Below are 57,671 nucleotides of genomic sequence, written 5' to 3' on the forward strand. Positions count from 1 at the left end.
GCTCTTTGCACGCAAAGCCACGAGCAGCCAGGTGACCACGTCCAGGGCGTCACGCAGTGCAGCCAACGGGCCTGCGCAGGAACGCGTGACCCATTCGCGCTCCAGGCGCAGCAGCACCTCAGCGACAGTCGCCACGTCCGCCGCAGGATCAGTCACGTCCGGTGCGGCAAGTGGCGCATCCGAAGACGGCGTGACCGTGACCCATCCCGAACGTGTGGTGTTTCCTGCGCTGGACATCAGCAAGGGCGAGGTGGCCGCCTACTACCGCGCAGTGGCGCCGCTGGTGCTGGCCGAAGTTGCACGCAGGCCGCTGTCGTTGCTGCGTTGCCCCGATGGCGTGGGCGGCGACTGCTTCTTCCAGAAGCACCAGGCCCGTCAGCTGGGCGCGCATATCAAGACGGTCGCGCTCGAGCAGAAAAGCGGCACTGAAGACTACCTCTACATCGACGACGCGGCAGGCTTGCTCGAACTGGTACAGATGAACACCCTGGAGCTGCATCCCTGGGGCGCGGGCATCGACGATCCGGAACACCCGGACCGGCTGGTCTTCGACCTGGACCCGGGCGAAGGCGTTGCCTGGAGCGAGGTGGTGGCGGCAGCACGCGACATCCGCACCAAGCTGCGTGCGGCGGGCCTGGAAAGCGCGGTGCGCCTATCCGGTGGCAAGGGCCTGCACGTCGTGGTGCCGATCGTACCGGAGGCGAGCTGGGAGCAGGCACGCGACTTCTGCGAGGCGTTTGCGCAGGCGCTGGCCACGCAGGCGCCGGAGCGCTACGTAGCGACCATGAGCAAGGCCAAGCGCGAAGGCGTGATCTTTATCGACTGGCTGCGCAACGGGCGCGGCAATACCAGTGTGTGCTCGTGGTCGCTGCGTGCACGCGCCGCTGCCACCGTGGCGGTGCCGCTGCGCTGGGAGGAGCTGGGCAAACTCAGTGGCCCGGATGCATTTCCGTTGGACAAGGCCGTGCAGCGTGCCAAGCGTCAACGCAGCGACCCCTGGGCCAGCGTGCTGGCGCTCAGTCAGTCTCTCCCCGGCTAGAGGCCAGGCGCAGAGCGCATCGTGGTGAAACAGGGTGTGATGCAGGCGGGCGATGCATCGGGTGCGATTGCAGCGGGTCACCGCCCCCTTCGTCAGAGAAAGGTGCCTGCATGCATCACTGCATGCAGGCAGCGCATTGCCGCAGGAGCGTGCCCGCGCGCGACGGCTTCCTCGATAACGCCCTGTCGCTCGGGCGCGCTCCTACGCAGCCAGCGATACCGGTCGCTGCGACGCCCTTGCGTATGTCGATAAGGGTCCCGCGTCGGCGAACCTCAAGAATCGAAACACGTAACGCGCGATGCTGTGACGATTCCCGAATCCCGAATCCCGAATCCCGAATCCCGGCATCAAGGCGACACCACCGCCTCGCGCGTCACCCGGCTCAAGGCATCTGCGCTGATCTCGGCAATGGAATGCGTGCCGGTCAGCGTCATCGCCACGCGCATTTCCTTTTCGATCAGCGTCAGCAGGTTTTCCACGCCGGCCTGGCCGCCTGCGGCCAGCGCATAGACGAAGGCGCGGCCCAGCAACACCGCATCGGCACCGAGCGCGAGCATGCGCACCACATCCAGCCCGCTGCGGATGCCCGAGTCGGCCAGGATCTTGAGCTCGCCCTTCACCGCATCGGCAATGGCCGGCAATGCACGCGCACTGGACAGCACACCGTCGAGCTGGCGCCCGCCATGGTTGGACACCACGATGCCATCGGCGCCGAAGCGCACCGCATCGCGCGCATCGTCCGGGTCCAGGATGCCCTTGATCACCATCGGCCCGGTCCAGAACTCGCGTATCCACTCCAGGTCCTTCCACGAGATGGATGGATCGAAGTTGGCCGCCAGCCAGCCGATGTAGTCCTGCAGGCCGGTGGGACTGCCGCGGTAGGCTGAGATGTTGCCCAGGTCGTGCGGCTTGCCGAGCAGGCCCACGTCCCAGGCCCAGCGCGGGTGCGTCACCGCCTGCAGCATGCGTCGCAGCGATGCATTGGGCCCGCTCATGCCCGAATGCGCATCGCGGTAGCGCGCGCCCGGCGTGGGCATGTCCACGGTGAACACCAGCGTGGTGACGCCGGCCGCCTTGGCGCGCTCCAGCGCGTTGCGCATGAAGCCACGGTCCTTGAGCACGTAGAGCTGGAACCACATCGGCCGTTCGATCGCCGGCGCCACTTCCTCGATCGGGCACACCGACACCGTGGACAAGGTAAACGGAATGCCGCGCGCCGCCGCCGCGCGGGCGGCCTGCACTTCGCCGCGCCGCGCGTACATGCCGGTCAGCCCCACCGGTGCCAGGGCCACCGGCATCGCCAGGGTTTCGCCGAACAGCTCGGTGCTCAGGCTCAGGTCGGACATGTTGCGCAGCACCCGCTGGCGCAGCGCGATATCGGCCAGGTCCGACACATTGCGCCGCAAGGTGTGCTCGGCATACGCACCGCCATCGATGTAGTGAAACAGGAACGGCGGCAGGCGCGCCTGGGCAGCAGCACGGTAGTCGGAAGCGGCGGAAATGATCATCGAAGACAAGGCGGGGGCAGGGGAGCCGCCGAGTGTAAGGCGATCGGCATGCGAGGGCATCGCGGGCCTGGCCGGTCATCCGCTCCATGCCGGGGTTTTGCTCCGTGCATCGCCGGTTTCGTCGCCGTTGGCAGGGCTTGCTCGCATGGCGCTGGTCTCCGCTGCCTGCGGGCAGCAGCATGCAGTCGTGGCCCGCACGCCAATGCGGTCCTGTCCGCATCGGACATCTCAGGCTGCAGGGCGGCCATCCAGGAGACAGTGGCAATGCGCGCAGCGAGAGCAATCGGACCGTATGCATGCCTGGCAGCCAGCCTGGCCCTGGCCTGGATCGGAGACGCGCTGGCAGCCGATGCACCGGTGGCGGCCAGCGCGCCATCCAGCTTCGAGCGGCGCATCGAGCAGCGCATGCAGGAGGCCGGCGTGGTCGGCATGGGCGCGGCCATCATCCGCGACCGTCGCGTGGTGTGGAGCGCTGGCTTCGGTTTCGCCGATCGCGCACGCAAGCTTGCCTTCACGCCGGACACGGTGATGAATATCGGCTCGGTCAGCAAGACCGTCACCGGCGTGGCGCTGATGCAGGCGGTGCAGGACGGCAGGCTGCAGCTGGATGCGGACATCAATCCCTACCTGCCGTTCGCCGTGCGCAACCCGCAGTTCCCGCAGGTGCCGATCACGCTGCGGCAGCTGGCCACCCATACCTCCAGCCTGACCGATCGCTGGGAGGTGTACCGTGACACCTACCGCTGGGAGGGGGCCACGGCCGAGCCGCTTCCGGACTTCCTGCGCGGCTATCTGGCACCGGGCGGACGCGACTATCTGCCGCAGAACTATCTGCCCAACCGGCCCGGTACGCATCGTGAGTATTCCAATATCGGCGCGGGCCTGGTGGGCTATATCGTCGAGCGGGCAGGGGGCCAGCCGTTCGAAGCCTATACGCGCGAACGCATCTTCGCGCCGCTGGGCATGCAGCGCACCGCCTGGCATGTGGCCGAACTGCCGGCCGGCACGCATGCCATGCTGTATGTCGGCCACATGGGCCTGAGTGTGCCGGTGCAACCCTACGAACTGGTGACCTACCCGGACGGTGGCTTGCGCAGTTGCGTCAACGATCTGTCCCGGCTGTTCATCGCGCTGCTCGATGGCGGGCGCTATCAGGGCACCCGCGTTCTCGATGCGGCCACCACCGCAGAGATGCTGCGTTTTCAGTACGCCGGTAGCAACGTGCCCGACAACGTCATCGTCAGCGAAAAGAATGCCGGCATCTTCTGGTCCACCAAGTTCAATGTCACCCGCATCGGGCATGGCGGCTCGGATCCGGGCGTGCGCGCAGAGATGCTCTCGGATCTGGACCACGCAAACGCCGTGGTGATGCTCAGCAATACCTCGCTGGACGGCAGTGACGCCAAGCTGCAGGTGGAGCTGTACGACATGCTGTGGGCGCACGCGCTGGAACTGCGCGCACAGGCCGAGGCCGCGCGCTGACCGATCGGGCAGCGGCCGACGCGGCGCGCTGCGCTAGGCGTCGAAGGCAAACTGCCCGTGGAATCCCAGCGGCACTGCGTAGGGCAGCCAGGCCTGCGCCACTGGCCCGGCATCGACGTGGCGCGCGTCCAGCACCATCAGCCCGGTGCGTGCACGTCGGGTGTCCAGCACGGTGCCGACCAGCCAGCCATCGTCGGGGCGGTCGCTGCCGGGCCGGGGCACGAACACGTGTTCCTCGGCCAGCACATGCGCGCCATAGCGATGCACCTGGCGCCGGTCGCGTTCCAGGTCATAGGCGGCCACGGCATTGAGGAACGGCGACTGGTTCGGCCCGGCGATGCAAGGCGCGTACGGGTGCGCACCCTGCATGGCCGTCGTACGGCGGTCGGACAGCGGCAGTTCCAGGTTGTTCACCGGATGCGTCTGCCAGTGCGCACGGCCATCTTCTTTCCCAGGACGCGGCATTTTCACCACACCAGCGGCAGCAGGCGATGGCTGTGCGCCGCATACGCCGGGTAGGCGATGGGAAAGGCGCGCTGCAACGCGGCTTCTTCAATGCGGATGCGGCGCAGGAACACCCAGGTCACCGGCAGCACGATCGCCAGCAGCGACGCTGCATTGCCCATGCCCAGCGCAAGTCCGTAGAAGGCCATCAGCGCGCCGGTGTAGGACGGATGCCGCAGCCAGCGATACGGGCCGCTGCGCACCAATTGATGCCCGGCCTGGATGGTGACATCCACCGTGAACCAGCGCGCCAGCACCGTGATGGCCCACACGCGCACCGCCAGCCCGCCGCCGATCAGCGCACACGCCGCCCATCGCAGCGGTTCCTGCCAGGCATGCGGCCAGTGCATGACGCCGGCAAACGCCAGCCCCACCGCCGCCGCGATGGACAGCGACAGCACCCGCCACAGCTGGCCCAGGGTGCCGCGGTCGTGCGTGCCGCCATCGGCTGCGCGGCGCTGCTGGCGCAGCCACAGTTCGTAACCGACCCACAGCAGGCTGAGCGCGGTGAGCAGAGGGGATGTAGACATGAGAGAGCTCCGGAGTGGATGGAAGACAAGGTGGATGGATGGCAAGGACGTAGGCAGCAGACAGCGGACAGCAGACGGTTGAGATGGCGGCAGCGCCGCTGCCATCCAGCGCGTGGTCCATGCCAGGCGCTGGGCTGGTTCACCTGGCATCGGTGTCCAGCGGCCAGTGATGCCAGTGTGCCCAGCGCCGGTGCGACCCACAGGAGCCGCAGGTCATCGATCCCACCTGCCAGAAGTCACTTTCTGCGTGCGCCCCATTGCCGGGCAGCGGCGCGGCGGTCAGCATCGCCGCATGAAACATGTCCTGCGCGAGTTGATCCAACCCCTGAGCCTGGCCGGGCTGATGGCCATTGCGGCGGTGGCGCTGTCGTTCAACGCCATCCCGTCGGCGCACGGTGGCTGGCGTTGGGTGGCCCTGGCCGGGTTTACCGTCCTGTTCCTGCTGCACGACCTGCTGCCGCGCCAGTACGTGGTGCGCAATGTGTCGTTGCTGCTGCAGGCCGCACTGGCGCTGGGCCTGACGGCGCTGCAGCCGCGTGCCGGCACCAGCCCTGTCCTGCTCGTCATGCTGGTGGCGCAACTGGCGATGGTGTGGCCGCCGCTGCGGGTGGTGGCGATGGCGCTGGCCATGAACGCGATCATGTACGCGTTGTTCGTGCGCGCCGGCTTCGACAACGCGCTGCTGTCGATCGTCGTCTACGCCAGCTTCCAGGCGTTTGCCGCGCTCACCGCCTATTACGCGCGCAGTGCCGAGCGCGCGCGCGACGCATTGGCCTACGTCAACGCCGACCTGCTGGCCACTCGCGCATTGCTGGCCGACAGCGCGCGCGATGCCGAGCGGCTGCGGCTGGCGCGCGAGCTGCACGACGTGGCCGGGCACAAGCTCACCGCCATGCGCATCAATCTGCGCCTGCTCGTCGCCGACTCCGCAATGGCAGGGCGCGACGACATCCGGGTGGTGGAGCAGCTGTCTGCCGAACTGTTGTCGGACATCCGCAACGTGGTGCAGTCCCTGCGCGATGATCAGGGCCTGGACCTGCAGACCGCTTTGCGCGCGCTGGCCGCACCGTTCCCACGCCCGACCCTGCGGCTGCAGATCGATGCCGACGTGCGTGTGACCGATGCCCGCGTGGCCGAGCTGCTGCTGCGGCTGGTACAGGAGGCACTGACCAACGCCGTACGGCATGCCGATGCCACCGAAGTGGCCGTGCACCTGCAGTGCCAGGACGCGCAGCTGCGCGTGGATATCCACGACGACGGCCACCGCGCCGAGCGCATCCGCGAGGGCAACGGCATCACCGGCATGCGCGAGCGGCTGGCGGCCCTGCACGGCCAGCTGCAGCTGGAGCGCACCGCGCAGGGCGGCATGCATCTGATTGCTACACTGCCGCGATGAGTCCACTCCGAATCGCCCTGGCCGACGACCAGGTCCTGGTCCGCGCCGGCCTGCGCGCCTTGCTGCAGCAGCAAGGCGTGGAGGTGGTCTGCGAGGCCGACGACGGGGAGGGCCTGCTGGACGCGCTGGGCACCACCACGGTGGACGTGGTGCTCAGCGATATCCGCATGCCCGGCATCGACGGCATCCAGGCGCTGGAGCAGCTGCGCGCCCGCGGCGACCGCACCCCGGTGCTGCTGCTCACCACCTTCGACGACGGCGACCTGCTGCTGCGTGCCACCGACGCCGGCGCGCAGGGCTTCCTGCTCAAGGACGCCGCCCCGGAAGACCTGCGCGACGCCATCGCCCGGGTCGCCGCCGGCGACACCCTGCTGCAGCCGGTCAGCACCGACCCGGTGCGCGCGCGCTACCAGTTCCGCGACCAGCAGGCTCCGCGCGAGACCTTCAACGAACGCGAGGTCGCCATCCTGCGCCTGCTGGCCGGCGGCTACTCCAACAAGGAGATCGCCCGCACCCTGTTCCTGGCCGAAGGCACGGTGAAGAACTACGTCTCCACCATCCTGGAAAAGCTAGGCACCCGCGACCGCACCCGGGCGGTGTTGAAGGCGATTACGTTGCGGGTGATTTGATTGCCTGGAATCGGGAATCGGGAATCGGGAATCGGGAATCGGGAATCGGGAATCGGGGAATCCTAAGCCCCTCTCCCTGCGGGAGAGGGGTTGGGGAGAGGGTAAGGGGCGAAGCCGCCCAGCGATGGATCACACCAGGCTTCGCCCGTACCCTCATCCGCCCTTACGGGCACCTTCTCCCGAGGGGAGAAGGTAAGCATCAAGTCCCTCTCCTGCGGGGCGAGAAGGCACCGCTTGCGCGCCACTGGCGCGCGTGCCTTGGAGCGCCCGCGCTGCTGGCGCGGGCTGGGGCGCGGGCTGGGGCGCGGAGCGGGGGTTGGGGTGAGGGACGGGGCGAAGCCACTCGGGACACCCGTAGGTCACCGAATGCGACTGAGCTATATAGTTGTTTTATATGAAATTTAAAGCGTCAATCAGCCTCAGGCAGCAACCGTAAGGTTGCCGTCAGGTCAGGCGGGACGCCAAGCATGAAGGTCGTCCGGCGGCCACCCCAGCCGCTCGGGGACGCGCCGCGCTCCGGTCTGCTGCGGAGTCCGTCATGCGCCTGGTCCGATATCTCCTCCTGCTGATTGTTGTGCTGTCCACCACGGCTTGGGCTGCGCCGACTCAGGCCGAACTGCCTGGCGCCTGGAGCCACGCAGCGCTCTCGCTGGGAGCGTTATCCGCCCAGCATTTGCAGATGCGCCTTGGCTGCGATCCTGCGCAGTGCCCAACTGCAGACCCTGCCAGTGACGGGCTTGCTTCTCAGACAGACAGGACCGCTTGCCTGCCTTTGCAGATGTGTCTGGGTGCACGTGCGCGTGGCAACGGACCCACCTGACGCACCGAATTTGCCACATCAGTCCGCAGTATTTTTGGACAAAGCAACCCGCAGGCTGGCGGCGGTGCGCCCTACATTGCCAGCTACCACACCGATCCGTGCCGCATCGGTCGTCTACCAGACCGGCCCTGGAAGCTGCCACAGTCGAGTAATTGGGCAACACGTCTGGCAGACTCAGTCAATCCAGGACAGTCGCCGCTAAGTCGCCATAAAGGAGGCGGCCTCAAGCGCTGCATATCAACAGGCCAGGGCAGACATCCGTGTCGACAACACGCCAAGCAAGCAACTCTACTCGCCGTCATGAGGGAGGAGCAGGGAACTGCTTTGCATGCATCAAGCTGCACGAGCAGGAGCTGCAACCCTCTGTCTGGCGCAGAGCGCCAGACAGAGGGTGATATCGCAGGCACCCACGCACAGACTCAGCGCGGCGAGATCTTCGGGACATTGCCCACCTGCGGATCGCAGCTGAACATGATTCCCTTGTCGGTGTCTTCCACCACGAACGACAACAAGATCAAGGTTTCGACCAGGTTGTTATTGATGACAAGTGCGCTTCGGCCATCTTTGGCAATCTCGATGGGCTGCTGGATTTGCTCCTTGGAATCCGTGGTCAGCACGGCCCGGATGATGAAATTGTCCCGGACCTCCGGAGCGAAGGTATAGAGCATCTTCAGTGGGCTCTGACCTTTGTACGCAAGGGCCAGATCAGGAGAAAAGCTATAGAAATATTTACTGCCTCCGGTGTTACCGCCAAAGCCGACGTCTGCAACGGTTAGCTCAATAGGAGAGAGTTTGTGCTCGGTCATAACGTGTCAGATTCCTTTGTTTGACAGCGGGGTATAGAGGGAGATGAACTCCGGGTGGCGGTAGCCCGCTTGATACAGCCATCCGAGCTGTTGCGCGACGGTAGCGCGCCGGCCAAGGTGTACCTGGGCGCGAATCCATGGGTCCAGCAATTCCTTGTCGCGACTATTGGCCACGTCCGTGCCCAGCACAAGAAGTGCACGCTGCCAGGCTTGGCGCGCGCTGTCGGGCCGACCCGACATGGCGAGCTGTTCGCCATGCCAGATCAGCGCTTCGGCCAGGGTCGATACGCCCAGCAGGTCACGGGGATTGGCGCGATGCAGCGTCTCCAGCTGCGCGACAATGGCTGCCGCCTCCGGCTCGGCCGTGGCGGTGCCAGCACCGCGCAGGCGGCTGGACTTGAGTGCAATGATGGCAGCTTGCCATTGCCATTCCGGCAATGGCTGCGTTTGCTGCAAGAGCTCACGCATCGCCTGCTGTGCCTGGCTGAGCTGTTGTTGGGCCTTGGCATGCTGTCCATCGAGACCGGCAACCCAACCCACCTGCGCATGGGCATGGGCCAGATCGCGGCGCCATGGCTGGTTTTCCGGTTGCGATGCAACAAGTTTGCCCAGCATATCGACGCTGTCCTGCGCGTCCTGGAGCGCCAGAGTCAGGCGGCCTTGCGCCAGTGCAAGATTCGAGGTGCGCAGCAGCGAGACGGCCAATTGCCGCTGCCATGCAGTTGCGTCTGGTTCGTCGGATACCAAACGGCGCAACATCGCAACCTGGTCGCGGTAACCGCGCTCGGCAGGCGCCAGCAAGCCCTGGTTTTCCTGTGCGGTGCTCAAACCAGACAGGCTGTCGATCAACTGATAGCGCAACGACGTGTCATCCGGCGTGCGCACCATCAGCGCACGCTTGAGCGTGATGTCGCGTTCAAAGAATCCGATCGCGGTCTTGGTATCGCCCCGCGCCACAGCGAGTGTGCCGAGATTGTTAAGCGAGTAAGACAATTCCAGCTGCCAGCGTGCGTCATCGGGCGCATTGCGCACCAGCCACTCGCTGGCTGCCAGATACTGCATCCAATACGTCTGTGCCAGCGAAAATTCGTTGTTGCGATAGGCCATGTTCCCTAGCCAAAACGCGGCCTGCCCTATCTCCAGGCGCACCGCCGGTGCATCGGGCACACGCCGATATGCCTGTTCGGCCGTGGCGGCCGCGCGCTTGAATGCGGCCTGCGCCTCGTTCGACTTGCCCTGATTCATCAACACTTCGCCGGTGGTGCGCAGGGCTCGGGCATGGTTGATCAAATCGCCGAGTTGCATGCTCGCATTCGGCAGCCCCTCCAGATACCGCAGCGAGCGGCTGCCCACGCTGTCGAGCAGCTTGAGGTTGCCCACCGTGCGCAACTGCTCGGCCAGGTCGCCCAGCATGTAGCTCACCAGCTGCTGCGCCTGGTCGCGGCGCTGCTCTGCCACCTGCTGCGCCTGGCGCGCCTGCCAACCCAGCAGCAGCGAGGCGCTGGCCAGCACCACCAGCAAGCCGGCAGCGGCGGCATATAGGCCGCGCCGGCGCTGCTGGGAGCGCTCGCAGGCACGCAGGAACGCCAGTTCCGATGGGTCCAGATCCTGCGGCCTGCGCCGCGCCGCTTCGCGCGCTTCGCTCAGCGGGCGCCCGCTGTTGAGCAGGTGATCGCTGCGCCGGCCTTCGGCTGCCCAGCGCTGCGCGGCCAGTTGCAGCCGCTTGCGCGCCTGCAGCAGGCGGCGGTTTTCGTGGATCCACTCGGCTGCGCGCGGCCATTGCCGCAGCAGCGCTTCGTGCGCCACCACGAAGCCCGGTTCGCCGGCCACCAGCTCGCTGACGAACAGGCGCGCCTGCACGAAGGCATCCACCAGCGTGCGCGCCGCGCTGGCATCGGGCAGCGCCGACCACAGCGCACGCTGCGCGGTCACCGCGTCGCTGTCGGGGTGGATCACGCTCAGCAGTGTCAGGACCTGGCCCAAGGCGGCCTGCGCACCAGCCGGCAATGCGCCGAAGGTGCGTTCGGCGTGATGCGCGAGTGCCCCTTCCAGCCCGCCCAGGGCGCGGTAGGCCGCGAAGGTCAGCAGGCCGTCGTCGCTGCGTTGCGCATGCAGCGCATGCAGCAGGTGTTGCAGCAACGGCAAGGCATCGGGCTGGCGCGCGGTGGCATCGCGCAGCACATCGTCCAGATGGCTGGCGCTGTCGCGCTCCTGCTCGAAGCGCAGCCCCGCCATGGCAGCGGGCACGCGGATGATCTGGCCGATCTCGCCATCGCGCGGCGGCAGCAGGTCCGCATGCCCATCGCCGCGTTTGAGTTCCACGATCTCCGGCACCGCATCGATCAGGCGCGGGTAGAAGTCGCTGCGCGTCAGCATCAGCACCGCCACCTGCGCGCTACCGCACAAGGCCTGCAATGCCGCCGCCAGCGCGGTGCGATCGGCATCGGTGATGCCCGGCGTGGCCACCATCGCCTCGGCATGGTCGATCACCAGCAGCAGATGCCGCTGCGCTGCTGCACCTTCTCGGGGCGGCGCGGCGTGGCGCATCGCTTCGGCAATGGCCGCATGCAGCGGCGCAGGGCGCTGCAACCAGTCCGGCAGCAGCGCCATCTGCGCCGGCGAGAACACCGCGCGCTGGCCCGGCGCCCATTCCCCCAGTGCCCGCGCCAGGGTGCCCAGCATATCGCCGCCACGGCATTGCGCGAGGTTGCAATACGCCACCGCCAGTGCTTCCAGCCCGTCCAGCCCGCCCGGTTGGGTCAGCAGCGGCACCACGCCGGCGCGCAGCAACGAGGTCTTGCCGCAGCCGCTGGCGCCGCTGATCAGCACCAGTCCGCGCTGGCTGTGCAATTGCGCACGCAGTGCTGCCGCCACCTGCGCAATGGCGTGGCTGCGGCCGAAAAACACCTGCGCATGCGCTGGGTCGAATGCCTGCAGGCCCACATACGGGCTGCCGTGGCTCCAGGTCTGCGTGCCCAGTACCGCGCCGCGGTAATCCTCGGGAAACACCACCTTCGGCAGCAGCCGATACCCGCGCTTGCGGATGGTTTCGATAAAGCGCGGCTGCCGGCTGTCGTCGCCCAGCTTGCGGCGCAGCTGGGCGATGGTCTTGTGCACCGGGTTGTCGCCGTAGAAGCTGCCGTGCCAGACCTCGATCAGCAACTGCTCGGCACTGACCACCTCGCCGGCGCGTTCGGCCAGCGCGATCAGCACCTCCATCATGCGCGGCTCCAGCGCGATGGTCTGGCCGTCGTCGATCAGCAGCAGCCGTTCCGGTTCCACCAGCACGGCGCCCAGGCGGAAGCGCGGCACCGAGCCAAGTTGCGTGACACGCTCACTACGAAGGGACATGCACTCGGACACCGGTCGCACAGCTGGAAGGGGCCTTGACGATCGCCAACAGGCGCGGCCAAGCACGGCACGGCAGTGACGGAAACGTAGCATAGCCGGGGCGGGCGGACTTCGATTGCGGTCGTTGTTCGTGATGGCATGGGCCGGCGATGGTGCGGCCAACGGTGCGGTGGTCGATGGCCCTCACGCGTGTCCATACAGCAGCGTGTGTTGCGCATCAGGCTGTTTCGCATGCGCCACACGCTCTAAGATGCCGCCAGCATCTTGCTGACCAGGAGTCCACGTTGATCATCCATCCCAAAGTGCGCGGCTTCATCTGCACCACCACGCATCCGCTCGGTTGCGAGCGCAATGTGCTCGAACAGATCGCCGCCACCCGCGCGCGCGGCGTGCGTACCGACGGCCCGAAGAAGGTGCTGGTGATCGGCGCATCCAGCGGCTACGGCCTGGCCTCGCGCATCACGGCCGCGTTCGGCTTCGGCGCCGACACGCTGGGCGTGTTCTTCGAAAAACCCGGTAGCCCCAGCAAGGCCGGCACCGCCGGCTGGTACAACTCGGCCGCCTTCGACAAGCATGCCAAGGCCGCGGGCCTGTACAGCAAGTCGATCAATGGCGATGCGTTTTCGGATGCGGCGCGCGAGAAGGTGATCGAGCTGATCAAGACCGAGATGGGCGGCCAGGTGGACCTGGTGGTGTATTCGCTGGCCTCGCCGGTGCGCAAGCTGCCGGGCACCGGTGAAGTGAAGCGCTCGGCGCTCAAGCCGATCGGCAACACCTATACCGCCACCGCCATCGACACCAACAAGGACACCATCATCCAGGCCTCGATCGAGCCGGCCAGCGCGCAGGAGATCGAAGACACCATCACCGTGATGGGCGGGCAGGATTGGGAACTGTGGATCGACGCGCTGGACGGCGCCGGCGTGCTTGCCGATGGCGCGCGCAGCGTTGCGTTCAGCTATATCGGCACCGAAATCACCTGGCCGATCTACTGGCATGGCGCGCTCGGCAAGGCCAAGGTGGACCTGGACCACACCGCGCAGCGCTTGAACGCGCGTCTGGCCGCCCGCGGCGGCAGCGCCAACGTGGCGGTACTCAAGTCGGTGGTCACCCAGGCCAGCGCGGCCATCCCGGTGATGCCGCTGTACATCTCCATGGTCTACAAGATCATGAAGGAAAAGGGCTTGCACGAAGGCACCATCGACCAGTTGGACCGCCTGTTCCGCGAGCGCCTGTACCGTGAAGACGGCCAGCCGGCCGAGCTGGACGACGAAAATCGCCTGCGCCTGGACGACTGGGAACTGCGCGACGACGTGCAGGATGCCTGCAAGGCGCTGTGGCCGCAGGTCACTACCGAGAACCTGTTCCAGCTCACCGACTACGCCGGCTACAAGCACGAGTTCCTCAAGCTGTTCGGCTTCGAGCGCAGCGATGTGGATTACGACGCCGATGTGGATCCGGACGTGAGGTTCGATTGCATCGAGTTGGGGTGAATCGGGAATCGGGAATCGCAAGAGCGTGGTGCCCTGATTCTTTGAACTTCCGTGCGCATGGCGCGGCGGACAACAGCCGGCAGTGATGTCGGCTGTTTTTTATGGGGGCGGGCAGTGGTGGTTGGCTCCGTGGCGCGATGCGTTATCGACGCGCGCTGATGCGACGCGCTGCTGCAGTGGTTGCGTTGCGGCGTCCGGAGAGTTGATCGACGAGTCCTGTAACGCCGTCATTTGGTCAAAGCGACGGCTGGCGCAACGTCGAGCGGCCGTCCCCTCATCCGCCCTTCGGGCACCTTCTCCCCATAAAGGGGGACAATGTCCCGACGGGAGAAGGGTCGGTCCCGGTGTCCCCGCAATCTCAAGCGCGGCACGCCGACAGTGTGGGCGCGAACCACGCCGCCGCAACGCCGCCGCTCCCAATCCCTAGCGACAACTCCCTAATCCCGGTGCCCAATGGACAAACTGATCGCCCATCTCGTCCTGGCCGTTCTAGTCAGCATCGTCTGCGCCGTGCTGACGCGCTTTATCCGCGTGCATGGTGCGCTGAAAGCCATCGCCAATCTTGTGCTCACCACCGCGGTGGTGTGCGCTGTGGTGATGCAGGACGGCACGGCGCCGCCCTGGCAGGACGCCCTGCTGATTGCGGTGTTTTTCAGCATCCCGGCCTCGGTGTGCGTGGTCACACTCAGCGCGGCGATCAAGTGGATCACCGGACGCCGCCGGACCCGCAGCCCCGTCTGAAGCGGCTGCGCACCCGCGCAACACCGCAGCACTGCCGTGCAACTACCCCGGCCCGACTCGGGGCCGCAGCGCGATCACAACGCCTCGGCACCCCTAATCTGAGGCCAGCAGCTCCCACGCAACAACGGCCATAAACAAGCGCACACTCGAACAAATCGCTCCATGTGCGCCGCCACACAAACCATCAGAACCCAGAAGACCGCTTTTACGATTCCCGATTCCCGATTCCCGATTCCCGATTCCCCAATCCCGGCTCCTCACCGCCTCACATCAAACCGCGCATCCCCCACACAGGCCTGCACATCGGCCACCGACAGCGGATTGAAGTCGCCGGGAATCGAGTGCTTCAAACAGCCAGCGGCCAGGCCAAAGCGCACCGTGTCCTCCAGCGACCAACCCTCGATCAGGCCGTGCAGCACGCCGGCCGCAAACGCGTCGCCACCGCCGATACGGTCGATGATCGGGGTGAGCTCCTCGCTGGGCGCACGCGCCACCGCGCCGTCGCGCGGGACCAGCATTGCGCCTAGACTGTGGTGGTCCACGTTGTGCGCCACGCGCTGCGTGCAGGCCATCAACTGCAGCTGCCCGAATGCGGCAAACGCCTGCTGCGCGGCCGCTTCCACCCGCGCTTCCAGCGTGTCCTGCGCAAACTCGCCGCCCAGCACCACGCCGATGTCGCGGTAATCGGCAAACACCACATCGGCGCAGTCGAACAGCTGATGCAGGATGCCGCGCGCATCGCCTTGCCAACGCTGCCACAGCTTGGGCCGGTAGTTGCCGTCGAACGACACCTTGACCCCGGCTGCACGCGCCGCGCGGGCGGCGGCCAGGGTGGCCTGCGCCACGTCGGCGCCCAGCGCCGGGCTCACCCCGGACAGGTGCAGCCAGTGCACGCCCTCAAGCAGGGCCGGCCAGTCATAGGCATCGGCAGGCGCCAGCGCAAACGCCGAGTCGGCGCGGTCGTAGACCACTTCGCTGGGGCGGTGGATCGCGCCGGTGGTCAAAAAGTACAAACCCATTCGGCCATCCACCCGCCGCACATGGCGGGTATCGACATCATGGCGGCGCAGTTCGCCCAGCACCGCCGCACCCAGCGGGTTGTCGGCCACCGTGCTCACCATGGCCACCTCGTGGCCAAAGTGCGCCAGCGACACGCCAACGTTGGCTTCTGCACCACCGCAGTGCACGTCCAGTTGCGGCTGCTGCAGCAGCAGGCCATGGCCGGGCGCCCCCAGGCGCAACAACAACTCTCCAAAACACAGGATGCGGGCTCGACTCATGCGGCAGTACCTCGGCTGTGTGGTGCGTCACGGGGTGGGGGAACCGCGGCGCGTTACGATGACCATCGGTGTCATTCTAGCCCTCCCCGGAGACGGTCGGACAGACCCAGGATGCGACGCGGCGTGACGGCTTGCGCCCCATTTAGGCGAAATCCTGACGCATTTCTGCTGCGCTGCAAGATGTTGAACGACGATTCAGCTGGTAACGTCGTTTTGACCAGCGGTGTCATTGCCGCTCACAACCAGACATTCATGTTGTTCATGGACCCTTGGGAGGGGAGGACATGCAATTTCGGACCACCGACCGGAAGACACCGGTTACCTTGCTGGCATTGTCGATCGGCCTGGCGCTGAGCGGCCACGTCGCTGCACAAGAAACCACCCAAGCGCCTGCAGAACCGGCCGTCGACCTGGACACCGTCACGGTGACCGGCTACCGCGCCAGCGTTGAGAAGGCCCTGGACATCAAGCGCGGCGAAGCCGGCGTGGTCGATGCGATTGTCGCCGAGGACATCGGCAAGTTCCCCGACCTCAACCTGGCCGAGTCGCTGCAGCGCATTCCCGGCGTGGTGATCACCCGTGAGGCCGGCGAAGGCCGCGCCATCTCGGTGCGTGGCCTGGGCCCGGAGTTCACCCGCGTGCGCATCAACGGCATGGAAGCGCTCACCACCGTGGGCGCCGGCGACCAGAGCGGCGGCACCAACCGCGGCCGCGGCTTCGATTTCAACGTGTTCGCCTCGGACCTGTTCTCGCAGCTGATCGCGCGCAAGACCGCCTCGGCCGACGTGGAAGAAGGCTCGCTGGGTGCCACCGTCGACCTGCGTACCGCACGTCCGTTCGACTACAACGGCTTCACCTTCGCCGCCAGCGGCCAGGCGGCCTATAACGCGATGGCCGAAAAGGCCAACCCGCGCGTGGCCGGCCTGATCGCCAACACCTGGGCCGACAACACCTTCGGCGCCTTGCTGTCGGTGGCCTACACCGAGCGCGAAGTGCTGGAAGAAGGCGCCAACACCGGCCGCTGGGCCAACGGCACCAGCAACGGCGGCTTCAATGCGGCCTCGCCGTTCGCCGCCGCGCGCTCGGCCGATGTCTACCACCCGCGTTTTCCGCGCTACACCCAGCAGATCCACGACCAGCAGCGCCTGGGCGTGACCGGCGCGCTGCAATGGAAGCCCTCCGACCGCACCACGCTGTCGCTGGACATGCTGTATTCCAAGATCGACGCCAAGCGCGACGAGCACTACATCGAAGCGATCTCCTTCAGCCGCAACCGCGACGGGCTCACCCCGCGCCGTGCGGTGCGCGACGGCAAGCCGGGCACCATCGTGCGCAACGGCGAGATCCGCAACAACGCGCTGGTCTACGGCGAATTCGACAATGTCGACATCCGCACCGAAAACCGCCACGACGAGTGGAACACCGAGTTCAAGCAGATCAGCTTCGACATGGAGCATCGCTTCAACGATGCCTTCAGCGTCAATGCCCGGGTCGGTACCTCGCGCTCGGCGCACGAGAACCCCATCCAGACCACCATCATCATGGACAAGTACGACGTCGACGGGTACAGCTACGACTACCGCGGCAACAACCGCGCGCCGGTGCTGAACTACGGTATCGACCCGACCAATCCCAACGGGTGGGAGCTGGCCGAAATCCGTCTGCGTCCGCAGTCGGTGGACAACGACTTCGACACCGGCCAGATCGACTTCAACTGGAACATCAGCCCCGGCTTCCGCCTCAAGGGCGGCGTGCTGGCTAAGAACTACACCTTCAGCACCGTCGAACTGCGTCGCGCCAACGAACTGGCCGTGCCCACCTTCGCCAACGGCACCACCATCGTGCCGGCAGACCTGACCGAGCAGGCCGGGCTCAAAGGCATCAACGGCAGCCCCAGCGCGTGGGTGGTGCCCAACCTGGATGCGGTGGCCGACCAGTTCGGCATCTACAGCAACAGCGGCACCTTTGCCGTCGCCCCGCGCGTCAACAACAGCCGCAGCGTCGAAGAAAAGGACCGCGGCGTGTGGTTGATGGGCGAGTTCTCCACCGACCTGGGATCCATCCCGCTGTCGGGTAACTTCGGCGTGCGTTATGTGCGCACCGAGCAGGAGTCCACCGGCTATGCGTTGATCAACAACGCACCGGCGCTGACCACCGTCGGCCGCAAATACAACAACACGCTGCCCTCGTTCAACCTGGTGGCCGAGCTGGCGCCGGACCTGCTGCTGCGCCTGGGCGCAGCCAAGGTCATGAGCCGTCCCGGCCTGGGCAGCCTCACCCCGGGCGTCACCGTGGCCGTGGCCGGCGGTTCGCGCACCGTGGCTGGCGGCAACCCGGATCTGGACCCGATCGAAGCCACCAACGTCGACCTCGGCCTGGAGTGGTACTTCAACGAAGGCGCCATGCTCGGCGTCGGCGTGTTCTACAAGGACATCGAAAGCTTCATCCAGACCGCGCGCGAAGTGCGCCCGTACTCCACCAGCGGCCTGCCGGCCGAATTGCTGGCCGGCACCGGTGCCACCGTCAATGACGACTTCGCCTTCAGCATTCCGCTCAATACTCCGGGCGGCGAATTGAAGGGCGTGGAAGCCAACTACACCCAGCCCTTCACCTTCCTGCCGGGCAAGTGGGCCAACCTGGGCGTGCAGCTCAACTACACCTGGGTCGATTCGCAGATCCAGTACCTGGCCAGCAGCGGCGCGCCGGTGATGAAGAACGACCTGCTCGGGCTGTCGCGCTCGTCGTGGAATGCCACGCTGTTTTACGAAGGCGAGTCCTTCGCAGGGCGCGTGTCGGCCACCAACCGCGACGACTACCTGACCCAGGCACCGGGTGCGGAAGCCGGCTTCAACGTCGATGGCGTGCACGGCATGACCGGCACCACCATGATCGACGCCTCGCTGCGCTACAAGATCAGCAAGCAGCTGGAGCTGAGCTTGGAAGGCATCAACCTCACCAACGAAGCCTCCGACGAATGGGTGTCGTCGCCGCGTACCGGCCAGTTGCCGCTGCAGTACGGCGAAACCGGTCGCCAGTTCCTGCTGGGTGCCCGCTACAAGTTCTAAGTGTTGCCCGCCTGCTGCGCATGTGCGCAGCGGGCCCCATTCCAACGCCTGATCGCATTGCCGCCTGCGCCGGAGTTCCGTGCGCGTGCAACGCGGTGGGCGTGATTCAAGCCGCAGACACCGCATCGCGCCACACAACGTCGCGCCGCACGGTGGCGGTGATGTGACGAGTCGACGCCCGTGGCCCGTGGGGAGGCTGCACGCGTCTTTGCAGCCGCGCCATTGGAGTGAGTGCATCATGCAAGTCCGTTCGCGTCGTTCCGCCTCACTGGCGGCCGCTCGCCTGCCCACCGCGCGTCTGTCGGTGGCCATCGTCCTGGCACTGCATGCGGCCAGCGCCGTTGCGCAGACCGCCCCGGCCACGCCAGCCACCGATCCGGTGGATCTGGACCGCGTACAGGTCAAGGCCACCTACCGCGAAAGCCTGCAGCAATCGCTGGATGCCAAGCGTTACAGCGTGGAGCAGGTGGATGCCATCTATGCCGAAGACATCGGCAAGTTTCCCGATCTGAACCTGGCCGAATCGATGCAGCGCATCGCCGGTGTGTCCATCGACCGCGAAGGCGGCGAGGGCAAGCAGATCTCCGTGCGCGGTTTGGGCTCGGACTTCACCCGCGTGCGTATCAACGGGCTGGAGGCGTTGGCCACCACCGGCAGTGGCGGCGACGGCGTCAACCGCAGCCGCGGCTTCGACTTCAATACCTTCGCCTCGGAGCTGTTCAGCCGCGTCACCATCAGCAAGACCCAGTCGGCGCAGATGGACGAAGGTTCATTGGGCGCCACCGTCGACCTGCGCGGCTCGCGCCCGTTCGACTTCGATGGTTTCGAAGCCGCCGCATCCACGCAATACGGCTACAACGATCTCTCGCGCGAGAACGATCCGCGCTTTTCCGGGCTGATCAGCAACATCTGGGCCGATGGCCGCTTCGGTGCCTTGATGTCGGTGTCCTACAGCGAGCGCCATCTGCGCGAAGAAGGCTACAACCCGGTGCGCTGGGAGCACGGCAACTACCGCAACGCCAATCAGAGCACCGCCACCAACAACGGCACCTACGGGTTCTGCTCGCCGGTGGGCTACAACCCGCAGACCCCGCGCAACCCGCTGTCCAACGAAACCCCCGCCGGCGTCGGCTCGCAGGCCAACCAGGACCGCAACAACGGGTGGGGCAGCTACGGCATCAGCGCCACCACCTGCGGCACCGGCATCGCGCGCCCGGCCAATACGCCGGAGAACATCCAGGCCTATGAAACCGCCACCAATGCCTGGATTCCGCGCTATCCCCGCTATACCCGCATCGATCACCAGCTGGAGCGGCTTGGCGTGACCGGCGCGCTGCAGTTCAAGTTCAGCAACGACACCCTGCTCAATCTGGACCTGTTGTATTCCAAGCTGGACAAGGACCAGCGCGAGGACTCGTTCGGCGCCAATCTGCACCGTACCGCCAACTTCGGCGGCAAGACACAGATCGCCGTGCGGCAGGCGCAGGTGGACGCGCAGAACCGCCTCACTTACGGGGTGTTCGACAACGTCGACTTCCGCACCGAATCCGGCAGCATCGAGGAGTCCACCGAGTTCAAGCAGGTCAGCCTGGACCTGCAGCACCGCTTCAACGACCAGGTCCGCCTCAATGCGCTGGTCGGGCATTCCACCTCCGATTACCAGCGCCCGGTGTTCTCGATGGTGAGCCTGGACAACACCAACCTGGACGGCTTCGTGCTCGACCGCCGCGGTGGTGGCGACTACCCCAGCATGACCTTCCCGTTCGATGCCGGCGACACCAACAGCTGGCAGTGGCTGGGCTACGGCGCGGTGCCGGTCAACAGCAATGGCACCGCACGCGGCACCAACATCAGCGAAGTGCGGCTCAACCCGCAATCGGTGGGCAACACCTTCGACACCGCCAAGCTGGATCTGGAATTCAACATCAGCCCCACCTTCACCTTCCGCACCGGCCTGGCCTACAAGGACTACGACATGGACACGTCGGAGTCGCGTCACATCTCCTACGGCCGTCTGGCGCAGGCCTTGCCTGCCGGCGTGGGCGTGGGTGACCTGACCACTACGCTGGATGGCTTCGGTCGCAGCTTGAACGGCACTCTTCCCACCACCTGGGTGGTTCCGGATTTCCAGAAGGTCGCCGACCTGCTCGACATCAACTGCAATTGCGATACCGGCGTGCCCGGCGGCGATTACCGCCTGGCCGATGTCGGCCACTTCGGCTCGTCCAACAACAATTTCGCCGTCAACGAAAAGAGCCTGGGCACCTACCTGCAGCTGGATTTCAACACCGACCTGTGGGGCCGCGCGCTGCGCGGCAACCTGGGCGTGCGCTACGTGCAGACGCAGATCGCTGCCAGCGGCTATGCACCGTGCACGGCCGCTGCTGCCGGCGCCATCTCGCCCAACTGCGAATCGTTCTTCGGCGTGGCCAGCGCCACCGCCAACCCCGGCGAGCGCCTGCTGGTGCCCACTACCGTCAATCACAACTACCGCGATGTGCTGCCGTCGTTGAATCTGTCGTGGGACGTCAGCGATGAGGTGGTACTGCGCTTGGGTGCGGCCAAGACCATGGCGCGGCCCACGCTGGCGTATCTGTCGCCCAGCGTCAGCGGCGGCCCCACCCAGTTCTTCGACGACGGGCGCTTTTTCTCGATCAACCTGGGCAACCCCAAGCTCGACCCGTTCCGCTCCACCAACTACGACCTCAGCGCCGAATGGTATTTCCGCGAAGGCTCGCTGCTGTCGGCGGCAGTGTTCTACAAGGACATCGACAGCTACGTGCAGCGCACCCGCGTGCTCACCACCTGGGAGGCGATGGGCTATTCGCTGGACCTGCTGCCCGCAGGCTTCACCCCGGACACCATCTTCAATGTGCAGAGCTACTTCAATACCCCCGGCGGCCCGCTCAAGGGCTTCGAGCTGACCTACCAGCAGGCCTTCGATTTCCTGCCCGGCTTCTGGCGCAACTTCGGCGTGCAGCTCAACTACACCCAGGTCGATTCCAAGATCAATTACCTGTTCAGTACCGCCGGCAACAGCAATACCAGCATCACCACCACCGCCACCGAACGCGACCTGCTCAATCTCTCGCCGCACTCCTACAACGCCACCGTCTACTACGACGACGGCCGCTTCAGTGCGCGCGTGTCCACCAGCTATCGCGATGGCTACATCAACAACATCCTGGCCCAGGAAGACGTCTACGACCTCGATGGTCGGCGCCTGGTCACGGCCGATGTCACCGGTAAATACAGTGTTGAAAACGTCGATTTCAACATGTCCTACAAGCTCAACGACCACCTGTCGCTGACCTTGGAGGCCATCAACCTGCTCGACACCCCCGACCGCCGCTACGTCGATTCCACGCTGGAACTGCCCGACAAGTACACCGTGACCGGGCGTCAGTACTACATCGGCGCGCGCTACAAGTTCTGACAGGAGCAACGCATGCAACTGCATCGCAGGATCGTGTTACGCAACCTCGCCGCCACCGCACTGCTGGCCGGGCTATCGCTCGGCAGCGGCACCGCGTTGGCCGCCGACCCGGTGTACACCGTGGCCAAGCAGGGCAGCGCCGGCTACCGCACCGTGCAGGCCGCCATCGACGCTGCCGTACAAGGTGGCAAACGCGCGCAGATCAACATCGGCGCCGGTACCTACCAGGAACTGATCGTGGTGCCGTCCAACGCACCGGCGCTCAGGCTCACCGGCGCCGGCCCCACCCAGACCGTCATCACCTACGACAACTACGCCTCGCGCATCAATCCGGCCACCGGCACCGAATACGGCACCTCCGGTTCGTCCAGCGTCATCATCGCCGGCAACGACTTCACCGCCGAACAACTGAGCCTGGGCAACCACGCCGGCCCGGTGGGCCAGGCGGTGGCGGTGCGCGTGGATGGCGACCGCGCCGCGTTCCGCAACGTGCGTTTTCTCGGCTACCAGGACACGCTGTACCTGCGCGGCGCCAAGCTGTCGTACTTCCTGGATTGCTATGTGGAAGGCACCGTGGATTTCGTGTTCGGCGCCGGCACCGCGCTGTTCGAGAACGTGCAGCTGCATTCGCTGGGCGACGGCTATCTCACCGCCGCCTCCACCCCGCAGGAGGCCGCACGCGGCTTTGTGTTCCGCAATGCGCGCGTCACCGCCGCCAGCGGCGTGTCGCGGGTCTTCCTGGGCCGGCCGTGGCGCCCGTATGCCAGCGTCAGCTTCATCGGCAGCCAGCTCGGCGCGCACATCCTGCCCGAAGGCTGGAACAACTGGGGCAATGCCGCTAACGAGGCCACCGCCCGCTACAGCGAGTACCAAAGCAGCGGCGCCGGCGCCAACCCGTCGCGCCGCGTGAAGTGGTCGCGCCAGCTCACCGCTGCCCAGGCCGCAGCACAAGACCGCACCGCCATCCTCGGCAACTGGAAGCCCTTCTGATGATCAAGTTCTCAACCTTCGCGTTGACCGGCGCGCTGCTGCTGGCCCCGCTCTCGGCCATGGCCGACACCATCGCCGACAACATGCTGCTGCTGCAGACCGCCTCCGGCGGCTGGTCAAAGCACTACAAGGGCGTGGCGGTCGACTACACGCGCACCTTCACCGCTGCGGAAATCGCCGAGCTGCAGCAGCCCGGCCGCAAGGACGATGCCACCATCGACAACAAGGCCACCACCTACGAAATCACGTACCTGGCCACTGCCTTCAAGAACGAAAAGAACGCCAAGTACATCGCCGCCGCACGCCGTGGCGTGGACTATCTGCTCAAGGCGCAGTACGCCAACGGCGGCTGGCCGCAGTTCTACCCGGACCTGTCGTCCTACCATCACCAGATCACCTACAACGACGACGCCATGGTGCGCGTGCTCAACCTGTTGCAGGACATCGGCGAGGGCAAGGGCGACACCGGCGCACAGCTGCGTGGCAGCCACGGCGCCAAGTCCACCCAGGCCGTGGCCAAGGGCCTGGAATGCGTGCTCGCCACCCAGGTCAAGATCGGCGGCACCCTCACCATCTGGGGCGCGCAGTATGACGAGGTCACGCTCAAGCCGGACAAGGCGCGCGCGTATGAGCTCGCCTCGCTGGCCTCGGGCGAATCGGTCAGCATCGTGCGCTTTCTGATGCGCCAGCCCAACCCCTCGGCCAAGATCAAGACTGCGGTGCAGGCGGCCGCTGTCTGGTTCGATACCCATCGCATGCGCGATTTGGCCACCAAGAAGATTGACGACCCCACCCAGGAAACCGGCAAGGACGTGATCCTGGTCGCGCAACCGGGTGCCTCCTTGTGGGCACGCTTCTACGACCTGCAGAATCAACGCCCGCTCTATGCCAACCGCGACGGCGTTGCATTGACCGACTACATGAAGGTGCCCAACGAACGCCGCGTCGGTTATGCCTGGCACGGTACCTGGCCGGACAAGTTGTTGAAGGAAGACATCCCGAAGTGGCGTACTGCCAACGGTCTGTGAGGAAACCCCGCCGCGCGGCATCCCCGCGCGGCGATGTCTTTTGAAGTGAGGTAAGCGTGCTGAAGCTTTTGATGGGTGTGGTGTGTCTGATCGCGTTGCCGGCAAGCGCGGCCTCCGTTGCGGCACCGGAACTGCTGTTCCGCGTGTCCGCCGATCGCAGCCTGGACGCGGATGTCGCCCGCGGCGACGGCGTGCCCAACTTCCGCGACAAGATCACGCTGGTGCCCACCGGCAAGCGTGGCAATGCCATCGAATGGACCGACGACGGTGTGCTGTCGTGGAATGCGCCCGGCAACCTCTACACCCAGCGCGGCACGCTTGGCTTCTTCTGGCGCTCACGTTATCCCGTGGGCGAAGCGCCATTCGTGATCTTCCGTGTCGGCTACGCCGACCACACCAGCTGGGACATGGCCTGGCTGCGCATCGACTGGAACGGCCACGGCTTCGATGCCTTCGTCACCGACGCCAACCTCGCGCGCACCCGCGTCTCCTTCAAGCTCGACAAGAACCCCACTGCCAGCGACTGGACCCACATTGCGTTTGCCTGGGACGAAACCCGCGGCGTGCGCCTGTATGTGGACGGCAAGGAGGCCGCCCGCGTGGACTGCGGTGCGCCCTGCGCCAACGGCGGCGCGCTCGACTTCGACGCCGCGCTGGACCAGTTCGGCCTGGCCGGCCGCGTGATGTCGCCGCACCAGGTGCAGAGCCGCTACAACTTTTTGCGCGGCAGCGACTTCGACGAGATCCGCATCTACGACCGCATGCTCGACGGCGCAGGCGCCAGCGCGCTCGCCCGCCTGCAGGAACCCACAAGCGCCGAAGCGCCCACCGGGAACGCGCAACACGCCGCCTTCCTGCACCGCTACGGCTGGGACAACGGCCACGCACCGCCTGCACTCACCGCACCGGTCACCCGTATCCGCAAGGTGGAATTCACCGACGCGCGCGACCTCAAGCAATGGATGTGGAAGGCCACCGACGGCATTGCCGAAACCACCTGGCCCGGCGTGTACAACCGCTCGCGCCTGCCGGGGCGCAACGACTATTTCCAGCTCCCGGACTGGAACACCTACGTCGAAGGCGGCAAGGCGCTGGACCTCACCCTGCCGGATGAGCCCTTCAACCGCATCGAGCTGCGCGGCGCCGCCTACGGCCAGGCCAGCTACACCGCGCCCGCTGCCGCCGGTGCCACCAACGCACAGCCGCAGCCACTGTTCGCACGCGCACAAGGCGTGGTGCGCAGCGTGGACCAGTTCCCCGAGCGCCGCGGCGGCACCCTGCGCTTTGCCAACACCGCGCAGGAAACCCCCATCCAGGAAATCTGGGCCTACAACGTGCAACCGGGGCAGGTTCCCAAAGGCAGCGCGCAACTCAGCTACACCGTGCGCAGCGACATCCAGCCCGACTACGACAACCTCGCCGAACTGCGCGATGTCATCGCCGGCCGCTACCCGCCGGGCGAGCGCCAGACCGTGATCGCGCTGCCCACCAAGGCGCCCGCCCGCAAGCGCCCCAGCGACAAGACCGCAGCAAGCGCGCAGCAGCCCATCGTGCACATCCTGGTGCCATCCAGCCTGGGCAACCCGCCGCCGGACCAGGCGCTGATGCGCAGCTGGTCCTACGGCTGGGAAAACATGCACGACGGCCTGGACGGCATCGCCATCACCTTGCCGGCGCTGAACCTGCCGGCCACCCACAACGGCAGCATCCCGCTCAACATCCGCATCAAGGACCCCATCTGGCCCGCACGCGACATGGTCGACGTCTCGGTCGCCGTCGCCCCCGGCCAGGCCCGCACGCTGTGGCTGGACCTGCGCGACAGAATCCTCAGCAACGACAGCCTGATGCTCAGCATCGCCGCCGCCGCGCCCGGCTTCGATGCCAATGCGCTCGACGGCACCCAGCTGCAGCTGGTGTTCAAGCCGCGCGCCGAGGCCATCAAAGAGCACGTCGCCGACCGCTTCAACCAGGTCAAGGACAACTGGGGCTTTCTGGTGGAAGAACACACCACCTCCAAGCGCCAGCTGCTCTACAAGCGCCTGGACGCCGACATCACCGACCTGCTGCGCGTGGACCCGGACCACGCCCTCGGCCGCGAATACTGGAACGACATCAGCTACGCCAACCAGGGCGAGTTGCCTGTGGACATGCCCACCGTGCCCAAGGGCGTGCCCGCCTGGGCGTTCTGGCAGCTGCAAGACCTCAGCGCCACCCGCCGCTACATCCGCTGGTGGATCGAGCAGCGCCAGGTGGCCTACGGCGATTTCGGCGGCGGCATTTCCGACGATTCGGACCTGGTGCAGCAATGGCCGGGCGTCGCCCTGATGGGCGTAGACCCGGACATGCTCAACGCCTCCATGCTGGCGCTGTCCGATGCCAACTACCGCAACGGCATGTTCACCAACGGCCTGTCCACCATCGAAACCGACGAGCTGCACTCCTACGAGGAGGGCATCAACCTCAACAGCGCCCTGCTGTATCTCAACTGGGGCGACCCACGCACCGTCGAGCGCCTGATGGAAACCGTCAAGGCCTTCGACACCATCATCCAGGTCAACCCGCAAGGCCACCTGCTGTTCGCCAGCAACTGGTTCGGCGGCCGCAAGGTCTACCGCGAGCCCAACTGGCAATGGCAAAAACCGTATTCCTTCCCCATCGTGCACCCGGCGATCCTGCTGGGCGGCTATAACGCCGACCCCAACAGCCGCCGCATCGTCACCGGGTTAGCGGACGGCTATCTCGCCCACGCCTACACCAACGCCAAGGGCAACTGGGCTCTGCCCAACGAGATCAACTGGCAAACCGGCAAAACCCGCGGCGGCGAACTGTTCGAAGGCAGCGGCGGCGCCGACACCTTGCACACCTTCTGGGCCGCCTACCGCTTCACCGGCGAAGGTCGCTATCTCAAGCCGATTAACTACCGCGTCGCCAACAGCGGCCCCAATGGCCTGTCGCTACTCAACGAAAACTTCCTCGATGTCATGGGCAAGCGCAGCGACTGGAGCGGCAAGCTCATCGATGCCGCCAACAAGGACGACGGCAGCGCCCCGGACTTCCCGCACCACGTGGCCTGGGAACAAACCGGCAATCTGGAGTATCTCGCCGCCATTTACCGCAGCGAGGCAAGAGAGAAACTGCAGAACTTCTACATGAACACCGAAGGCCACTGGTGGAGCGACCGCGTGGAATCCCCCACCGTCAACCTGCAACGCGCACGCTTAGGCGGCGTGGCCCTCAAGCGTAATCAAACCTACCCCGGCCACACCGTCAGCTGGCGCTTCAATGATCCGGAGGCTGCTACCCAGGTCGCCATCGCCATCCCCGCACCCCGGCAAGACCGCTTCACCGTCATCGCCTACAACACATCGAATAAAAACCAGCGCGCCAGCATGACCGGCTGGAACGTCGCCCCGGGCCAATGGCGCGTCACCCAAGGCGTGAGCAAAGCCAATGACGGCAAGCTCGACAGCAACGCCAAGACGCAAGAAGTCGCTTTCGAAAAAAGCGCATCCATCGATATCGACTTCCCCGCAGGCCGCACCACCGTCCTGCAGCTCGAACGCATCGCCGCAACCACCCCGGTCGAACTTCGCCCGGACCTGGGTATCGGCCACGGCGATGTGCGTGTGACCGCAGACGCCATCGAAGTGACTGTGCACAGCCTCGGCCACGCCGATGCACCGGCCGGGTTCGCGGTGTTGGAGGATGCGCGTGGGAAGGAGTTGGCACGGGGCGCGTTTCCGGCGCTTGCCGCACCACGCAATCTGCAGCCAATCACCGCCCAGGTACGCCTGCCACTAACCAACGCGGAAGATCTAAAAACCGCGCAGGTGCGTGTGGTGACCGGAAGCAATGCCCCAGAGATTACCGACCTCAACAATAATCTCCCTCTACCCACCCCGGCCAAGCCGGCAACCGTAAAAAACAGCCAATAACCCAAAACACCAACCCCTTCTCCCGCCCGCGGGAAAAGGTGCCCGAAGGGCGGATGAGGGGAAGACCGTCCCTTCTCCCGCACGCGGGAGAAGGTGCCCGGAGGGCGGATGAGGGCAAAGCCGATAAAGCCAACGACCACTCTCGCAAACGCATTGACGCAACCCAAAAACTCGGCGAGGATCAAGTCACGCAGCATGTAACGCAGCCGCAAAGCCACACATTTCTTCAGGGGGAAGAAACAATGTTGAGCAAGGCATGGAGGATCGTGGCAGTGACTGTGGCCGGCCCGGGGATGGGCATAGCACCTGCGTCAGAGGGAGATAGCTGAAAAGCGGTGAGCTTCCGACGCTCGTAGCAATTGACCACGGTCAGAGAGTCGACGGGGATCGTGTTACGCCGCGCTTAGGCGGCCCAATGGTAGTTAGGCCCGCTATGGCAGACGATTATCTCACTGGGGCGACGTACTTGATGCAGGCGGGGGCGTTTCGCTCCTGCATCAGTACACTCATCGACGAGATGGACAAAACGCCCAATGGCATGGCTGCTAAATTTGCTTGCCTTCCTGCGTACTTTTTGGCTTCTCACGACATGGAATTGCTGCTAAAAGCGGCCTTGCTCAAGCGTGGCACTCCCTTGCAGCAACTCAAGGTGCCTGACGTAAGGCACAACTTGGAAAAGCTTGCTGAGCTGCTTTCCGGCCACGTCAATATAAGTGATACAACTTTGCGTCTCATCAGCGCACTTTCCCCGCAGCACAAGCAACATTTCCTTCGTTACGGCGGACCAGCCACGCTACCGCATCCACGATGGCTGCTCGAAGGTCTAGACGAGATCTTGCAGTTGTGTGCGGTCTCTGGCGGCGGGCCTAACAATTCATTCAAGCCGAAGCCGCTTCGCGGCTCGGCTTAATTCTGGTGTTGGGCAGCAGGAACTATGAACCTCGCAACCGAAGTAAATCCTGATCTGTGGGCAGCCGTTCGGCGCAGCTACGAGAGCCAAGCTTGGTCGAATGCAATTCTTGACGCTGTTCATCATTTCAGTGATGTGATTCGCGCTAAGGCAGGCTTGCAAAGCGATGGGACCGCCTTGGCCGGGCAAGCCTTTGGTGGCAAAGAACCTAAGATTCGTCTCAATAGGCTTGCAACAGAGTCTGAGAAGAACGTGCAGGCAGGTGTGGAGCAGATCGCTCGAGGCCTGTATCAGGCCATTCGCAATCCTAGAAGCCACGAGCGCTTCGAGGACAGTCAGCGCGAATGCGACGCTATCATAGTATTCGTCGATTATCTCCTGGGCATGATCGGTCACGCGCGTGCAGCGTTTTCCATCGATAATATTCTGGAGCGAGTCACAGACGAAAACTTCGTAGTAAACAAGCGCTATGCAGAACTGATCCTCGCCGAGATCCCTAAGAGCAAGCGGCTTGATACTCTCGTAACGGCTTTTGAAGGCCGCAACACAAGTGACTCGTTGAAGCAGGTGCACTTCTTCCAAGCGTGCATATCGTCGCTTGAAACCAACGAGAAAGAAAAATTCTTCGAAGTCGTCAGTTCACATTTACAATCTAGCACTGACGAGCGAGAGCTGCGGTCGGTATTTCAGATTTTGGATGTTGCACAGTGGCTATTTATTGCTGAGGCCGATCGCATGCGCTCTGAAAATCGGGTAATCCGCAGCATTGAGGCCGGTCGATATTCGTCCGCCAAGGGACGCTGCGTCGGGGGAGCTCTTGCTACTTGGGCCAAGGAGTTTTTCAAGTATTTCAGTTTGAAGCGCGAGCTACTTTACTCTCTATACGCTGCACTGTCTTCCGGCGTCCGCGAACGAGAAGATTACGTTTTCAAGTTCTTCTTTCGCTATCTGGACGATCTGGCGGATGCACCTCCCGCATATTTTTTGCGGCATATTCGTGAACGTCTTGAGCAGGGGGATGAGCGATACAAAGAAGCTCTCGACGATTATCTAATGTTTGGCTCGGAGTCTTGGGTTACGCCATTCAAGCAGCAGCTTGACGAGTTCAAAGCGAGCGAAACACCGGCGTCCTTCGACTTCGATGATGACGACATACCCTTCTAGCCAGCTGTCCAACAATTCGTCCAAGCCGACGCCGCTTCGTGGCGCGGCTTAACTTTAGAGAAGTAGGGCTAGGTTCACTTATATAGTAAACCCGCTCCCGTTTCCTGAGCTTAACTCCATTTTATTTTTTCTGCGGCTAATGTCTAAAAATCAGCTCAAGCCGAAACCGCTTCGCAGCTCGGCAACTTAGGCGTTAGGCGTTACCTATATATCAGCGGAGCTAAAAAATGCAGTACGAAGTCTACGGGGAGTTCCCGATTTCTAGGAATAGATCGCTCATCTCACGAGCCAAGGAGGACAAGAGCAACTTCTGGGCTGAAGTTGAGGAAGCAGCCTCAGGGTTATCTAATGCATGTGGATGCTATGTATTTGTAATTCGCAAGCGTGCTTGGTATGTCGGTATGGCCGAAAAACAATCTTTCAAACAGGAATGCTTTGCCTTGCATAAGATTACTCAGTACAACTAGGCGTTAGAAGAAGTCGCTGAAAAGCCATCAATAATCTTGCTGCCAAAAATGACTCCTGGCGGTCGTTTTGCTATGCCCTCTAGTCGAGGGCATTCTGATATTCGCGCGCTGGAAGGTATGCTAATTGGCTCCGCGTTAAGCAAGAATGCCAATCTTCGCAATGTTAAAGGTACGAAATTACTCAGACAGATGAACGTGCCGGGATTTTTAAATCCGCGTCCCGGCCAAGCGCGTGCGTCGACTGTTCAGGCTTTTAAGCGTGCAATTGGCGTCTAATATTCAGCTCGTGCCCAATGTCGCTCGCGACGATCTAGGTCCGAGTATCAGGCACCAAGATACCTTCCAACTGACGGAACTTAGGCAGCCATGGCACAAAGAATTTTCCTCAGCCATAACCACAGCGACAAGCCGCTTGTGGAAGCAGTTGCAGTAAGACTAGCCAGCATATTTGGCCAAGAGCAGGTGTTCTACGACGCTTCGAAGAACGGGGCCAGATTCACTTAAGCATCAGCCCCGTTCCTTGTCGAGCAAGGGCTGCTAGCCTTTGGTGATTACAAGTGCGGGTACGTCATCGCCTCAAAGTGACGGAACAGGGCCGCGCTGTTGTTGCTCCTGTGAGCGCTGCTGTTCCATCGCCAGCTCTTGCGTGCGCTCGTGCGCTAAGCGCTGGTTGATAGATTCCAGTTGCGTAAAGCTCTCTTGAACGGGCCGCTGCGCTGCATCAGCCGTCGGCATATGGGCGCGCAGCATGGCCGGATCCTTTAAATCGCCTTGTACTACAAACAGGGTTTGCGCAGCGGGCGAGTCTCTGGTCTTTTCGCTGAGCAGCACGTGGTCCACCCGGGTTAGTCCATTGTCTTTGGCTAGCGTCAGCAGACTCGCCGTCATCCGTTCACTGGTCGCGTCAAACGTGCGGCCGTTGGCGGCGTCCAGCTGCTCCACCTTGCTCCGGATCTGCTGATGCATGGCATGGTCCGGGTGCCCCGCTTCCGCAGGTGTCAATGTGCGGCTTGGCCCGTTCGGTGTCGCAAGATTGGGAGAGCTGACGCCGCGTGCGCCAGTGTCCTTAAGCTGGACCATGCCATAGCCGTCCTTGCCAAGGTCAATGATGTTGAAGGTCTTTGCAGAACCGAGGTCCAGCCCGTTGCGCTCCAGCTGTCTTGGGTCCAGGCCCAAGGATTTGAGGTCGATGCGGACTTCCGGGGGCTGGCGGTCATGCGCCAGATGCGCGTAGTTCTGCGCGATGTGACTGATCGGGTTGACGCCATAGTAATTCCGGTAATCGGAGTCGCCATGCGGGCCCAGCGTGCCACGACCGTCGTAGAAGCACTGTTCCACGGACTTTGTCAGCGCATCATTACGTGAGAACGGGCGCGTCGTCAGCTCTTCATACGTCAATCCGTTGGCAAACTGCGGTGGAGCGACCCCTCTATCTACACACCGTGTGGTCGAGCGCTGGAGCAGCCGAAGTTCGACCATTTCATCTGGCATTCCAGGGTTCTGATGCTTGATGCGGTCGTGAAGTGCACGCATGCCTGAAATCTCTGCGAGCGCTTCATCCTCCCGTGTACTATCCAGATAGACGCGTGTTGGCCCAGTAAGGTCGACCTGATCCTCGCGATTCTCATGGGCCTCCTGCATCCGGTTGCCCATGGTCTTTGCGAACTCTGCCAGTGCTTGAGCGCGATGTTCTGCCAGCACACCATGCATCGTTTCATGCCCAAGTACTTCGGTGATGTAATCAAGACGCTGCGCGCCAGTGAAATCGCTAAACGCTGCTGCGCTGATGTTGAGCGTGCCAGCGCTCCCCTTTTTGCCATCCTGGAAATGACCGCCGTTATTCTGTCCATGCGAGACCGCGATCGATCCGATATGCCCCTTATCGATCGCATTGCCAAGCAAGTTTGACAGGTAGGGCGACTCCGATAGTGCTTGACGAATACTGGACTCGGCCTCTTTAGGAAGGCGTGGATCGCTTGCCATCTGTGCCAGCAGGGGCTCGATTCTTGGATCGACACGTATCATGACTTGCCCCCATCGATCTGTATGCCGTAAGCGCATTCGCGCGAGCCACTGTCTTCACTGGTGCGGTAGATCAGCAACGCGACGGAGAAGCCTTGCGTTCCGTCGTTGAGCGGGCGCCAATGCTGCCGCAGCCATCCTCCCTGGAAAGGCCTTTGTCCACCACGCTTGTAACCGGTCTCCTCTAGTTTCCGTGACAGCGTTGTTGCATCCCAAACGCAACGCGAGGTAGGCGTACGCGTTGGGTCGATACCTTCAGGAAAACCGACTGCGACTTCCATACTAGCGAAGATTTTTTCTGCGGGTATATGTGTTGCGTAAAAAGTGTACCCGTCACTCAGGGGAATATTTTTCATGACGTGAAAAGGATGCACAGAGTCTGAGGTGCCGCCGAACTTTGCGCCAAGTGCGGCCTCAAGGCGCATGTAATTCATATCGGCTGGTGACTTGAATCCATCGACAAACCGAAGCAGCCTGGCTTCCAGCTCTTGAGAGCCAATTCTGGGCTTGCTTGACTCCGAGCGATCGCCTGCAGTCGTATGCTGCGCAGTGACTGGTGCTGACGCAGATGGCGTAGTGGAATCTCCTCTAGGATCGGCGCACGCGCCCTGAAGTCCAGCCGCAAGGAGCATCAACGACAAGGAAAAAAAACTACTTCCTGTTCCTGTCTGCCTGGAACGCATAGGCTGTACTCTTCGAGTGACCCATTTCATGGCTTGCCTCCATAGATCTTGACGCCATTAACGCACTCTCGTTGATCGCTTTGGTCGTTGGTTCGATAGATGAGCAATGAGACTGAGAAGATCTGATTTCCGCCGTTGGTTGCACGCCAATGCTGGCGTAGCCATCCACCCTGGAAGGGTCGCTGGCCGCCGCGTGTGTATCCCATGCCCTCAAGCGTTTTGGAGAATGCTTCGGCTTGCCAGATGCAGGTCGACGTAGGCACGCGCATGGGATCGTGGTGGTTAGGCAAAGACACTGCAACTTCGATCCGCGAGAAGCCATCCTTCGTTGGGCGATGTGTCGCGTAGAGCGCATAGCCATCGGCCAGAGCGACGTCTTTTGCTTCGCGCCACGGGTATGCCGGATCAGACGGTGGCCCAAGCTTGATGCCAAGTGCAGATTCCATGCGCGGGTAGTCCAGATCCGCTGGCACTGTCAGACCATCGATGAAGCGCAGTAGCCGGCGCTCCAGCTCTTGCGGAGCGGTGTTGGCAGAGACGGGATCGGCACGGTTATCGGTGCTCTTGCCTTTCTCTGGAGAGGTTGGTGTCGCTGTGGCAGCAGATGGCGTGCCTGCATCCCGTCCTGCTTCACCAGGCGCGTGAGCGCATGCACTTGGCAGCGCTAGTGAAAGCAGCAGCAAAGGGAACAGGCTTCGGAAGCTAACTTTTATCATCGGAATCCTACTCACTCGACATCGCGATGCTGGTCAATTTTTATTCGCACCGTTGGTGTCATGCACTACCGAGTCCGAACGTGAGTGGTGCGATGGCGATGGATAGCGAGGGAACGGAAAGCTATTTGCGTGAAGGTTGGGGTGCGCTTGGAGTAGCAATCTCTCTAGGTTCAATCCAACTCTGACCCTGCTGCCTCACACGTTGACGCAAGGGATCTTCCATCAACGCTTTCCAGATTGCCAGCATCAGCCAGTTGACATGTCACGCAGCGCGTAGCAGTCTTTTCACCAAGGAGCGTAGAAACTCCTCGAACAGCGGTACCCACCTCCGTCAAACCGGTGGGTTTTTTGTGCCTGCAGTGTCTTGCGGGCGCAACCGACGCGATGCCTGCGTCGGGAGGGCGGCTAATACAACACCCACCGGGGAAATACGCCCGCCGACTGTTCGCGGTTTCTAACCTCCCGACATCCCGTCGCCACTCGGCGGCGGGGCCTGTTCGTCAAAGAGGGCTTTGCCATGCGTCGATCCGCGTCCAGTCCCAAGCCAGCACGCAAGCGCGCCACGGTGCCGCCGCCCACTGAGATCGGCTGGCACTCGCTCGACCCCTCGATCACGCCGCGGCGCTACCTCGAGCGCGCCCCCACCCCCGAGCCCCGCCCCGATCCCAACAAGCCGCGCCGCCCAGGCCACCCGCGCGCACCGCAACACTGCACCGTCGGCTACGGCTACTACCCCGACAGCCACCAACGCATCCCCACGCTGCGCCTACGCGGCCGCTGGCTGGAACAACTCGGCTTCACCATCGGCAGCAAACTCAACATAACCATGCGCAACGGCGAGCTGCTCGTCACCGTGGTGCCTTCGGACTGACCAACCTGCCGCGCCCACGCACGGCGAGTGCACCCGCAGGTGGAGAACTCGCATTATGAATGACACCCTGACCGGGACCTTCGGCACCCGCCCTCGCATTTATGCGCGACACCCACGTACGAGATACCACGCATTGGCGCCTACGCGAGGAGCCTGCAGCGGACAGGGCGCGTTTCGACCAGGCCATCGCCTGCTGCATGCCGACCCGTTCGCCTACATGCGTCGGCGCCTGCGTGCCCCCGACACCGCCAACGACCTCATCCAGGAAACGCTGCTCCGCCTGCTGGCCTATCGCGACGCGCCTGACATCGGCAACTACGCGTTGCTGATGTACCGCATTGCCCACAACGTGGAGGTGGGACAGTGGCGCACGCGCCGCCGCCGCCACCTCAACGCTCAGGTCGCACTGGACTCGCACCACTGGCGGCAGATGGTGCCCACGTCGACAAGATCGCTGAAGCCCGCAGCATCCTGCAGCACATGCAAGCCCAGATGTTGCCCGCACCAACGCGCAGATGCCGGCAGGTCTTCGCCCTCAACCGCGTCGACGGCCTCATCTACTCGCGAGTGACCGCAGCCAAGGGCATCTCGATCAAGATGGTGGAAACACACATCAGCTGCGCACTGACTGCGTGCCTAGCAGTGATCAGTTGAAAGCTGGGAGCTCTTGACTCTGTGTTGACAGAGACCGATATGGATGCGAACGTGTGTTCAGCAACTATTGATGCCCGAGAAAAATGCCGCGTCGCTACGCGGTCATTGATATCAGGCATAAATCACGGATCTGGTTCTTTACTTCAAGGAAAGAAGATGGCACTTCTTCATCAATTCCGCTTTCTGCAGGACCGCATATCACCTCAGTCTCATCAGTCGAGCCTTTGGCACAACTTAACAATGTCATTTGTTCTCATGACTGTTTCAGCATGTGCTTGGGCTCAAGAAGTCAAACCTAGATTTTCGGTTTATGACTCACAAGGAGCACACTTCGGCGACTACGCCACTCAGGTCCAGGCCGAGGCTGCAATCAAATTAATTCCTGGTCCGGCTGGTGCGGAAGATCTTTATCAATATGTCGACACCATCAAGGAATCGCATGTTTCTGAGAGTGGCGAGATGGCGGTCACTTATTGGATGGGAGCAGAGAAGGCAAAAGACGAAGGCTGGGTGTACGACGCTGTAGGTGTTACAGATTTACCTACAGAAAAAGCCGCGACAGAAGAGATACTTCGTCAAGTCAATGCAAGAGCGCCACAGTGTGGGTCAGCTGCGACCTTAGCGCCGGCGAGAGATTGGATTCCATCTATCGGCCCATTTCCCGAGTACGACAGAGGAATGGAATATCAGTCAAGGGTGTACCAAGTGGACGCGCCTTATGACGATTGCGAGGATACATACAGATTTTCATCATCAGTCGTTAAGAGAAGGCGGACCCAATGCCCTGAAAAATATACGGAATGGCTTATAAGCGAGCAGGCTTGCGCTAACAAAGATTTCATGGCGACAATTAAAGTGGCTGCGAACCAGTGCGACGCGGACGTTGGTTCCAGCTCAGGGCTTGTCGGAAATCCCTGTGATGTAAAGACTGGTGAAAAATTTCAGATCGAGCGTGACTTTGATCTAGGTTGGATTGATTTTTCACGCTATTATCATTCGGGGATTGCAACTGCTTCCAGTGATTTCGGTCCAGGCTGGTCACATTCCCATGGTCTATATCTTGCAATTCAAGTTTCCTCATTGGGCCTGATAGAGGGGAACGGCTATGCGGTGCCGTTTAGGAAGATTGGAGAAAACTATGAGGCGACCAATGGTTCGGGCGAAAGAATAATCCCGGATGGCGACACTTGGAAGCTGTATAGGCACGACGCCATCTACACTTTCGATGCAAAAGGCCGCTTGTTCTCGCGCATGACTGACGACGGCGCTGGCTTGCTTTACGCCTATGACAGTGACGGACGCCTTAGTAAGATCACTTCTTTGCAGGGGAGATCTGTCGATCTCCGCTACGTGGGCGGCGCTAATAAGGACTTGATCGCTAGCGTTTCATCGGCAGGTGTTCTGCTATCTGCCTACACCTACGATCAGGGTCGATTGAAAAGCGTTACGTTTGCTGACGGTGGCACGCGTGTCTATCACTACGAGGATTTACGTTTCTCTAGACATCTGACAGGTATCACCAATGAAAATGGTCAGCGCTTCAGTACCTACGCGTACGATGACGTAGGGCGGGCGGTATCCAGTCAGCACATCGGTGGGGCAGACGGGGTAGCTCTCGCTTATTCCTCTGCCGGAACGATCGTGACTGATGCATTGGGAGGCAAATCTACCTACGCTATGACCAATGCTGGCGGTCAAGCACCGAAGATTTCCGCAATTACCGATGGCGCGGGAACGGTGAGCTACACCTACTACGATCAATCTGTGGACTACCGTAGAAGGTTGAGCACCATGACGGATCGGCGAGGCATACAGACAAAGCATATCTATTCGGAAACAACCGATAACGGGGTAAGTGTCAGTGTCCACACCATCCAGGAAGCCATTGGGCATCCTCAGCAACGCACCATAACGACAGCAACCGCGACAGGCTCAAATAAAGTCCTCTCGATTCAGCTAGACGGACGCAAAACAACGTACACGCGCAACGCTCGGCTTCAGCCTGTCCTCTTGACAGTAACCAGCCAAGAAGGCCAGAAGCGAGAGCTGGCTTACACGTATTGTGAGGCGTCTGATGTTGCCACCGGTGGTGGTGGCTGCCCGATCCTTGGCTATTTGAAGTCCATCGATGGCCCGCGCACGGATATCGACGACCGTACGACCTACAACTACTACCCCATCGATGCCGCTGGGTGCCAGACTGGCACCGGACCGTGCCCGTACCGTAAGGGCGACCTCAAGCAGATCATCAACGCCCGCGGCCATATCCGGGAGAATCTTAGCTATGACGCAGCGGGCCGCGTTCTTTCTGCCGTTGACGAAAACGGGGTGCTGACCGATTACAGCTACCACCCGCGTGGTTGGCTGGCATCGACCACGGTGCATGGCGCTGCTTCCGGGCAGAATCGCGTCACCACGTTGGAGTATTGGCCCACCGGCTTGGTCAAGCGCATCACCCAGCCCGACGGCAGCTACGCCACGTTTGTCTACGACCAGGCCCAACGCCTCACCGATGTCACCGATACGCTGGGCAACACCCTTCATTACGTGCTTGATGATGCAGGCAATCGTCTGGAGGAGCAGACCAAGGATGCGCAAGGTACGCTCAAGCGCAGCTTAAGCCGTATTTACAACCAATTGGGCCAACTGAAAACGCAGGCGGACGCAGCAGCAAATCCCACCGACTATGCCTACGATGCAAACGGCAACCTGCGCTTGATCACCGACGCATTTGGCCGTAACACCCTGCAAGAGCATGATCCGCTCGGTCGGCTTGCGCGCACCTTGCAGGACGTCGATGGCATCAAGGCCGAAACCAATGTGGGTTACGACACGCAGGATCGCCCCTTGCAGGTCAAGGATCCCAAACGTCTGGACACGCGCTACACGTACAACGGCTTTGGCGATACCCTGAAGCTGACCAGCCCGGACACCGGCGTCACTAGCTATACCTACGACAGCGCCGGCAACCGCGCCACGCAGACCGATGCACGCGGCATCACGTCCACCTATGGCTACGACACGCTCAACCGTGTCCTGAGCATCAGCTACCCAACCACCGCCTTCAATGTCAGCTACACCTATGACGTCACGCAGAGCGTGTGCGCCAGCGGTGAGACCTTCACCGTCGGGCAGCTGGCCAAGCTCCAGGATGGCAGCGGTACCACCCAGTACTGCTACAACCGCTTCGGCGAGGTGGTGCGCAAGGTGCAGACGGTCAACGGCAAGGTGTTGGTGGTGCGCTACGACTACACGCCTGGCGGCCGCCTGCGGTCGATGGTCTACCCTGACGGCACCACGGTCGATTATGTCCGCAACGCGCAAGGCCAGACGACCGAGGTTGGGGTGACGGCACAAGGCGGCAGCCGCCAACGTCTGCTGAGCGGAGCGACCTACTATCCGTTCGGCCCATCTGCCGGCTGGACCTACGGCAACGGCCGCACGTTGGCGCGCATGTACGATCAGGATTACCGCCCACAGAGCATTCAGGACAGCCGCACAGGCGGCCTGGAGATTGGCTTCGGCTTCGACCCTGTTGGCGACCTCACTGACCTGACCCCGGCCGGTAACCCGACGCCAGAGCTTCAACTGACCTACGACGCGCTTGGCCGGCTGACCGCACTCAAGGATGGCAGTACAGGTACCGTGATCGACGGCTATAGCTACGATGGTACGGGTAACCGCATGAGCGCCAAAGTCGGCGGCGCCACGCAGGTCTACACCTATCCAACGACCAACCACCGCTTGAGCGCAGTCGCAGGCGTGGCACGCACCTACGACAAGATGGGCAACACCCTCACCATCGGCGGCAAGGCACGCGAGTACCTGTACGACACCACGGGCCGCATGACCCAGGCCAAGCGCGCAGGCGTCGCAGTCATGAACTACCGCTACAACGGCCGAGGCGAGCAGGTACGTCGCTACCTGGGCACCACCAACACCTATACGCTCTACGACGAGGCCGGCCACTGGCTCGGCGACTACGACACTAACGGTGCACCCAAGCAACAAGCGATCTGGCTGGATGACCTGCCGGTGGGCCTGTTGGCCAACGGCGGTCAACTGCACTACATCGAACCCGACCACCTCGGCAGCCCGCGTGTAGTCGTGGATGCCGCCCGCGACGTTGCCGTGTGGAACTGGAGCCTGAAGGGCGAAGCCTTCGGCAACACAGCACCCAACCAGGATCCGGATGGCGATGGCACCGCGATGGTGGTTGACATGCGTTTCCCGGGGCAGCGCTACGATGCGGCCAGCGGGTTCAATCAGAACTACTTCCGGGATTACGATGCGGCTACAGGTCGGTATGGGCAGAGTGATCCGATTGGGCTTAACGGCGGAATTTCCACTTATCAATACGCCTTAGGAAAACCCCTTGTCGCTTCTGACAAGTTTGGTCAAAAAACATACGTCATCGTTACCCGCGATCTTGGGATCGGCTCGCACACTGCCATGTTAATAGATTCAGAAAACGGAGCCCCCCCATTTCTATATGATCCCGCCGGGTCCTATATGGGAGAAACTAGAGGTAGTGGCGGAGTCTTTGAAGGTGTTGATGGAGGGGCTAGCCTTAGAAGTTACGTTGATTACCAAAAGAGTACAGGAAGTAGCGTTGAGGTAATCGTTCTTAATACTACCGCAAGCCAAGAGAGAAGATTTAAAATGGAAGCAGAAGAGCTCGGCGATAGCAGAGGTTTTTCTTGTGCCTCCTCGATCTCTTCCGTAATGTCAGGATATTGTGGGGTTGTAAACCATACGATTTTTCCTGGGCGATTGGCAGATATGCTGAACGAAGCCCGAAATAAAGAAAGGTCTGAGTCATGTGTAGATGGGGGAAAGTGATGTCATTACCTCAAAAGTTAGCTTGGGCGGGGATTTTTTTCTCCGCGATGTATTTACTTTTCTCTTTGATGTGGCCATACAGCGTCTCTTTTATAGTCAAAAACAATGAGATGGCAATTAACTACAAATTAATATTTTCATTTCTTTTGATCTTTATTCCTTACCTGGTTTTCCGAACGTCTCGCACAGTCTTAGGGGCCGTAGGTGTCGGGATTTTTATAGGTGGTTTATGTGGGCTGGCAGCAATACTAATTGTTTCAATCGCATCATCTGGATACACTTCGCTGATAGGTGAGATGAAACGTAGCGGAGTTGGGAATTGGTTTGTCTTGCATTTCATGATCGCCATAGTTCTTGGTGGCTGGACGGTTGGAGGCATGATCGGTTTAGTTGTAGGTATTAATTTCAAGAAAACCAAGAGCGGTGTCAGGTTCTAAGGCACGCGAGTACCTGTACGACCCCACCGGGCGCATGACCCAGGTCAAGCGCGCAGGTGTCGCAGTCATGAACTACCGCTACAACGGCCGAGGCGAGCAGGTACGTCGCTACCTGGGCACCACCAACACCTATACGCTCTACGACGAGGCCGGCCATTGGCTCGGCGACTACGACACTAACGGTGCACCCAAGCAACAAGCGATCTGGCTGGACGACCTGCCGGTGGGCCTGCTGGCCAACGGGGGTCAATTGCACTACATCGAACCCGACCACCTAGGCAGCCCGCGTGTGGTCGTGGATGCCGCCCGCGACGTTGCCGTATGGAACTGGAGCCTGAAGGGCGAAGCCTTCGGAAACACCGCGCCCAACCAGGATCCGGATGGAGACAGCACTGCGATGGTGTTCGACATGCGTTTCCCAGGGCAGCGGTTTGATGCGGCCAGCGGGTTCAATCAGAACTACTTCCGCGATTACGATGCGGCGACTGGTCGGTATGGGCAGAGTGATCCGATTGGCTTAAGAGCAGGAGTTGGTACATACGTTTATGTTAAAGGAAGCCCAGTTAGCCACCTAGATCCTTCTGGTCTTTGTGAAGATAAACCAAAGGAAGACTGTCTTGATGCTGCTCTAAGTACTTACTCTATGGAAGAGTCAGTTAATTCGATTGTGGGATTTGGCGCCGGTTCCGCAATCTTTGGTGGATCGGCGCAGGTGGTCAATAAGTCAGCAATTAAGCCGCGTGGTGGGGTGGCAGGTGGAGGTCCCAGCGGGCGTTACACGAGTTACTCCAGACGCTACCTGGGAAATGGGGTCGGGAGAACTATTGGTAGACTCGGAATAGGAACGGTAGTTAAGAGGGCAGGTATTATTGGAGCAGGGATTGGTGCAATAACAGAGCACGTTGAAGCATTGAATGCTTTTGTAAAATGTCGAGGTGCTCAGTGATCGACCATTCTGCTAGAAATATCGGAGTTGAGTTGCTGCGGAAGCTAGATGAAAACCGACTTTACTCAAGTGAATTTGAGGGAAATTGGCCGAAAAAAACTGAGGATAATGCGGTTAGGTCGATCGGGTACTGGATATGGACTTTATTTGACGACGAAAATGAGTGTATTATTGAAATAAAAGAAAACTCGGAAGAAAAATCCATTCTGAAAAACTCAATAGAGTTTTTAAATTCAGATCGAATTTTTCATCCCAGGGTGCTCGTAAAATATGAAAAGATGAAAAAAATTATTTTTGAGGGCACAGAATGGTTAGGATGCGAATTGCCTTGGCATAAGAAATGGCCTTTTCCTGAGTAGATAATTCATTCAGAACTGTGGAGGGGCCTACTGTGGAGGGCCTTGGAAGATGAATTGGCATCGATCCAATCGGTACCTCACCGCTCTGACCCCGGCCGGCAACCCGACACCGGACTTGCGACTGGACTACGACGCCCTGGGCCGGCTCACCGCGCTCAAGGATGGCGCTACCGAGGCGGTGATCGACGGCTATAGCTACGATGGCACCGGCAATCGCCTGAGTGCCAAGGTCGGCGGCGCCACCCAGGCCTACACCTATCTGACGACCAACCACCGCCTGAGCGCAGTCGCAGGCGTGGCGCGCACCTACGACAAGATGGGCAACACCCTCACCATCGGCGGCAAGGCACGCGAGTACCTGTACGACACCACGGGCCGCATGACCCAGGCCAAGCGTGCAGGCGTCGCGGTCATGAACTACCGCTACAACGGTAATCCCCCCACAGGTTAGCTGACGCCAGAAGTGGAATTTTCTCGTACCCTTTTCCGAGGAGGTTCCATGAAGACATCCCGCTTCACCGACAGCCAGATCATTGCCGTCCTCAAGCAGGCCGAGGCCGGTACATCCGTGCCGGAGTTGTGCCGGGAACACGGCATCAGCTCGGCGACGTTCTACAAGTGGCGCAGCAAGTTCGGCGGCATGGACGCATCGCTGATGTCCCAGCTCAGGGAGCTGCAGGACGAGAACCGGCGCCTGAAGAAGATGTACGCCGATGCCCAGCTCAGCGCCGACCTGCTGAAGGAGGCGATGGCAAAAAAATGGTGAGGCCATCTCAACGCCGGGAGATGGCCCGATGGGCCGTAGATGGTGGCCACACGAGCATCCGGCATGCCTGCCGGACCTTTGCGGTGAGCGAGACCTGCTTTCGCTATCAAGCCAAGGCCAGCGAGGAGAACGCCCGGATTGCCGATTGGCTGGTGCGGTTGACCACAACCTATCGTGATTGGGGGTTTGGCCTATGCTTTCTGCACCTGCGCAACGTGAAGGGCTTCGGCTGGAACCACAAGCGGGTGTACCGCATCTACCGGGAGCTGGAGTTGAACCTGCGGATCAAGCCGAAGAAACGGCTGGTTCGCGAGCGGCCAGAGCCGTTGGCGGTGCCGGAGACGATCAACCAGGTCTGGTCGATGGATTTCATGCACGACCAGCTGGCCGACGGCCGCAGCTTCCGGTTGTTCAATGTGCTCGATGACTTCAACCGTGAGGGTCTGGGCATAGAGGTCGACTTATCGCTGCCATCGGCCCGGGTGATCCGCTCGTTGGAACAGATCATTGACTGGCGCGGCAAGCCAAACGCCATTCGCTGCGACAACGGCCCGGAGTACATCAGCGGCGCGCTGCTAGCTTGGGCACAGCAGCGCGGGATTCGGATCGAGCACATCCAGCCAGGCAAGCCGCAGCAGAATGCCTATGTCGAACGTTACGACCGCACCGTCCGCTACGCCTGGCTGGCCACAACGTTGTTCGACACCATCGAGCAGGTTCAGGACAAGGCCACGCGCTGGCTATGGACGTACAACCATGAGCGCCCCAACATGGCGCTCGGCGGTATCACGCCAGCAATGAAATTGGCGATGGCCGCCTAGCTCCACTTTTGGCGAGCGCTAAAAGCGGGGGGATTACCCGGGGAGCCTGATTACCCACGGGTTTCTCGGACAGGTCACTATGTGGACAACCGCCATTTCCTCCGACACGGTCATAAAGTAGTTCAACGCACTATGCTGATGAGGACCTGTATTCGATAGCCTTGCAAAAATGGAAGCGCATGACGACCGACGCCACCACCTGCTCTATCGCGCGGCAACACATTCAGGAGCACATGGTCGGCCTGCTAACGGCGCGGCGTTGCAGCTAATTCTGGAGAGTGTGATCGAAGCAGAACGAGAGTATTTTCCTGACCATGCCAGTTATGAGGCCGTGGTGCACCTGGAGTCCTGCGCGGCCTGCCAGGCATGGCACGATGCTTGGTTGGATGCGCGCTCTCCCGAGCGCGTGGCTCAGCGCGACCGGCTCGACAAGTACTGTTGCAGCCAAATGTTCAGTGCGGTGACAGACGATGGGGCCGACGTCCGCTTTGCATTTGAGTTGTTCAGAAGCGACCCATGCTGGTCGATCAGCGGCCAGCCCGTGTTCGCGCGGTTCTGTCCTTGGTGTGGGCAGCAACTTCCGCAGCACCCATTCGAGGACGACGACGCGGCGTTTTAAAAGGCATATCCAATCCAGGCAACATCGTCCAACCCTGCAGCAGGGTGACTGCGTTAGAAGAGTCCTGTCGATGCAGTCAGGATGGCGATGCACCGCCTCACCGGCAGCGATCAAACGTCCTGACCCGCGTCTGCTCGGCAATGATCAGGCGTGATTCCATATCGCTCAGCATGAAGACGGCGGGGACTTCCTTGTGTGGCGGTTTCGCCGAAGTGGTGATGATCCGCCAGGCCCAGGGAGTTTGCGCCAGCAAGGTGATCGAGGCAGGCCACAGTTGCTCGCCTTTGCCGGTCATGCGATTCCACTCCACTGTGAGGGTGTGCTTGGGATCGGCCGCGTCCGGATCGCCGCATGCAACGCCGGCAGTGACCCATGTGCCAAGCACCGGCTCCGGGAAATTGGCCGTTGAGGAGTTCCGTTCGTAGCGCTCGCCCTGCGCGACTCGCGTCAGGCTGCCGCGCTTCCAGGTGAAGGCCCAGGTGTAACGGCCCGGTGCAGGGCAGCGCTCCGATCCGTCCGCATTGCGCAGTTCCCGCTTGCAGATGGAAGACTGCCTCTGTACGACAAAGGTCACATCAATGCGATTGCCGGAAATCGCCAGATCCATGACTTCGCCAGGAATTTGCTCGGTTGCATCCGGGGTATAGCCGGTCTTGCGCGCCCTGATTTCCCACTGGTCCGCGCTAGCGCCAAGGGTGGGTGTCTTTCTGGGAATGAGTTTGCTGAGGACCGTGATGCCGTTGGGGCAGTCTACGGTGGATCCTGAGCAATAGGATGAGTTGAGGTAGACGATTTCATCAGTACCGTCCTGGTCCAGATCGGCGACTTGCAGGGAGCCCACATAGTCCTCTTTCACAATGTCGTCGTTGACGCTGAAGTCCTGCCAAAGCGTTGCAATCTCGTGTGCGCGCCTTGATTCCAGCTTCGGCTCCCTGGCTTGTGCAACCGCGGCGATGATCACAAACGCCATCGCGACATAGCTCCGCATCCGTGCGCTCCTTGCAGGGTGAGCGCTCAGCTTACTGCATCGCAAGGTCTCGGAACGCGAGAACGTCGTCTGGCCGCGGCTGCTACCTCACGCTTGTTGGATTTTCGTCAATTCCACCGACACATGAAATTCGCAACGGGGGTGTTTGACTGCATGGGTCAAGAATCGTTGCGGAGTTGCGCATGAGTGCAGTCACGGTAGGCAGGATCGTCCCGGTGTCGTGCGGGCAAGGGGTGATCCGGGCAAGTGTTGGACTGGTGCGCCGTACGGCTGCGCCAACGCCGTTACAGCGCGGGGGACAGCGCATGGGGTCCTTCGTCACGGTGCGTTCGCGCGCCGTTGCCGGCTAGGGGGCGCCATGCGGATCTGTGTTCTCAACGACGCAACTGAGGCGTCCAGCGGGCTGGAGCAGCGCTGCGCGGCTGCACGCGATGCCGGCTGCGACTATGTGGTGATGGCAGCGCCGTTCGCGCGCGATGCCGAAGGCCGGTTGATGGAGCCCACCGGCGGAGACGACGCGCACGCCGGGCGCCTGCGCGGGGCCGTGCAGGCCGCGCAGCAGGCCGGCGTGACGCTGTTGATCGATGTGCGGCTGGACGAGGTTGGCGGTGCCAGCGCAGTGGTGCGCGATAACCCGCAGTGGTTCCGGGCGCGGAGTACGGCGGTGCCGGACCCGCGCCAGCCACGGGCCACGCCCGAGGTGGCCGAGGCACGCTTCAGCTATGCGCAGGAGGGTGCGGCTCTGGTGGAATGGTGGAGCGCACGGCTGCTGGAGTGGGCCGGGCAGGGCGTGGGTGGCTTCCGCTTGTTACAGCCGCAGCAGGTGCCGGCACAGCGCTGGCATGAGTTGATTGCGCGGGTGCATGCGCAAGCGCCGGAGGTGGTGTTCGCCGCGTGGACGCCGGGTCTGGGACTGGAGGCCTTGCAGCAGCTGTCCGGCGCCGGCTTCGATGCGGCGTTCTCTTCGCTGGCCTGGTGGGATGGGCGCGGCAGTTGGTTCTTTGAAGAAGACATGGCATTGCGCGCAGTGGCAGCGCAGGTCGTGGCGGTACTGGATGCGCCCGACGGCAAGCGTGCCGCAGCGCCGGAGCAGCACTGGCAGCTGGCCCAGGCGCTGGGTGGCGCGTGGTTGCTGGACGAGACGCAGCTGCACGCCTTGCCGCAGTCCCTGCGCAGCGGCGAGCGGCTGCCGGGTAGCAATGCCGGCCTGCGGCTGCGCCCGCTGCTGCGCGAGGCGACCGGACTGACCGCGGTGGCGGTGGAGCCCCTGGGCGGCGCACCCTCCTTGTTACTGATCAATGGCGATACGCGGCATGTGGTGCCGGTGTCGGCCTCTGACCTGTTGCGGTTGCTGGGCGATGCCGAAGCGCTGGTGGCCGACGATGGGCGCACCCTGTCCGGCACCACGCTGGACGCGCTGGAGCCGGGCGAGGTGCGGGTGTATCGCAGCGTGCCGGCACGGCATGTGCTGGCGGTGCCGCGCATGCGTCCGCGCGCGCAGACCGCCGGGACCTGGCCACGTGTCTGTATCGAGTCGGTAACGCCGTCGGTGGATAACGGCCGCTTCCCGGTCAAGCGCACCGTGGGCGACCGGATCTGCGTGGAGGCCGATGCATTCTGCGACGGGCATGACCGCATTGCGGTGGCGGTCCTGTGGCGTGCCGCCGATGCCAAGAGCTGGGCCAGCGCACCGATGCGCGCACTGGGCAACGACCGCTGGCGTGCGGAGTTCCCGCTGGAGCGTATCGGCACCTACGAATTCCGCGTGGAAGGCTGGCGCGATGTCTTCGCCACCTTGCATGCGGATCTGGAGAAGAAGCGCGCGGCCGATACGGTGCTGCCGGTGGACGTGCAGGAAGCCGTTGCGGTGATCGAGGCGGCGCATGCGCGCAGCGAGGGCGAACTGGCAGCGCAGCTGCAGGACCTCCTTACCCGCATCGGTGCACAGGGCGAGCCGCTGCAGCAACTGGCCATCGTGCTGGAGCCGGACACCGCGCAGGCGATGGCGCTGGCCGACGACAAACCGTTCCGCTCCGAGTACCCGGTCACCTTCCGGGTGGAATCGGAGCGTCGCGCGGCGCACTTCGCCAGTTGGTACGAGTTGTTCCCGCGTTCGCAGAGCGGCGATGTGGCGCGGCACGGCACCTTCGACGATGTGATCGCGCGGCTGCCGCATATCCGTGCGATGAATTTCGATGTGCTGTACATGCCGCCGATCCACCCGATCGGCCTGAGGAACCGCAAGGGGCGCAACAATTCGGTGACCGCGGTCGACGGCGAGCCGGGCAGCCCGTATGCGATCGGGGCCAGCGATGGCGGGCACACCGAGGTGCATGCCGAGCTCGGCGGGCTCGAGGGCTTCCGCCGCTTGATCCAGGCCGCACGTGGGCAGGGGCTGGAGGTGGCACTGGATTTTGCGATCCAGTGCGCGCCCGACCATCCATGGCTGAAGGAGCACAAGGACTGGTTTACCTGGCGTGCGGACGGTTCCATTCCGTATGCGGAAAATCCGCCGAAGAAGTACCAGGACATCGTCAACGTCGATTTCTATGCCAGCGGCGCGGTGCCGGAGTTGTGGAACACGTTGCGCGATGCGGTGCTGTTCTGGGTCAACGAAGGCGTCACGCTGTTTCGCGTGGACAACCCGCATACCAAGCCGTTCCCGTTCTGGGAGTGGCTGATTGCCGATGTGCGCGGGCGCCGGCCGGACGTGGTGTTCCTCTCGGAGGCCTTTACCCGGCCGAAGATGATGTATCGCCTGGCCAAGTGCGGCTTCTCGCAGTCGTATACCTATTTCACCTGGCGCAACCACAAGCACGAGTTGCAGGAGTACGTGCAGGAGTTGAACGAAGGCGTGCCCAGCGAGTGCTTCCGCCCGCATTTCTTCGTCAATACGCCGGACATCAACCCGTTCTTCCTGCAGACCAGCGGACGCAACGGCCATCTGATCCGCGCAGCGCTGGCGACCACCTTGTCGGGGCTATGGGGCATGTACCAGGGCTTCGAACTGTGCGAGGCCACGCCGCTGGCGCCGGGCAAGGAAGAGTATCTGGACTCGGAGAAATTCCAGCTGCGCGCCTGGCCCGAGCGTGCGCCCGGCGACATCGTCGATGAGATCACCCGCTTCAACCAGCTGCGCCGCATGCATCCGGAGCTGCAGTCGCACCTGGGCACGCGCTTCTACCAGGCACATAACGACCAGGTGCTGTATTTCGGCAAGTTCCTGGATGCCGGCTACCTGTCGCGCAGCCGCACCATGGTGCTGGTGGCGATCAACCTGGACCCGCACGCGGGGCAGGACGCGGATATCGAAATCCCGCTCTGGGAGCTGGGCCTGCCCGACCACGCCAGCGTCGCGGTGGACGATCTATGGGACGGGCATCGCTTCACGTGGCACGGCAAACACCAGCACATCCGCTTAGAGGCGACGCGGCCGTTCGCGTTATGGCGCATCCGCGCAGGAGAGGTCGCATGAATGCAGTTGCAGCGTTACAGGCCGATGCAGAGCAGTCGGCGGTGGTCGCCGACCAGCGCTGGTACAAGGACGCCATCATCTACCAGGTGCACGTCAAGTCGTTCTTCGACTCCAACGACGATGGCATCGGCGATTTTCCGGGGTTGATCTCCAAGCTGGACTACATCGCCGAGCTCGGCGTGGACACCATCTGGCTGCTGCCGTTCTACCCCAGCCCGCGCCGCGACGATGGCTACGACATCGCCGAATACATGGCGGTGCATCCGGACTACGGCAGCATCGAAGACTTCGAGCAGCTGGTGGCGCAGGCGCATGCGCGCGGCATCCGCATCGTCACCGAGCTGGTGATCAACCACACCTCCGACCAGCACCCCTGGTTCCAGCGCGCACGCAATGCGCCAGCCGGCTCGCCGGAGCGCGACTTCTACGTGTGGTCGGACACCGACCAGGAATACGCCGGCACGCGGATCATCTTCTGCGATACCGAAAAATCCAACTGGACCTGGGACCCGGTGGCCGGCCAATACTTCTGGCACCGGTTCTATTCGCATCAGCCGGATCTGAACTTCGACAACCCCGCGGTGCTGGAAGCGGTGCTGGAGGTAATGCGCTTCTGGCTGGACCGCGGGGTCGACGGGCTGCGCCTGGATGCGGTGCCGTATCTGATCGAGCGTTCGGGCACTTCCAACGAAAACCTGCCCGAAACCCACGCCATCCTGCGCAAGATCCGCGCCACCCTGGATGCCGAATACCCGGACCGCATGTTACTGGCCGAGGCCAATATGTGGCCGGAAGACACCCAGCAGTATTTCGGCCAGAACGCCGACGAATGCCATATGGCGTTCCACTTCCCGCTGATGCCGCGCATGTACATGGCGATCGCGCGCGAAGACCGCTTTCCCATTACCGACATCATGCGCCAGACCCCGGAGATTCCGGAGAGTTGCCAGTGGGCGATCTTCCTGCGCAACCACGACGAGCTGACGCTGGAGATGGTCACCGACTCCGAGCGCGACTACCTGTGGCAGACCTACGCCGCCGACCGCCGCGCCCGCATCAACTTGGGGATTCGTCGCCGGCTGGCGCCATTGCTGGAACGCGACCGCCGCCGTATCGAGTTGATGACCTCCCTGCTGCTCACCATGCCGGGCACGCCAGTGCTGTATTACGGCGATGAAATCGGCATGGGCGACAACATCCATCTGGGCGACCGCGATGGCGTGCGTACGCCGATGCAGTGGTCGATCGACCGCAACGGCGGCTTCTCGCGCGCCGACCCGGCGCAGCTGGTGTTGCCGCCGGTGATGGACCCGCTGTACGGCTTCCAGGCCGTCAATGTGGAAGCGCAGATCCGCGACCAGCACTCGCTGCTCACCTGGACCCGCCGCGTGCTCAGCGTGCGCAAGCGCTATCAGGCCTTCGGCCGCGGCACGCTGCGTTTCCTGTACCCGGGCAACCGCCGCATGCTGGCCTACCTGCGCTGCTACCAGGATGAAACGGTGCTGTGCGTGGCCAACCTGTCGCATACGCTGCAGGCGGTGGAACTGGATCTGTCCGAGTTCGAAGGCCGCGTGCCGGTGGACATCATCGGCGGCGGCAGCTTCCCGCCGGTCGGCCGGCTGACCTATCTGCTCACCGTGCCGCCGTTCGGCTTCTATGCCTTTCAGCTGGTCAGCGAAGGCACCTTGCCGGATTGGCACGTGCCCAGCCCGGTGCCGTTGCCGGATTACCGCACGCTGGTGTTGCGCAGCGATACCGACGAGAGCAACGCCTTGCTGCCGCATCTGGCGACGCTGGAAAGCGAGATCCTGCCGGCCTGGTTGTCCGCGCGGCGCTGGTTCTCGGCCAAGGACCAGGCACTCGAGCACGTGCGCATTTCGCGCCGCACGCCGCTGCCGGGCGATGAGCCGATGAACCTGCTGGAGCTGGACGTGGAGCTGGAAGACGGCCACCACGAGTGCTACATGCTGCCGGTGGGCATCGTGTGGGAGCGCGAGCATCCCAGCACGCTGGCCGAGCAGCTGGCATTGGCGCGCGTGCGCCAGGGCCGCGAGGTGGGCTATCTCACCGATGCGTTTGCGCTCAAGCCGATGGTGCGCGGGGTGATCGATGCCTTGCGCACCCATGCGACGCTGGACTTCCGCGATGGCGATGATCCTTCGCAGCAAGGCCAGGTGCGATTCGAAGCGACGCCGGCGCTGGCCAGGCTGGAGATCCCGGACGACCCGGACATCCGCTGGCTGTCGGCCGAACAGAGCAACAGCTCGCTGGTGGTCGCCGACAAGGCGGTGTTCAAGCTGCTGCGGCATGTGGCCACCGGCGCCAACCCGGAGATCGAGATCGGCCGCCGGCTCACCGAAATGGGCTATGCCAACGCTGCGCCGTTGCTGGGCAGCGTGAGCCGCATCGATGGCCAGGGCACCGTCACCACCATCGCGCTGTTGCAGGGCTTCATCCGCAACCAGGGTGATGCCTGGCGCTGGACCCTGGATCATCTGGCGCGCAGCTTCGACGAGTACGCCACCGCGCAGACCGATGAGGCCCGCGCCGAAGCCATTGCCGGATATGACGCGTTCGCCGCGGTGGTGGGCAAGCGTCTGGCCGAGTTGCACGAGGCGCTATCGCGCGCAACCGACGATGCCGACTTCGCCCCGCAGCGCATCGACCTGCCTACCGCCAACGATGTGGTGGCAGGCGTTGCGCGGCAGGTGGAGGAGATGTGGGAAACCGTCAACGCGCGCCTGGCCGCCAGCGAGGAGCCGGCCGAACGCGAAGCGCTGGACGCCATCCTGGCGCAACGTCCACAGCTGGACGCGCTGCTGGCCAAGGCGCCGAGCGTGCTGGCCGATTCGCTGCTGACCCGTGTGCACGGCGACTTCCACCTGGGCCAGATCCTGGTGGCCTTCGACGATGTGGTGCTGATCGACTTCGAGGGCGAGCCGGCCAAGCCGCTGGCCGAGCGGCGCGCCAAGGCCAGCCCGTTGCGCGACGTGGCCGGCTTCCTGCGCTCGCTCGATTACGCCAGCGAAGTGTCGGCGCGTGGCGAGGAGGGTACGGCCGCGCGCGCCGGGGTGGGCGTGGACACGCATCTGGACGAATTCCTGGTGCAATTCCGCCGCCGCTCCACACAGGCCTTCCTGGACGCTTACCATGCCGTGCTCGACGCCAGCGCCCATCCGTGGATCGCGCCGGCGGCGTTCAACGCCGCCACCTTGCTGTTCCTGGTGGAGAAGGCCTGCTACGAAGTGCGCTATGAAGCCGCCAACCGCCCCGGCTGGTTGATGGTGCCGATCGAAGGTTTGCGACGCATCCTGCAACGCGCACGCGCCGGTGCAGGAGACACATGATGAGTGGAGTAATGACAGCAGTGAGTAATCGATGGGATCCCGGCGTCATCCGCGCCCTGGCCGACGCGCGCCACGGCGATGCGTTCGCCGTGTTGGGCGCGCATCCGAGCGACCGCGGGCGCGTGTTGCGCACCTATCTGCCTGGCGCCGAGCGCGTCATCGCGGTGCTGGACGACGGCCAGGCGATCGCGCTGGAGGCCGGCCCGGAGCCGGGCCTGTTTGCCGGCGACCTTCCGGCGCAGGGCGGTTACCGCCTGCGCATCGGCTGGCCCGGCGGCGAGCAGGACACCGCCGACCCGTACGCCTTCGGGCCGCAGCTCAGCGACTTCGACCTGCACCTGATCAGCGAAGGCCACCACCTGCAGCTGGCCGATGCCTTGGGTGCCAACGTGGTGGAGGTGGACGGCGTGCGTGGTACGCGCTTTGCGGTGTGGGCGCCCAATGCCTCACGCGTGGCCGTGGTGGGTGACTTCAACAGCTGGGATGCGCGACGCCACCCGATGCGGCTGCGCCACCAGTCCGGCGTATGGGAGCTGTTCGTGCCCGATGTCGGCCCCGGAGCACATTACAAATACCAACTGCGTGGCCCGCATGGCCACGAATTGCCGGCCAAGGCCGACCCGGTGGCGCGGCGTGCGGAACTGGCGCCGGGCACCGCCTCGATCGTGGCCGACCCCACGCCGTTCCAGTGGAGCGACGACGGCTGGATGGCCACGCGTGCGCGCCGCCAGGCGCACGACGCACCGATGAGCATCTACGAGATCCACGCCGGCTCCTGGCTGCGCGAAGAGGGCGTGGACCTGGACTGGGACGGCCTGGCCGACCGGTTGATCCCGTATGTGGCCGACATGGGCTTTACCCATGTGGAGCTGATGCCGGTCACCGAGCATCCATTCGGTGGCTCGTGGGGCTACCAGCCACTGGGCCTGTTCGCGCCCACCGCGCGCTTCGGTTCGCCGGACGGCTTTGCCCGCTTTGTCGACCGCTGCCACCGCGAAGGCATCGGCGTGCTGGTGGATTGGGTGCCGGCGCACTTTCCTACCGACGCGCATGGGTTGGCGCATTTCGATGGCACCGCGCTGTACGAACACGCCGACCCGCGCGAGGGCTTCCATCGCGACTGGAATACGCTGATCTACAACCACGGCCGCCGCGAGGTGTCCGGCTTTCTGATCGCCAGCGCGCTGGAGTTCCTGCAGCGCTATCACGTGGACGGCCTGCGCGTGGATGCGGTGGCCTCGATGCTGTATCGCGACTACAGCCGTAACGCAGGTGAGTGGGTACCCAACATCCACGGCGGGCGCGAGAACTACGAAACCATTGCGTTCCTGCGCCGGCTCAATTCGGTGGTGCGCGAGCACACCCCGGGCGCGGTGATGATTGCCGAGGAATCCACAGCATTTCCCGGGGTTACCGCCGACGTGGCGCATGGTGGCCTGGGCTTCCACTACAAGTGGAACATGGGCTGGATGCACGACACCCTGCACTACGCGGGGCTGGACCCGATCTATCGCCGCTACCACCATGGCGAGCTGACCTTCAGCATGGTGTACGCGTATTCGGAGCGTTTCGTACTCCCGATCTCGCATGACGAAGTGGTGCACGGCAAGGGCTCGCTGCTGGGCCGCATGCCAGGCGACGACTGGCAGCGGTTTGCCAACCTGCGTGCCTACCTGGGTTTCATGTTCACCCACCCGGGGCGCAAGTTGCTGTTCATGGGCTGCGAATTCGGCCAACCCACCGAGTGGAATCACGACGCGGGCCTGCCGTGGCACCTGCTCGATGAAGCGCGCCACCGTGGCGTGCAGACGCTGGTACGCGACTTGAACCGTCTGTACGTCGAATACCCCGCGCTGCACACGCAGGACGATGACCCGTCCGGCTTTTCCTGGGTGGTGGGCGACGATGCCGCCAATAGCGTGGTCGCCTTCCTGCGCAAGGGAAAGCGCGGCGATGCGCCGGTGCTGGTGGTGATCAACTTCACCCCGGTGGTGCAGCACGGCTACCGCATCGGTGTGCCGCAGGGCGGCCAGTGGCGCGAGGTGTTCAATAGCGATGCCGGCCTCTACGGCGGCAGCAACCTGGGCAACGGCGGCAGCGTGGGCGCCGAGCAACAATCCATGCACGGGCACGCACAATCGTTGCCGTTGTTGCTGCCGCCGCTGGGCGCCATCGTGCTGACTCCGCAGGGCTGATGCCGCGCGGAGCAACGCATCCAGCCAAGCGAGCCGTTGGCAGGCAAGTAGGGAGGACGTGCAGGGCCCTGCGTGTTCGAGTGGTTCCTGCTGAGCCCGGGTACCGGCCGTGCCCGCCTCGCAGCTGCGCAGTCGGTTGGGTCGCTGCGCTTGCCTGATGAGCTGCTCCTGCTTGAAACGATGTCGTACCGCCGGGCGCTTGGCCTGGCGGTGTGGCACCTGCTAGATTCGCGCCTCATGCCGCCCGGGGAGGGTGGCAAGGCACAGCCGCCGCCATGCCTTCCGTCGACCGTCCTTGCGGGAGCGTTGCGCGTGCGTGTGGTGAAGTGTGTGAGCGAAATCGGGCCTGCCTCCTGCGCAGCGCCCGACGTGTGGCCTGGGCATTGCAGTTGGGTGGCCCCGAATGCCGGCGTGCGGCGGCTTGTGCCTCCAGGCCAGCGCGTGCACGCGCGTGGCCGTCTCGCTGCGTGCAGGACATGCATGCCTGCAATCGCATGTGCCGGTGCCCCCCGATGCTGCTGACCTGTGTCTACCTGCTGGCGGCCGCCGCGGCGGCAACGTTGTTCTATCTGTCCACCACGCATCAGCGCTTGTGGCAGCGCACACCACGTTGGGTGCGGCCGCTGCGAGCCGGCGGTCTTGCGCTGTTTGCGCTGTCGCTGGCCTGTGGCAGCGCTGCGCTGGGCATCTGGGCCGGCATCTTCGCGGCGATGACTGCAGTGATGCTGGCGGCCATCGTGCTGCCGTGTGTGGATCTCTGGCATCAGGCGCGCGTGCAGCGCAGGCAGGTGCGGCATGTGGGCTAGATGGTTGGCATCGGTGGTGCTGGGCTTGCCGTTGGCCGTAGCGCTGGTGGGAGTGTGCGCGCTGCTGCTGCCGGGGCCGCGCCAGTCCTACACGCTGGCGTGGCTGCTGCTGATGTTCCCGGTCTGGATCGGCGCGATGGCGTGGCCATTCGCGTTCCGCAGCGCGGCGCGCGCCTGGTGCTGGCTGGGTGGGCTGACCCTGCTGTGCTACCTCGCGCTGGCGCTCATCAAGGCGCTGGGCTGGACGGAGCTGCCCGCATGAAGGCGGCCACCTTGCGCGCGTTCCTGTCCGTGCACAGCTGGATGGGGCTGTTGGCCGGCATGGCCTTGTTCATCGCCTTCTATGCCGGTGCCCTCACCGTGTTCACCCACGAGTTGAGCAGCTGGCAAGTGGCGCCGCGCTCTTCGTCGTCATCGCCGGCCGAACCGGTGGCCGCAGCGCAATCCTTGCTCGATCGCGCCATCGCCGCGCATCCACAGGTGGCCGATTCGTTCCTGGTGCTGCTGCCGGGCGAGCATGGGCCGCTGGCGCGGCTGTACTGGTACGGCCCGCAGGCCGATGCCAGTGGTGGCATGCGCCAGTACCAACTCGGCCCCGATGGCGGGTTGCTGGAACTGCCGCAACGCACCGGCTTCGCCGATTTCCTCTACGACCTGCATTTCACCGCCGGCCTGCCGCGCGTGTTCGGCACCTACCTGTTTGGCGTGGTGAGCGTGCTGTACGGGCTGGCGCTGGTCAGCGGCGTGGTGCTGTATGCGCCGGTGTTCTTCAAGGACCTGTTCGCGCTGCGCATCGGCGCCAACGTCAAGCGGCTGTGGCAGGACGCGCACAATCTGGTCGGCATGCTGTCGCTGCCATTCCATGTGATCTTCGCCTGGTCCGGCGCGGTGCTGTGTTTGGGCGTGCTGCTGCTGGCGCCGTTCCAGTTCCTGGTGTTCGACGGCAAGCTGATGCAGATCCTGGAGCCGGATTTCGAGCTCGCACCGCATGTGGCGCCAGCCAAACGCGCTGCACCGCTGCTACCGGTTGCGACACTGCTGGAACGCGCACGTGCGGCCAGCCCGGGTTTCTTGCCGGAGAGCCTGGCCTACCACGACGCCGGCGATGCCAATGCGCGGGTGGAGGTCTATGGCCATCACGATCAGCGCCGGCTCAACACGCTGGGCGGGGTGGCGCTGGATGCCACCACAGGCAAGGTGCTGCGCGTTTTGCAGCCGGCCACGATGTCGCCCGGCACCGCTGCCCTGCGCGGCCTGCAGGCGCTGCACTTCGGCAACTTCGGGCATGTGGCGGTGCAGTGGCTGTACTTCCTGCTTGGCCTGGGCGGTGCCTTCCTGTTCTACAGCGGCAACCTGCTGTGGATCGAAACCCGGCGCAAGCGCCGCCAACCCGCGCAGCCACGCCGCACCCATGCGATGGCGCGGCTCACGGTCGGCGTCTGTCTGGGCAGCGTGGCCGGCATCTCCGCGTTGTTCATCGCGGCGCGTTTGTTGCCGGCGGGACAGGAGCACTTTGTCTATTACGCCGTATCCGGCGCCGCAGTGCTGTGGGCCTTGCTGCGCCCGACCGCGCGTGGCGCGTATGAGGTGCTGCTGGCCTGCGCCGTGGTGACGGCCGCGATTCCGCTGGCCAGCTGCTTTGGCGTGCAAGGCAGCGCCGTTCCCTGGCGGGACCCGACGACGCTGGTTGTCGATCTGGTCGCCTTGGTCATGGCATGGGCATATTGGCAGATGGCGCGTGCCGGAAAGCGACGCGGCCTGCGCGGGGACCCAAACAGTGTGTGGGCCTGGGGGCGCGCCGCAGCCTGAGTTGCGATCGAGTCCCCTGCATCAATGCCACGCAACGCATCGCACGACGTGCATGCAGCGGCAACGCCATGTCGGACGCGGCGACATCACATGCATTGCCACCTGCCGGCCGTAGGATGTGGCCGGTAGATCTGCATGAGGTATGACGCAATGTCCACCGGCAAGCGCATCGGCGTGATCTCCGACACCCACGGGCTGCTGCGGCCCGAGGCGCTTGCCGCGCTGAGCGGCTGCGCGCAGATCATCCACGCCGGCGATGTCGGCAAGCCGGAGGTGCTTGAGGCGCTGCAGGCCCTGGCGCCGCTGCACGTCATTGCAGGCAATGTCGATGACCAGCCCTGGGCGGTTGGCCTGCCACAGACGCTGGACCTTCAGATTGCAGGTGTGCGTCTCCATGTGCTGCACGATCTGAAGACACTGGCAGCGCAGGTGCAGGCGGACGTGATCGTCAGCGGTCATTCGCACAAGCCGGCGATCCACACCCGCGAAGGCGTGCTGTACCTCAATCCGGGCAGCGCTGGTCCGCGCCGCTTCAGCCTGCCTGTCAGCGTGGCGCAGCTGTGGCTGGGCGATGGCGCGCCGCGTGCGCAATTGCAGTTGCTGGAGCTGCGCTAGGGATCGCTGCAGGGATCGCTGACCTGGCATGCACGCAGGCGGGACCATCCTTATGCATCGCGTCGTTGCAAGGATTCCCTCATGAATACCCGTCGTCAGTTTCTTTCCGCCGCCGCTGCCGGCACC

At 63.3% G+C, this 57,671-nt stretch carries 37 protein-coding genes and 3 pseudogenes (2 of these 40 only partly in view); 30 read left to right on the forward strand and 10 right to left on the reverse strand.

Going from position 1 to position 57,671, the window contains the following annotated elements; genetic code table 11:
• Positions 1-1,039, forward strand: partial view of a DNA ligase D gene (gene ligD, locus HG421_RS19415; RefSeq protein ID WP_169707776.1) — the end only. The gene continues 1,160 nt to the left of window position 1, outside the view; the window shows 1,039 of its 2,199 coding nt (coding positions 1,161-2,199); its start codon lies beyond the left edge, outside the window; the stop codon is at positions 1,037-1,039.
• Positions 1,040-1,386: 347 nt separating this feature from the next.
• Here the strand turns inward: ligD and lldD are convergent, their stop codons facing one another.
• Positions 1,387-2,547: an FMN-dependent L-lactate dehydrogenase LldD gene (gene lldD / locus HG421_RS19420; RefSeq protein WP_169707777.1), complete on the reverse strand. Its 1,161-nt coding sequence runs from the start codon at positions 2,545-2,547 to the stop codon at positions 1,387-1,389.
• 264 nt (positions 2,548-2,811) lie between these two features.
• On the opposite strand from lldD, the gene HG421_RS19425 reads away from it, so the two are divergent.
• The gene (locus HG421_RS19425; protein ID WP_169707778.1) at positions 2,812-4,029 is read left to right on the forward strand and encodes a serine hydrolase domain-containing protein; all 1,218 of its coding nucleotides are present in this window, start codon (positions 2,812-2,814) and stop codon (positions 4,027-4,029) included.
• A gap of 33 nt (positions 4,030-4,062) precedes the next feature.
• Here the strand turns inward: HG421_RS19425 and HG421_RS19430 are convergent.
• Together HG421_RS19430 and HG421_RS19435 are read right to left on the reverse strand one after the other, a co-directional pair.
• A pseudogene (locus HG421_RS19430) lies at positions 4,063-4,473 on the reverse strand (carotenoid oxygenase family protein); the annotation flags it as partial.
• 23 nt (positions 4,474-4,496) lie between these two features.
• A complete protein-coding gene (locus tag HG421_RS19435) occupies positions 4,497-5,063 on the reverse strand; it encodes a methyltransferase family protein (protein ID WP_169707779.1) in 567 nt (188 codons plus the stop codon).
• Positions 5,064-5,232: 169 nt separating this feature from the next.
• On the opposite strand from HG421_RS19435, the gene HG421_RS19440 reads away from it, so the two are divergent.
• Complete coding sequence (locus HG421_RS19440; RefSeq protein ID WP_169707780.1) at positions 5,233-6,459, forward strand: sensor histidine kinase; 1,227 nt, start codon at positions 5,233-5,235, stop codon at positions 6,457-6,459.
• The gene (locus HG421_RS19445; protein ID WP_169707781.1) at positions 6,456-7,088 is read left to right on the forward strand and encodes a response regulator transcription factor; all 633 of its coding nucleotides are present in this window, start codon (positions 6,456-6,458) and stop codon (positions 7,086-7,088) included. The genes HG421_RS19440 and HG421_RS19445 overlap by 4 nt, the downstream gene beginning before the upstream one ends.
• Positions 7,089-8,327: 1,239 nt before the next feature.
• Here HG421_RS19445 and HG421_RS19450 read toward each other — a convergent pair.
• The gene (locus tag HG421_RS19450) at positions 8,328-8,714 is read right to left on the reverse strand and encodes a hypothetical protein (RefSeq protein WP_169707782.1); all 387 of its coding nucleotides are present in this window, start codon (positions 8,712-8,714) and stop codon (positions 8,328-8,330) included.
• Positions 8,715-8,720: 6 nt separating this feature from the next.
• Positions 8,721-12,065 (reverse strand): winged helix-turn-helix domain-containing protein, encoded by a 3,345-nt coding sequence (locus HG421_RS19455; RefSeq protein ID WP_169707783.1) that lies wholly within the window; start codon positions 12,063-12,065, stop codon positions 8,721-8,723.
• 284 nt (positions 12,066-12,349) lie between these two features.
• Between HG421_RS19455 and fabV the strand changes: the two genes are divergently transcribed.
• Both fabV and HG421_RS19465 read left to right on the forward strand, forming a co-directional pair.
• Positions 12,350-13,558, forward strand: coding sequence for an enoyl-ACP reductase FabV (gene fabV / locus HG421_RS19460; RefSeq protein WP_169707784.1), 1,209 nt, complete (start codon positions 12,350-12,352; stop codon positions 13,556-13,558).
• 453 nt (positions 13,559-14,011) lie between these two features.
• Positions 14,012-14,299, forward strand: coding sequence for a hypothetical protein (locus HG421_RS19465; RefSeq protein ID WP_169707785.1), 288 nt, complete (start codon positions 14,012-14,014; stop codon positions 14,297-14,299).
• A 257-nt stretch (positions 14,300-14,556) separates the two neighbouring features.
• On the opposite strand, the gene HG421_RS19470 is transcribed toward HG421_RS19465, so the two are convergent.
• Positions 14,557-15,579 (reverse strand): sugar kinase, encoded by a 1,023-nt coding sequence (locus HG421_RS19470; RefSeq protein ID WP_169707786.1) that lies wholly within the window; start codon positions 15,577-15,579, stop codon positions 14,557-14,559.
• 284 nt (positions 15,580-15,863) lie between these two features.
• Here HG421_RS19470 and HG421_RS19475 point away from each other — a divergent pair, with 284 nt between their 5' ends.
• The 7 genes from HG421_RS19475 to HG421_RS19505 all read left to right on the forward strand — a co-directional run bounded on the left by HG421_RS19475 (position 15,864) and on the right by HG421_RS19505 (position 30,107).
• Positions 15,864-18,644 (forward strand): TonB-dependent receptor, encoded by a 2,781-nt coding sequence (locus HG421_RS19475; protein ID WP_169707787.1) that lies wholly within the window; start codon positions 15,864-15,866, stop codon positions 18,642-18,644.
• 238 nt (positions 18,645-18,882) lie between these two features.
• On the forward strand, positions 18,883-22,080 hold the full coding sequence (locus tag HG421_RS19480) for a TonB-dependent receptor (RefSeq protein WP_169707788.1): 3,198 nt from the start codon (positions 18,883-18,885) through the stop codon (positions 22,078-22,080).
• Between the two features lie 12 nt (positions 22,081-22,092).
• Entirely contained in the window at positions 22,093-23,070 is a 978-nt protein-coding gene (locus HG421_RS19485; RefSeq protein ID WP_169707789.1) for a pectinesterase family protein, read from the forward strand.
• Positions 23,070-24,098, forward strand: a complete 1,029-nt coding sequence (gene pelA, locus HG421_RS19490) for a pectate lyase (RefSeq protein ID WP_169707790.1) — start codon at positions 23,070-23,072, stop codon at positions 24,096-24,098. Before HG421_RS19485 ends, pelA begins: the two co-directional genes overlap by 1 nt.
• A 71-nt stretch (positions 24,099-24,169) precedes the next feature.
• The gene (locus tag HG421_RS19495; RefSeq protein ID WP_169708273.1) at positions 24,170-28,033 is read left to right on the forward strand and encodes a LamG-like jellyroll fold domain-containing protein; all 3,864 of its coding nucleotides are present in this window, start codon (positions 24,170-24,172) and stop codon (positions 28,031-28,033) included.
• Positions 28,034-28,466: 433 nt separating this feature from the next.
• On the forward strand, positions 28,467-28,943 hold the full coding sequence (locus tag HG421_RS19500) for a hypothetical protein (RefSeq protein ID WP_169707791.1): 477 nt from the start codon (positions 28,467-28,469) through the stop codon (positions 28,941-28,943).
• Between the two features lie 24 nt (positions 28,944-28,967).
• A complete protein-coding gene (locus HG421_RS19505; protein WP_169707792.1) occupies positions 28,968-30,107 on the forward strand; it encodes a TIGR02391 family protein in 1,140 nt (379 codons plus the stop codon).
• Between the two features lie 1,043 nt (positions 30,108-31,150).
• On the opposite strand, the gene HG421_RS19510 is transcribed toward HG421_RS19505, so the two are convergent.
• The 3 genes from HG421_RS19510 to HG421_RS19520 all read right to left on the reverse strand — a co-directional run bounded on the left by HG421_RS19510 (position 31,151) and on the right by HG421_RS19520 (position 33,995).
• Positions 31,151-32,599, reverse strand: a complete 1,449-nt coding sequence (locus tag HG421_RS19510) for an XVIPCD domain-containing protein (protein ID WP_169707793.1) — start codon at positions 32,597-32,599, stop codon at positions 31,151-31,153.
• Positions 32,596-33,030, reverse strand: coding sequence for a hypothetical protein (locus tag HG421_RS21385; protein ID WP_248279421.1), 435 nt, complete (start codon positions 33,028-33,030; stop codon positions 32,596-32,598). The genes HG421_RS19510 and HG421_RS21385 overlap by 4 nt, the downstream gene beginning before the upstream one ends.
• A 275-nt stretch (positions 33,031-33,305) precedes the next feature.
• Positions 33,306-33,995 carry a hypothetical protein gene (locus HG421_RS19520; RefSeq protein WP_169707795.1) on the reverse strand — a complete coding sequence of 230 codons (690 nt, stop codon included), beginning with the start codon at positions 33,993-33,995 and terminating at the stop codon, positions 33,306-33,308.
• Between the two features lie 517 nt (positions 33,996-34,512).
• Between HG421_RS19520 and HG421_RS19525 the strand changes: the two genes are divergently transcribed.
• From HG421_RS19525 to HG421_RS19565, 9 genes and pseudogenes are all read left to right on the forward strand, one after another.
• On the forward strand, positions 34,513-34,866 hold the full coding sequence (locus tag HG421_RS19525) for a SymE family type I addiction module toxin (RefSeq protein WP_169707796.1): 354 nt from the start codon (positions 34,513-34,515) through the stop codon (positions 34,864-34,866).
• A 55-nt stretch (positions 34,867-34,921) separates the two neighbouring features.
• Positions 34,922-35,437 carry an RNA polymerase sigma factor gene (locus HG421_RS19530; protein ID WP_169707797.1) on the forward strand — a complete coding sequence of 172 codons (516 nt, stop codon included), beginning with the start codon at positions 34,922-34,924 and terminating at the stop codon, positions 35,435-35,437.
• 122 nt (positions 35,438-35,559) lie between these two features.
• Positions 35,560-40,362, forward strand: coding sequence for an RHS repeat-associated core domain-containing protein (locus HG421_RS19535; RefSeq protein WP_248279422.1), 4,803 nt, complete (start codon positions 35,560-35,562; stop codon positions 40,360-40,362).
• Entirely contained in the window at positions 40,362-40,799 is a 438-nt protein-coding gene (locus HG421_RS19540; RefSeq protein ID WP_169707798.1) for a hypothetical protein, read from the forward strand. The genes HG421_RS19535 and HG421_RS19540 overlap by 1 nt, the downstream gene beginning before the upstream one ends.
• Positions 40,792-41,745 (forward strand): annotated as a pseudogene (locus HG421_RS19545) (RHS repeat-associated core domain-containing protein); the annotation flags it as partial. The gene HG421_RS19540 and the pseudogene HG421_RS19545, both read left to right, overlap by 8 nt.
• Positions 41,742-42,104 carry a hypothetical protein gene (locus tag HG421_RS19550; RefSeq protein WP_169707799.1) on the forward strand — a complete coding sequence of 121 codons (363 nt, stop codon included), beginning with the start codon at positions 41,742-41,744 and terminating at the stop codon, positions 42,102-42,104. The pseudogene HG421_RS19545 and the gene HG421_RS19550, both read left to right, overlap by 4 nt.
• 76 nt (positions 42,105-42,180) lie before the next feature.
• Positions 42,181-42,537, forward strand: a pseudogene (locus HG421_RS19555) (RHS repeat protein); the annotation flags it as partial.
• Positions 42,538-42,603: 66 nt separating this feature from the next.
• Positions 42,604-43,691, forward strand: a protein-coding gene (locus HG421_RS19560; protein WP_248279424.1) for an IS3-like element ISXcd1 family transposase whose coding sequence is annotated in 2 segments (ribosomal slippage) — positions 42,604-42,856 and positions 42,856-43,691 — 1,089 coding nt in all. Because the reading frame shifts where the segments join, the coding sequence is not laid out codon by codon here.
• A gap of 169 nt (positions 43,692-43,860) precedes the next feature.
• Positions 43,861-44,310, forward strand: a complete 450-nt coding sequence (locus tag HG421_RS19565; RefSeq protein WP_168968124.1) for a hypothetical protein — start codon at positions 43,861-43,863, stop codon at positions 44,308-44,310.
• 97 nt (positions 44,311-44,407) lie between these two features.
• Here the strand turns inward: HG421_RS19565 and HG421_RS19570 are convergent, their stop codons facing one another.
• Positions 44,408-45,298 (reverse strand): hypothetical protein, encoded by an 891-nt coding sequence (locus HG421_RS19570; protein ID WP_169707800.1) that lies wholly within the window; start codon positions 45,296-45,298, stop codon positions 44,408-44,410.
• 358 nt (positions 45,299-45,656) lie between these two features.
• Here HG421_RS19570 and HG421_RS19575 point away from each other — a divergent pair, with 358 nt between their 5' ends.
• The 8 genes from HG421_RS19575 to HG421_RS19610 all read left to right on the forward strand — a co-directional run.
• On the forward strand, positions 45,657-48,773 hold the full coding sequence (locus HG421_RS19575; protein WP_169707801.1) for an alpha-1,4-glucan--maltose-1-phosphate maltosyltransferase: 3,117 nt from the start codon (positions 45,657-45,659) through the stop codon (positions 48,771-48,773).
• Positions 48,770-52,120 (forward strand): maltose alpha-D-glucosyltransferase, encoded by a 3,351-nt coding sequence (gene treS, locus HG421_RS19580; protein ID WP_169707802.1) that lies wholly within the window; start codon positions 48,770-48,772, stop codon positions 52,118-52,120. The genes HG421_RS19575 and treS overlap by 4 nt, the downstream gene beginning before the upstream one ends.
• 20 nt (positions 52,121-52,140) lie before the next feature.
• Entirely contained in the window at positions 52,141-54,315 is a 2,175-nt protein-coding gene (gene glgB, locus HG421_RS19585; protein ID WP_211161752.1) for a 1,4-alpha-glucan branching protein GlgB, read from the forward strand.
• Positions 54,316-54,827: 512 nt separating this feature from the next.
• Positions 54,828-55,121 (forward strand): hypothetical protein, encoded by a 294-nt coding sequence (locus HG421_RS19590; protein ID WP_169707803.1) that lies wholly within the window; start codon positions 54,828-54,830, stop codon positions 55,119-55,121.
• Positions 55,111-55,383 carry a hypothetical protein gene (locus HG421_RS19595; protein ID WP_169707804.1) on the forward strand — a complete coding sequence of 91 codons (273 nt, stop codon included), beginning with the start codon at positions 55,111-55,113 and terminating at the stop codon, positions 55,381-55,383. Before HG421_RS19590 ends, HG421_RS19595 begins: the two co-directional genes overlap by 11 nt.
• Positions 55,380-56,930, forward strand: a complete 1,551-nt coding sequence (locus HG421_RS19600) for a PepSY-associated TM helix domain-containing protein (protein ID WP_169707805.1) — start codon at positions 55,380-55,382, stop codon at positions 56,928-56,930. Before HG421_RS19595 ends, HG421_RS19600 begins: the two co-directional genes overlap by 4 nt.
• Before the next feature lie 135 nt (positions 56,931-57,065).
• Positions 57,066-57,545, forward strand: coding sequence for a metallophosphoesterase family protein (locus tag HG421_RS19605; protein WP_228331908.1), 480 nt, complete (start codon positions 57,066-57,068; stop codon positions 57,543-57,545).
• 81 nt (positions 57,546-57,626) lie between these two features.
• Positions 57,627-57,671 carry the 5' portion of an aldo/keto reductase gene (locus HG421_RS19610; protein ID WP_169707806.1) on the forward strand. It continues 1,104 nt past the right edge of the window, so 45 of the gene's 1,149 nt are visible here — the first part of the coding sequence; the start codon lies at positions 57,627-57,629; the stop codon falls past the right edge of the window.

The sequence above is a fragment of the Xanthomonas campestris pv. badrii genome (genome assembly GCF_012848175.1).
Classification (GTDB): Bacteria; Pseudomonadota; Gammaproteobacteria; order Xanthomonadales; family Xanthomonadaceae; genus Xanthomonas; species Xanthomonas campestris_C.

Bases quoted from the DNA above. Each gene is read 5' to 3' on its own strand.
- lldD (WP_169707777.1), bottom strand. From the start codon at position 2,547: ATGATCATTTCCGCCGCTTCCGACTACCGTGCTGCTGCCCAGGCGCGC.
- HG421_RS19425 (WP_169707778.1), top strand. From the start codon at position 2,812: ATGCGCGCAGCGAGAGCAATCGGACCGTATGCATGCCTGGCAGCCAGC.
- HG421_RS19435 (WP_169707779.1), bottom strand. From the start codon at position 5,063: ATGTCTACATCCCCTCTGCTCACCGCGCTCAGCCTGCTGTGGGTCGGT.
- HG421_RS19440 (WP_169707780.1), top strand. From the start codon at position 5,233: ATGCCAGTGTGCCCAGCGCCGGTGCGACCCACAGGAGCCGCAGGTCAT.
- HG421_RS19445 (WP_169707781.1), top strand. From the start codon at position 6,456: ATGAGTCCACTCCGAATCGCCCTGGCCGACGACCAGGTCCTGGTCCGC.
- HG421_RS19450 (WP_169707782.1), bottom strand. From the start codon at position 8,714: ATGACCGAGCACAAACTCTCTCCTATTGAGCTAACCGTTGCAGACGTC.
- HG421_RS19455 (WP_169707783.1), bottom strand. From the start codon at position 12,065: ATGTCCCTTCGTAGTGAGCGTGTCACGCAACTTGGCTCGGTGCCGCGC.
- HG421_RS19465 (WP_169707785.1), top strand. From the start codon at position 14,012: ATGGACAAACTGATCGCCCATCTCGTCCTGGCCGTTCTAGTCAGCATC.
- HG421_RS19470 (WP_169707786.1), bottom strand. From the start codon at position 15,579: ATGAGTCGAGCCCGCATCCTGTGTTTTGGAGAGTTGTTGTTGCGCCTG.
- HG421_RS19475 (WP_169707787.1), top strand. From the start codon at position 15,864: ATGCAATTTCGGACCACCGACCGGAAGACACCGGTTACCTTGCTGGCA.
- HG421_RS19480 (WP_169707788.1), top strand. From the start codon at position 18,883: ATGCAAGTCCGTTCGCGTCGTTCCGCCTCACTGGCGGCCGCTCGCCTG.
- HG421_RS19485 (WP_169707789.1), top strand. From the start codon at position 22,093: ATGCAACTGCATCGCAGGATCGTGTTACGCAACCTCGCCGCCACCGCA.
- pelA (WP_169707790.1), top strand. From the start codon at position 23,070: ATGATCAAGTTCTCAACCTTCGCGTTGACCGGCGCGCTGCTGCTGGCC.
- HG421_RS19495 (WP_169708273.1), top strand. From the start codon at position 24,170: ATGGGTGTGGTGTGTCTGATCGCGTTGCCGGCAAGCGCGGCCTCCGTT.
- HG421_RS19500 (WP_169707791.1), top strand. From the start codon at position 28,467: ATGGCAGACGATTATCTCACTGGGGCGACGTACTTGATGCAGGCGGGG.
- HG421_RS19505 (WP_169707792.1), top strand. From the start codon at position 28,968: ATGAACCTCGCAACCGAAGTAAATCCTGATCTGTGGGCAGCCGTTCGG.
- HG421_RS19510 (WP_169707793.1), bottom strand. From the start codon at position 32,599: ATGATACGTGTCGATCCAAGAATCGAGCCCCTGCTGGCACAGATGGCA.
- HG421_RS21385 (WP_248279421.1), bottom strand. From the start codon at position 33,030: ATGAATTACATGCGCCTTGAGGCCGCACTTGGCGCAAAGTTCGGCGGC.
- HG421_RS19520 (WP_169707795.1), bottom strand. From the start codon at position 33,995: ATGATAAAAGTTAGCTTCCGAAGCCTGTTCCCTTTGCTGCTGCTTTCA.
- HG421_RS19525 (WP_169707796.1), top strand. From the start codon at position 34,513: ATGCGTCGATCCGCGTCCAGTCCCAAGCCAGCACGCAAGCGCGCCACG.
- HG421_RS19530 (WP_169707797.1), top strand. From the start codon at position 34,922: ATGAATGACACCCTGACCGGGACCTTCGGCACCCGCCCTCGCATTTAT.
- HG421_RS19535 (WP_248279422.1), top strand. From the start codon at position 35,560: ATGGATGCGAACGTGTGTTCAGCAACTATTGATGCCCGAGAAAAATGC.
- HG421_RS19540 (WP_169707798.1), top strand. From the start codon at position 40,362: ATGTCATTACCTCAAAAGTTAGCTTGGGCGGGGATTTTTTTCTCCGCG.
- HG421_RS19565 (WP_168968124.1), top strand. From the start codon at position 43,861: ATGGAAGCGCATGACGACCGACGCCACCACCTGCTCTATCGCGCGGCA.
- HG421_RS19570 (WP_169707800.1), bottom strand. From the start codon at position 45,298: ATGCGGAGCTATGTCGCGATGGCGTTTGTGATCATCGCCGCGGTTGCA.
- HG421_RS19575 (WP_169707801.1), top strand. From the start codon at position 45,657: ATGCGGATCTGTGTTCTCAACGACGCAACTGAGGCGTCCAGCGGGCTG.
- treS (WP_169707802.1), top strand. From the start codon at position 48,770: ATGAATGCAGTTGCAGCGTTACAGGCCGATGCAGAGCAGTCGGCGGTG.
- HG421_RS19590 (WP_169707803.1), top strand. From the start codon at position 54,828: ATGCTGCTGACCTGTGTCTACCTGCTGGCGGCCGCCGCGGCGGCAACG.
- HG421_RS19595 (WP_169707804.1), top strand. From the start codon at position 55,111: ATGTGGGCTAGATGGTTGGCATCGGTGGTGCTGGGCTTGCCGTTGGCC.
- HG421_RS19600 (WP_169707805.1), top strand. From the start codon at position 55,380: ATGAAGGCGGCCACCTTGCGCGCGTTCCTGTCCGTGCACAGCTGGATG.
- HG421_RS19605 (WP_228331908.1), top strand. From the start codon at position 57,066: ATGAGGTATGACGCAATGTCCACCGGCAAGCGCATCGGCGTGATCTCC.